The 55614-nt window shown below is 59.5% G+C and carries 55 protein-coding genes and 5 pseudogenes (1 of these 60 only partly in view); 28 read left to right on the top strand and 32 right to left on the bottom strand.

Features of this window, described 5'->3' with window-relative positions; all coding sequences use genetic code 11:
- Together ACA057_RS13865 and ACA057_RS13860 are read left to right on the top strand one after the other, a co-directional pair.
- A protein-coding gene (locus ACA057_RS13865; protein ID WP_497349202.1) for a serine hydrolase domain-containing protein crosses the window boundary here: on the top strand, positions 1 to 1187 show its 3' portion. It extends 7 nt beyond the left edge of the window; the window shows 1187 of its 1194 coding nt (coding positions 8–1194); the start codon falls outside the window, past its left edge; the stop codon is at positions 1185 to 1187.
- Positions 1184 to 2374: an MFS transporter gene (locus tag ACA057_RS13860; RefSeq protein ID WP_150633846.1), complete on the top strand. Its 1191-nt coding sequence runs from the start codon at positions 1184 to 1186 to the stop codon at positions 2372 to 2374. Before ACA057_RS13865 ends, ACA057_RS13860 begins: the two co-directional genes overlap by 4 nt.
- Positions 2375 to 2794: 420 nt before the next feature.
- On the opposite strand, the pseudogene ACA057_RS13855 reads toward ACA057_RS13860, so the two are convergent.
- A pseudogene (locus tag ACA057_RS13855) lies at positions 2795 to 2923 on the bottom strand (DUF1289 domain-containing protein); the annotation flags it as partial.
- On the opposite strand from ACA057_RS13855, the pseudogene ACA057_RS13850 reads away from it, so the two are divergent.
- A pseudogene (locus tag ACA057_RS13850) lies at positions 2906 to 3052 on the top strand (KUP/HAK/KT family potassium transporter); the annotation flags it as partial. The pseudogenes ACA057_RS13855 and ACA057_RS13850 overlap by 18 nt on opposite strands.
- 47 nt (positions 3053 to 3099) lie before the next feature.
- Here the strand turns inward: ACA057_RS13850 and ACA057_RS13845 are convergent.
- The 6 genes and pseudogenes from ACA057_RS13845 to ACA057_RS13820 form a co-directional block, all read right to left on the bottom strand.
- Positions 3100 to 3837 (bottom strand): anti-sigma factor, encoded by a 738-nt coding sequence (locus ACA057_RS13845; RefSeq protein WP_497349200.1) that lies wholly within the window; start codon positions 3835 to 3837, stop codon positions 3100 to 3102.
- Entirely contained in the window at positions 3834 to 4400 is a 567-nt protein-coding gene (locus ACA057_RS13840; protein ID WP_437179743.1) for a sigma-70 family RNA polymerase sigma factor, read from the bottom strand. The genes ACA057_RS13845 and ACA057_RS13840 overlap by 4 nt, the downstream gene beginning before the upstream one ends.
- Before the next feature lie 106 nt (positions 4401 to 4506).
- On the bottom strand, positions 4507 to 5049 hold the full coding sequence (locus ACA057_RS13835; protein WP_497349198.1) for a DUF3455 domain-containing protein: 543 nt from the start codon (positions 5047 to 5049) through the stop codon (positions 4507 to 4509).
- A gap of 297 nt (positions 5050 to 5346) precedes the next feature.
- Positions 5347 to 5542: pseudogene (locus tag ACA057_RS13830) on the bottom strand (transposase); the annotation flags it as partial.
- Positions 5543 to 5689: 147 nt separating this feature from the next.
- Positions 5690 to 6655 carry an alpha/beta fold hydrolase gene (locus tag ACA057_RS13825; protein ID WP_497349196.1) on the bottom strand — a complete coding sequence of 322 codons (966 nt, stop codon included), beginning with the start codon at positions 6653 to 6655 and terminating at the stop codon, positions 5690 to 5692.
- Between the two features lie 508 nt (positions 6656 to 7163).
- Positions 7164 to 8081 (bottom strand): MerR family transcriptional regulator, encoded by a 918-nt coding sequence (locus tag ACA057_RS13820; RefSeq protein WP_497349194.1) that lies wholly within the window; start codon positions 8079 to 8081, stop codon positions 7164 to 7166.
- Between the two features lie 164 nt (positions 8082 to 8245).
- Between ACA057_RS13820 and ACA057_RS13815 the strand changes: the two genes are divergently transcribed.
- From ACA057_RS13815 to ACA057_RS13785, 7 genes are all read left to right on the top strand, one after another.
- Positions 8246 to 8692: a PAS domain-containing protein gene (locus ACA057_RS13815; RefSeq protein ID WP_497349192.1), complete on the top strand. Its 447-nt coding sequence runs from the start codon at positions 8246 to 8248 to the stop codon at positions 8690 to 8692.
- Positions 8693 to 8817: 125 nt separating this feature from the next.
- Positions 8818 to 9240, top strand: a complete 423-nt coding sequence (locus ACA057_RS13810) for a nuclear transport factor 2 family protein (RefSeq protein WP_497349190.1) — start codon at positions 8818 to 8820, stop codon at positions 9238 to 9240.
- A complete protein-coding gene (locus tag ACA057_RS13805; protein WP_497349188.1) occupies positions 9237 to 9986 on the top strand; it encodes an SDR family NAD(P)-dependent oxidoreductase in 750 nt (249 codons plus the stop codon). Before ACA057_RS13810 ends, ACA057_RS13805 begins: the two co-directional genes overlap by 4 nt.
- A gap of 6 nt (positions 9987 to 9992) precedes the next feature.
- Complete coding sequence (locus ACA057_RS13800; protein ID WP_497349186.1) at positions 9993 to 11240, top strand: NAD(P)/FAD-dependent oxidoreductase; 1248 nt, start codon at positions 9993 to 9995, stop codon at positions 11238 to 11240.
- Entirely contained in the window at positions 11237 to 12049 is an 813-nt protein-coding gene (locus tag ACA057_RS13795; protein WP_497349184.1) for a DUF1365 domain-containing protein, read from the top strand. Before ACA057_RS13800 ends, ACA057_RS13795 begins: the two co-directional genes overlap by 4 nt.
- Positions 12024 to 13283: a class I SAM-dependent methyltransferase gene (locus ACA057_RS13790; protein WP_497349182.1), complete on the top strand. Its 1260-nt coding sequence runs from the start codon at positions 12024 to 12026 to the stop codon at positions 13281 to 13283. Before ACA057_RS13795 ends, ACA057_RS13790 begins: the two co-directional genes overlap by 26 nt.
- Before the next feature lies 1 nt (position 13284).
- Positions 13285 to 13773, top strand: coding sequence for a DUF2878 domain-containing protein (locus ACA057_RS13785; protein WP_497349180.1), 489 nt, complete (start codon positions 13285 to 13287; stop codon positions 13771 to 13773).
- A gap of 56 nt (positions 13774 to 13829) precedes the next feature.
- On the opposite strand, the gene ACA057_RS13780 is transcribed toward ACA057_RS13785, so the two are convergent.
- The 4 genes from ACA057_RS13780 to ACA057_RS13765 all read right to left on the bottom strand — a co-directional run bounded on the left by ACA057_RS13780 (position 13830) and on the right by ACA057_RS13765 (position 16152).
- Entirely contained in the window at positions 13830 to 14366 is a 537-nt protein-coding gene (locus ACA057_RS13780) for a DUF3833 domain-containing protein (protein WP_497349178.1), read from the bottom strand.
- A gap of 10 nt (positions 14367 to 14376) precedes the next feature.
- Positions 14377 to 14934, bottom strand: coding sequence for a chalcone isomerase family protein (locus tag ACA057_RS13775; protein WP_497349176.1), 558 nt, complete (start codon positions 14932 to 14934; stop codon positions 14377 to 14379).
- Between the two features lie 62 nt (positions 14935 to 14996).
- The gene (locus tag ACA057_RS13770) at positions 14997 to 15134 is read right to left on the bottom strand and encodes a hypothetical protein (protein ID WP_497350070.1); all 138 of its coding nucleotides are present in this window, start codon (positions 15132 to 15134) and stop codon (positions 14997 to 14999) included.
- Positions 15135 to 15231: 97 nt separating this feature from the next.
- Complete coding sequence (locus ACA057_RS13765; RefSeq protein ID WP_497349174.1) at positions 15232 to 16152, bottom strand: universal stress protein; 921 nt, start codon at positions 16150 to 16152, stop codon at positions 15232 to 15234.
- Positions 16153 to 16508: 356 nt separating this feature from the next.
- Here ACA057_RS13765 and ACA057_RS13760 point away from each other — a divergent pair.
- Positions 16509 to 16637 (top strand): annotated as a pseudogene (locus ACA057_RS13760) (BON domain-containing protein); the annotation flags it as partial.
- An 87-nt stretch (positions 16638 to 16724) separates the two neighbouring features.
- Positions 16725 to 17150, top strand: a complete 426-nt coding sequence (locus tag ACA057_RS13755; RefSeq protein WP_497349172.1) for a potassium channel family protein — start codon at positions 16725 to 16727, stop codon at positions 17148 to 17150.
- Between the two features lie 36 nt (positions 17151 to 17186).
- Here ACA057_RS13755 and ACA057_RS13750 read toward each other — a convergent pair.
- Together ACA057_RS13750 and ACA057_RS13745 are read right to left on the bottom strand one after the other, a co-directional pair.
- Positions 17187 to 17801: pseudogene (locus ACA057_RS13750) on the bottom strand (universal stress protein); the annotation flags it as partial.
- A gap of 61 nt (positions 17802 to 17862) precedes the next feature.
- Positions 17863 to 18783: a universal stress protein gene (locus ACA057_RS13745; RefSeq protein ID WP_497349170.1), complete on the bottom strand. Its 921-nt coding sequence runs from the start codon at positions 18781 to 18783 to the stop codon at positions 17863 to 17865.
- Positions 18784 to 19006: 223 nt separating this feature from the next.
- Between ACA057_RS13745 and ACA057_RS13740 the strand changes: the two genes are divergently transcribed.
- The gene (locus ACA057_RS13740; protein WP_497349168.1) at positions 19007 to 19570 is read left to right on the top strand and encodes a GNAT family N-acetyltransferase; all 564 of its coding nucleotides are present in this window, start codon (positions 19007 to 19009) and stop codon (positions 19568 to 19570) included.
- Positions 19571 to 19623: 53 nt separating this feature from the next.
- Here ACA057_RS13740 and ACA057_RS13735 read toward each other — a convergent pair whose 3' ends face one another.
- Positions 19624 to 20547 (bottom strand): universal stress protein, encoded by a 924-nt coding sequence (locus ACA057_RS13735; RefSeq protein WP_497349166.1) that lies wholly within the window; start codon positions 20545 to 20547, stop codon positions 19624 to 19626.
- Positions 20548 to 20756: 209 nt separating this feature from the next.
- On the opposite strand from ACA057_RS13735, the gene ACA057_RS13730 reads away from it, so the two are divergent.
- Entirely contained in the window at positions 20757 to 21659 is a 903-nt protein-coding gene (locus tag ACA057_RS13730; protein WP_497349164.1) for a diguanylate cyclase domain-containing protein, read from the top strand.
- An 18-nt stretch (positions 21660 to 21677) separates the two neighbouring features.
- Here ACA057_RS13730 and ACA057_RS13725 read toward each other — a convergent pair whose 3' ends face one another.
- The gene (locus ACA057_RS13725) at positions 21678 to 22916 is read right to left on the bottom strand and encodes an MgtC/SapB family protein (protein WP_497349162.1); all 1239 of its coding nucleotides are present in this window, start codon (positions 22914 to 22916) and stop codon (positions 21678 to 21680) included.
- Positions 22917 to 23216: 300 nt separating this feature from the next.
- On the opposite strand from ACA057_RS13725, the gene ACA057_RS13720 reads away from it, so the two are divergent.
- Positions 23217 to 24143: a universal stress protein gene (locus tag ACA057_RS13720; protein ID WP_497349160.1), complete on the top strand. Its 927-nt coding sequence runs from the start codon at positions 23217 to 23219 to the stop codon at positions 24141 to 24143.
- Positions 24144 to 24411: 268 nt separating this feature from the next.
- Here the strand turns inward: ACA057_RS13720 and ACA057_RS13715 are convergent, their stop codons facing one another.
- The 7 genes from ACA057_RS13715 to ACA057_RS13685 all read right to left on the bottom strand — a co-directional run bounded on the left by ACA057_RS13715 (position 24412) and on the right by ACA057_RS13685 (position 31193).
- Complete coding sequence (locus ACA057_RS13715; protein ID WP_497349158.1) at positions 24412 to 25728, bottom strand: MFS transporter; 1317 nt, start codon at positions 25726 to 25728, stop codon at positions 24412 to 24414.
- Between the two features lie 174 nt (positions 25729 to 25902).
- A complete protein-coding gene (locus ACA057_RS13710; protein WP_497349156.1) occupies positions 25903 to 26961 on the bottom strand; it encodes an Ldh family oxidoreductase in 1059 nt (352 codons plus the stop codon).
- A gap of 214 nt (positions 26962 to 27175) precedes the next feature.
- Complete coding sequence (locus ACA057_RS13705; RefSeq protein ID WP_497349154.1) at positions 27176 to 27637, bottom strand: MarR family winged helix-turn-helix transcriptional regulator; 462 nt, start codon at positions 27635 to 27637, stop codon at positions 27176 to 27178.
- Between the two features lie 171 nt (positions 27638 to 27808).
- Positions 27809 to 28261 (bottom strand): Ohr family peroxiredoxin, encoded by a 453-nt coding sequence (locus ACA057_RS13700; RefSeq protein WP_497349152.1) that lies wholly within the window; start codon positions 28259 to 28261, stop codon positions 27809 to 27811.
- Between the two features lie 68 nt (positions 28262 to 28329).
- The gene (locus ACA057_RS13695) at positions 28330 to 28782 is read right to left on the bottom strand and encodes an Ohr family peroxiredoxin (RefSeq protein ID WP_401361266.1); all 453 of its coding nucleotides are present in this window, start codon (positions 28780 to 28782) and stop codon (positions 28330 to 28332) included.
- A gap of 427 nt (positions 28783 to 29209) precedes the next feature.
- Positions 29210 to 30532 carry an epoxide hydrolase family protein gene (locus tag ACA057_RS13690; protein ID WP_497349149.1) on the bottom strand — a complete coding sequence of 441 codons (1323 nt, stop codon included), beginning with the start codon at positions 30530 to 30532 and terminating at the stop codon, positions 29210 to 29212.
- Between the two features lie 208 nt (positions 30533 to 30740).
- Complete coding sequence (locus ACA057_RS13685; RefSeq protein ID WP_497349147.1) at positions 30741 to 31193, bottom strand: Ohr family peroxiredoxin; 453 nt, start codon at positions 31191 to 31193, stop codon at positions 30741 to 30743.
- Positions 31194 to 31559: 366 nt separating this feature from the next.
- Here ACA057_RS13685 and ACA057_RS13680 point away from each other — a divergent pair, with 366 nt between their 5' ends.
- Positions 31560 to 32477 carry a LysR substrate-binding domain-containing protein gene (locus ACA057_RS13680; protein WP_497349145.1) on the top strand — a complete coding sequence of 306 codons (918 nt, stop codon included), beginning with the start codon at positions 31560 to 31562 and terminating at the stop codon, positions 32475 to 32477.
- Positions 32478 to 32680: 203 nt separating this feature from the next.
- On the opposite strand, the gene ACA057_RS13675 is transcribed toward ACA057_RS13680, so the two are convergent.
- The 4 genes from ACA057_RS13675 to ACA057_RS13660 form a co-directional block, all read right to left on the bottom strand.
- Entirely contained in the window at positions 32681 to 33142 is a 462-nt protein-coding gene (locus ACA057_RS13675) for an HvfA family oxazolone/thioamide-modified RiPP metallophore (RefSeq protein WP_497349143.1), read from the bottom strand.
- A 231-nt stretch (positions 33143 to 33373) separates the two neighbouring features.
- Complete coding sequence (locus ACA057_RS13670) at positions 33374 to 33733, bottom strand: DUF6124 family protein (protein ID WP_497349141.1); 360 nt, start codon at positions 33731 to 33733, stop codon at positions 33374 to 33376.
- A gap of 410 nt (positions 33734 to 34143) precedes the next feature.
- Positions 34144 to 34644, bottom strand: a complete 501-nt coding sequence (locus ACA057_RS13665; protein WP_497349139.1) for a GNAT family N-acetyltransferase — start codon at positions 34642 to 34644, stop codon at positions 34144 to 34146.
- Between the two features lie 140 nt (positions 34645 to 34784).
- Positions 34785 to 35570 (bottom strand): FadR/GntR family transcriptional regulator, encoded by a 786-nt coding sequence (locus ACA057_RS13660; RefSeq protein WP_497349137.1) that lies wholly within the window; start codon positions 35568 to 35570, stop codon positions 34785 to 34787.
- Positions 35571 to 35732: 162 nt separating this feature from the next.
- Here ACA057_RS13660 and ACA057_RS13655 point away from each other — a divergent pair, with 162 nt between their 5' ends.
- Both ACA057_RS13655 and denD read left to right on the top strand, forming a co-directional pair.
- Positions 35733 to 37043: an MFS transporter gene (locus ACA057_RS13655; protein ID WP_497349135.1), complete on the top strand. Its 1311-nt coding sequence runs from the start codon at positions 35733 to 35735 to the stop codon at positions 37041 to 37043.
- A 15-nt stretch (positions 37044 to 37058) separates the two neighbouring features.
- Positions 37059 to 38033 (top strand): D-erythronate dehydrogenase, encoded by a 975-nt coding sequence (denD, locus tag ACA057_RS13650; RefSeq protein ID WP_497349133.1) that lies wholly within the window; start codon positions 37059 to 37061, stop codon positions 38031 to 38033.
- A gap of 64 nt (positions 38034 to 38097) precedes the next feature.
- On the opposite strand, the gene ACA057_RS13645 is transcribed toward denD, so the two are convergent.
- Genes ACA057_RS13645 through ACA057_RS13635 form a run of 3 tightly spaced genes read right to left on the bottom strand, consistent with a single transcriptional unit; the run spans position 38098 to position 40306 of the window.
- Positions 38098 to 39123 carry a saccharopine dehydrogenase family protein gene (locus ACA057_RS13645; protein WP_497349131.1) on the bottom strand — a complete coding sequence of 342 codons (1026 nt, stop codon included), beginning with the start codon at positions 39121 to 39123 and terminating at the stop codon, positions 38098 to 38100.
- Positions 39120 to 39521 carry a VOC family protein gene (locus tag ACA057_RS13640; protein ID WP_497349129.1) on the bottom strand — a complete coding sequence of 134 codons (402 nt, stop codon included), beginning with the start codon at positions 39519 to 39521 and terminating at the stop codon, positions 39120 to 39122. The genes ACA057_RS13645 and ACA057_RS13640 overlap by 4 nt, the downstream gene beginning before the upstream one ends.
- A 41-nt stretch (positions 39522 to 39562) precedes the next feature.
- Positions 39563 to 40306 carry an SDR family NAD(P)-dependent oxidoreductase gene (locus ACA057_RS13635; protein WP_497349127.1) on the bottom strand — a complete coding sequence of 248 codons (744 nt, stop codon included), beginning with the start codon at positions 40304 to 40306 and terminating at the stop codon, positions 39563 to 39565.
- Positions 40307 to 40444: 138 nt separating this feature from the next.
- On the opposite strand from ACA057_RS13635, the gene ACA057_RS13630 reads away from it, so the two are divergent.
- Positions 40445 to 41338, top strand: coding sequence for an AraC family transcriptional regulator (locus ACA057_RS13630; RefSeq protein ID WP_497349125.1), 894 nt, complete (start codon positions 40445 to 40447; stop codon positions 41336 to 41338).
- A gap of 122 nt (positions 41339 to 41460) precedes the next feature.
- On the opposite strand, the gene ACA057_RS13625 is transcribed toward ACA057_RS13630, so the two are convergent.
- From ACA057_RS13625 to ACA057_RS13615, 3 genes are read right to left on the bottom strand one after another with little or no spacing between them, the layout of a single operon-like run.
- The gene (locus ACA057_RS13625) at positions 41461 to 42222 is read right to left on the bottom strand and encodes a PAS domain-containing protein (protein ID WP_497349123.1); all 762 of its coding nucleotides are present in this window, start codon (positions 42220 to 42222) and stop codon (positions 41461 to 41463) included.
- Complete coding sequence (locus tag ACA057_RS13620) at positions 42223 to 42894, bottom strand: response regulator (protein WP_497349121.1); 672 nt, start codon at positions 42892 to 42894, stop codon at positions 42223 to 42225.
- A complete protein-coding gene (locus ACA057_RS13615; protein WP_497349119.1) occupies positions 42863 to 44008 on the bottom strand; it encodes a sensor histidine kinase in 1146 nt (381 codons plus the stop codon). The genes ACA057_RS13620 and ACA057_RS13615 overlap by 32 nt, the downstream gene beginning before the upstream one ends.
- Positions 44009 to 44197: 189 nt before the next feature.
- Here ACA057_RS13615 and ACA057_RS13610 point away from each other — a divergent pair, with 189 nt between their 5' ends.
- The 9 genes from ACA057_RS13610 to ACA057_RS13570 all read left to right on the top strand — a co-directional run bounded on the left by ACA057_RS13610 (position 44198) and on the right by ACA057_RS13570 (position 55248).
- A complete protein-coding gene (locus ACA057_RS13610) occupies positions 44198 to 44710 on the top strand; it encodes a dimethylamine monooxygenase subunit DmmA family protein (protein ID WP_497349117.1) in 513 nt (170 codons plus the stop codon).
- A complete protein-coding gene (locus ACA057_RS13605) occupies positions 44707 to 45636 on the top strand; it encodes a PDR/VanB family oxidoreductase (protein WP_497349115.1) in 930 nt (309 codons plus the stop codon). Before ACA057_RS13610 ends, ACA057_RS13605 begins: the two co-directional genes overlap by 4 nt.
- Positions 45637 to 45645: 9 nt before the next feature.
- Positions 45646 to 46662, top strand: a complete 1017-nt coding sequence (locus ACA057_RS13600; protein WP_497349113.1) for a heme-dependent oxidative N-demethylase family protein — start codon at positions 45646 to 45648, stop codon at positions 46660 to 46662.
- 34 nt (positions 46663 to 46696) lie between these two features.
- Positions 46697 to 47827 carry an aminomethyl transferase family protein gene (locus ACA057_RS13595; RefSeq protein ID WP_497349111.1) on the top strand — a complete coding sequence of 377 codons (1131 nt, stop codon included), beginning with the start codon at positions 46697 to 46699 and terminating at the stop codon, positions 47825 to 47827.
- A gap of 30 nt (positions 47828 to 47857) precedes the next feature.
- Positions 47858 to 48724, top strand: a complete 867-nt coding sequence (gene purU / locus ACA057_RS13590) for a formyltetrahydrofolate deformylase (protein ID WP_059403104.1) — start codon at positions 47858 to 47860, stop codon at positions 48722 to 48724.
- A gap of 43 nt (positions 48725 to 48767) precedes the next feature.
- On the top strand, positions 48768 to 50135 hold the full coding sequence (locus ACA057_RS13585) for a trimethylamine monooxygenase (RefSeq protein WP_497349108.1): 1368 nt from the start codon (positions 48768 to 48770) through the stop codon (positions 50133 to 50135).
- A gap of 14 nt (positions 50136 to 50149) precedes the next feature.
- The gene (locus ACA057_RS13580) at positions 50150 to 52492 is read left to right on the top strand and encodes a trimethylamine N-oxide demethylase (RefSeq protein WP_497349106.1); all 2343 of its coding nucleotides are present in this window, start codon (positions 50150 to 50152) and stop codon (positions 52490 to 52492) included.
- A 76-nt stretch (positions 52493 to 52568) separates the two neighbouring features.
- A complete protein-coding gene (locus ACA057_RS13575) occupies positions 52569 to 54248 on the top strand; it encodes an APC family permease (RefSeq protein WP_497349104.1) in 1680 nt (559 codons plus the stop codon).
- A gap of 73 nt (positions 54249 to 54321) precedes the next feature.
- Positions 54322 to 55248: a bifunctional 5,10-methylenetetrahydrofolate dehydrogenase/5,10-methenyltetrahydrofolate cyclohydrolase gene (locus ACA057_RS13570; RefSeq protein WP_497349102.1), complete on the top strand. Its 927-nt coding sequence runs from the start codon at positions 54322 to 54324 to the stop codon at positions 55246 to 55248.
- Positions 55249 to 55614 lie beyond the last annotated feature (366 nt).

Genomic DNA, 55614 nt, shown 5'->3' with positions numbered 1-55614 from the left:
TCCCCGAATTCGCTTTATCCACGGGCACGATTTCACGTCAATTGTCCGCGCGCATTGAAGCAACGGTCCAGCAAGCGCTGGAGCAGCAGCGACTGGTTGGCGCGGTAGTATTGGTGGCCCGCGATGGCGAGTTGGTCCATCGCCAGGCGGCCGGCTGGGCCGACCGCGAGAAGCGGTTGCCGATGAGCGTAGAGGCGGTGTTTCGCTTGGCATCGGTCAGCAAACCTATTGTCTCGACGGCGGCCCTGGTGTTGGTAGCGCAAGGCCGTCTCGGTCTGGATGACAGCGTTGAGCAGTGGTTGCCCGAGTTTCGGCCACAGTTGGCTGATGGACGTGCTGCCCGCATCACGGTGCGGCATTTGCTTAGTCACACGGCGGGGCTTGGCTATCGCTTTTTCGAAGCCGATGGGCATGGCCCCTATGCACAGGCCGGTGTCTCGGATGGTATGGATGCGTCCACCGTCAGCCTCACCGAGAACCTGAGCCGCATCGCCAGCGTGCCGCTGCTGTACGAGCCCGGCACGGCCTGGGGCTATTCGGTGGCAACCGATGTACTAGGGGCGGTGATTCAGCGGGTGCAGGGCGAGCAACTGGCTGATGCGGTGCGCCAGCTCGTGACTGATCCGCTGCGCATGACCGATACTGGCTTTGCCGCGCTGGATCCATCGCGCGTGCCTACCGCCTACGTCAGTGCGACTCCCGAGCCCCATGCGCTGGCCGAAGGCGAAATCGTTTCGCCGTTCGAGGGGGCGATCGGCATCCCGTTCAGCCCCGCCCGCATCTTCAACCCGCAGGCGTTTGCGTCGGGTGGTGCCGGCATGGCCGGAACAGCCGAGGACTTCCTGCGCCTCCTTGAAACATTGCGTCGCGGCGGCGGTGAGCTGCTGTCCACGGCACTCGTCGAGGAGATGGCACTCGATCAAACGGGCGGCCGGGAATTGCCCGCTGCACCGGGGTTCGGCTTTGGTCTGGGGTTCTCGATACTGCGCGATCCGGTCTTGGCGGTCACCCCCGAGTCGCCAGGCACCTGGCGTTGGGGTGGCGCCTATGGCCATTCGTGGTGTGTGGATCGACAGCAGAAGCTGAGTGTCGTCGCCTTCACCAACACGTTGTACGAGGGCATGTCGGGACGGTTCGTAACCGACCTGCGGGACGCGGTATACGGCGTCGCGGAGCTAGGCCAATGAACTCGGAAGTGCAGGATCGCATGCCTTATGCACCCTTGTTGGCGCTGGCAATGGCCGCCTTCATCACCATCCTTACCGAAGCACTGCCGGCGGGTCTGCTGCCGCAGATGGCACAGGGGCTGGCCGTCTCCGAGGCGTGGGTCGGGCAAACCGTCACCGCCTACGCCATTGGATCGCTAATGGCCGCCATGCCGTTAACGGCGGCCACACAAGGATTTCGTCGCCGTCCCTTGCTACTCGCTGCCATCGCCGGCTTTGCCATTGCCAACACGGTCACAACGTTTTCGACCAGCTTCACGTTGACGATCGCGGCGCGCTTTCTGGCCGGCGTTGCGGCGGGGCTATTGTGGGCGTTATTGGCCGGCTATGCCGCGCGCCTGGTGCCCGAACACCGCAAAGGCCGCGCCATCGCGATTGCGATGGTGGGCACACCCCTGGCGCTCTCGTTGGGCATCCCGGCCGGAACCTTTCTGGGCAACGTCCTGGGATGGCGCATGTGCTTCGGCATCATGAGCCTGCTGGCCGTGCTGCTGATGGCATGGGTGCGCTTCAACGTGCCGGACTTCGCCGGAAAGGCTGAACAAAAACGTCTGTCGCTGCGCTATGTATTCACACTGTGGGGCATTCGCCCCGTGCTCTTCGTGGTACTGGCGTTCGTCCTTGCGCACAACATTCTCTACACCTACATCGCCCCGTTTCTGCAAGTGGCCGGCCTGGGGGCGCAGACGGATGTAGTACTGCTAGTCTTCGGAATCACATCGCTGCTGGGAATCTGGATTGTTGGGCTGTTAATCGACCAGTACCTGCGCGCGCTGACCCTGGCGAGTACCGCATTGTTTGGCATTTCAGCGATGGTGCTGGGTATAGCAGCCACCGAACCCGTTGCCGTTTTCGTAGCGATTGGCGCGTGGGGATTAGCCTTTGGCGGAGCCGCAACGTTGTTTCAAACGGCATTGGTCCGAACTGCTGGCGACGCGTCAGATGTCGCACAATCCATGCTCGTGACTGCTTGGAACATCGCAATTGCTGGCGGGGGCATTGTGGGAGGTCTGCTACTCGACCGACTCGGCGTAGAAGCATTCCCTCCTGCACTACTGGTGCTGTTGGTGGCCACGCTGATGGTGACGTGGTCGGCCAAGTTGCGCGGGTTTCCCGTGGTGCAGGGGGTGAAATCCGATGCAATTTGAATGTGCTGATGTGGTAGCAGGCAGCGGCGAACCTCGTTAACAGCGCATCCCAAAGCTTTTGGACGGAAGTGGACCGGCATGACAGCTATCGCCAACCTTTGCCGCGTGGTTCGAACAGGTCTGCATAGCCCCTTGAGTAGTGTCTGTACGAGATCTGCAATCCATACCCAGTGTCCGCTTCTGGCCGAAAAGTGCCTGTCGCAAAAGGCCGCAACCGACCCAGAGTGTGTAAAAACGCTTCACCAAAATTGAAGTATGCGCATCTACGTTAAATCTGAAATTTATCGGCACGTCAGCAGGTGTGGATTTCGCGTAGTAACGCGATTTCCAGTCCGATTTTGAGTACCTGTCGCGCTCAAAAACGTTTTTACACAGCCTGGACCCAAAGCAGTCATTCAGGGCAAGTGAATATTGATGTACTTTCTTCAGCTCTTTCAAGCGCACATTCGCCCTTTGCACAGCGGCAATTTTTTCAGACCGCTTCATGCGTTTCCATTTTCCGATGTCTTCCTTGCTTCGCCCGCAGCTCACACACGGATCCCCACCAAGTGCATTGGGATGGCGCGCTGGCGGGAGAGTCCTTTCGCGCTTTTGCTGACGAACGCCAACAGCAACCTGAAGTATTTCAAATTGCCACTGAACAGTGTGATTGAACTGGTTTCTCAGGTAGAGATGTAAGGGGCGAACAAGGCCGCCTCTGCGGCCTTTTCATCCAAAACGCTCGCTCAGATCACTTTAACGGCCCGTCCAATGAACTGAATCGGTCCTGTGGGTTTGCCAGTCGGCGATCCATTGGGGTTTTCCAGAGTCAACTCAAAGAGTTGGTTGGGTTCCAGCGGCGGCAATCTATCCAAGGGGACAGAAAGCGTTTGCCCAGGTTTGACGAGTCCAAGGGATACTGGACCTTGCCAGCCGTCCGCTTTGGTCCAGAACTCAAGTGCTTTATCGGTTGGGATTTGCGCGACCCCCAATGGTATCAGTTGGATTTCTCTTGGGTTGCTCGCCTGTATCACCCAGCCGGGCGCCTGGTTCTGCGGAGCCACCAGAACGACCAGGTAGGTGGTCGGACTCACTTGAGCTGTTTGTGTCAGTAGCAATGTTCCGAGCAACAACGTTGCAACAAGACCTGTCCCCGCCAGCCCACGCCATAGCGGAAGAAGGTTCCACCATGAGATTGGCTGCGCGGTGGTCGTCACTCGTGGTGCTCGCCGGTCAATGCTGTTCAAGCTGCGCTCGATACGACCCCAGAGTGATGCCGTAGGTGTTTGCGGTTCAGCCAGTTCGGTCAACGCAAGCAAACGCTGTTCCCATGCATCCACAACTGCTCGCAAATCGGCATCCAGAGCAAGTCGCTTTTGTACTTCGATGCGACGCTCTGCCGACAATGTGCCTAACACATACTCACTCGCCAGCTCTTCAATGTTGTCGTTGTCGGGGCTGTCATCATGTGGGCTTATGGTCATCCCATGCACTCCCGCAATGCTGCCAGACCGCGTTTGATCCAGGCTTTGACGGTCCCCAGCGGTGCGCCCAGTTTCTGTGAAATTTCCGAATGCGAATAGCCGTCGACGTACGCATGCAGGATGCAGTTGCGACGCGCCGGCTCCAGTTGTTCGAGGCACCTATAGATCCGCCCTGAACGGGCTTGATAATCGAAGGTGTCCACACTCTCTTGTGATGCTTCCAGTGAAGCGGAAGCGTGCAGTGCCGTTTCCTGTTGCTCGCTGACCTGTACCTCCCTGGCACTATCTCGCATGAAGTTCAGCGCCAAGTGCCGCGTTACGCTGAAAATCCAGCCCCGCGCAGAGCCTCTCGCTGGATCGAAACTGGCGGCACGGGTCCAAATATTGATAAAGGCATCGTGTACGATGTCTTCGGCCAGGGCGTTATCACGGGCGATGCGCTTTGCAACCCCCAGAAGACGAGCACTTTCCTGCTCATACAAGTCTCGCAGTGCCTGCTGCTCGCCTCGGGTGCAAGCAATCAGGCAGGCTTCATAGTCAAAACAGGGCTCAGGCAAGGACAAGGTTTTCAGCCATCAGCAGGTGGTAAATACTCCAGCCATAGGGCTGGAGTTCCATCGAAGCAGCGTAGACGACTTGCGCGCAAACAACCTGCTCTGGATCGTTGGCTTAATTGGCTGCCCAAAAAATATAGTCGGCCTGATATTTCACGATCTCCCGTTTACCTTTGTTAGCGGCGGAGCAGTCGGTCATAGGCGCTACACCGCCCTTGATGGCCACCCTCTGGATATAACTGACACCGTTCATCGCGCCTTTACCTTCAGCTGGGTTGGCCTTGACTAACTGATAAGGGAGGTCACCGGTGCCTGAGGGGGCAACTGCCAGTTGTGTCCCGGTGATTTTAGAGCCGTCTTTAGCTTGCCAGGTAGCAGGCGGTCCGAAGTAAGTGCCGACCTGTTGGCCGTTGCGATCATTAAGTACCGCTTTGGGGCCGACGAAAGTCCATTCAGTCTGGCCAGCGGAGTTAGCCTTTTCGCGACACTCATACGTGATTTCGCCCGTCCCCACGGTCTCCAGCGCGATCTTATGACCGTCCGGGACCTTGATGCTGTCGGGCAGATCTGTTTGCGCATAGGCAACTGGCACTGTGACCAACAAGCAGGTAGTTGCAAGCGTACTACTGACAATGCACAGGAATCGTTTAGCGTTCATGCAAATCTCTCCAGAAAGTAATCAGTTCAGCAGCTATGGCTACTACCTGTACTACCCGCGGGAGGATTATCTGGATGCAGCTGATTGAAAAAATATCTTTGGAGAAAGGGTTGTAGCGTTACTGGTTGATCGCTCGACTGTGTGAGTGTCTGCTTCTGGCCGATTGCCGCCCTTCGTGGGAGGCAGTAATCGGCCATAAGCCGGCATTCAGATTTTTTAGGAAATCGGGGGCGGTTCACTTTATGAGCCACTAAGCACCGAAGTGATGATGACGAGAAAGCAGTACCCTTGCTCCATTCGAATGGCCTTGTTGTTGTCTTTTCGGAAGTTCGCGATGTTCAGGAAATCAGGCATCAAACACCCAGCCAGCAACGTCGGCTTGACGTTGCGCCGGGTCTTTCGTTCAAGACGCCGACTCAATTGAATGCGGTTTAGATAGTCGTAATATCTTCAGCAAGATCGGGGGATGGTAAGCACAACGCCCTGTGTCGGCTATTCACCTGTCTACTTGTTTGCGGATGAACCACCAAATCGCTCGGAGCGAAAGCGCGGAAAGCCCTGTTCAATGGGGGTGCACGCCAAGTGCCCAGTCAATTCCCTGTGGGAGCAGCCTGGCGCGAACAAGTCAGCCTCGCCGACATCACTCCCTCATATGCTTACCAAGAAACGCCCCCACCAACCCGGCAATCTGCCCAGGCTGTTCATCCAGCGCAAAATGCCCCGCCTCCAGCACATGAACCTCTGCATTCGGCAAATCCCGGCGATACGCCTCAGCCTCAGCCACATCAAAAGATGGATCAAACTTTCCCCAAACCACCAACGTTGGTGGTTGATGTTCGCGCAACCACGCTTGCCACTTCGGATAGCTGGCCACGTTGTTGCGATAATCGTAAAACAGATCGCTCTGAATATCCGCTTGCCCGGGCTGATTCAGGAAATTGAACTCGTCGGTCCATAGATCCGGGTTGAAAACCTCGACATTCGGGTTGGCCCCCACATGCCGCTGTCGAGTGGTCGCGAAGGAGAAAAAACTCGCCCGCAGCCCCGCCTCGTTCGCCGCCCGATTGGCCCAGAACTCACGACGTTTTTGCCACAACGGTCCCAAACCATCCTCATGGGACACTGCATTCTGAACTATCAACGCCTGCACCCTTTCAGGGTGAACCAGCATCATTCTGAAGCCAACCGGACCGCCGTAATCCTGTACATACAGCGCATACTTTTTCAGCCCCAGCGCCTCGGTGAAATGCTCCATCACACTGGCCAGATGATCGAAGGTATAGGCAAACACCTTGGGGTCCGGCGCATCGCTATGACCAAAGCCCGGATAGTCAGGAGCCACCAGATGATAATTCTGAGCCAGCCGCGCCAGCAGCGAGTCATACATGCGTGAAGAACTGGGAAAACCGTGAAGCAGCAATAAGGTCGGCGCATCCGGCCGACCGGCTTCACGGTAGAAAATCGTTAGGTCATCTACCTTGATACTGCGGTACGCAACCGCCAGTTGCTCTGTGGAATACCCCGCCGACTCGGCAGCCTGTGCAGTGTAGGAAAGAGACAAACCCAAGGCGCAACCAAGGGCCAGGGCAGAAAGCATTTTACTCATCGGAGGGCTCCGACTGATGGGTGGATAAGGAGGTGTGGGAAAACTGTGTCACCTCGATGTATCCACCCTGTATAGGTTTTGTAATCGCCGGTATGTTCCCGGGCAAACTTACACAGCGATACACAACCTACAAAAAATCCCGGCGCCCGCATGTGGGAACAGCTGCAAACACCCCCTCGAACGATCGAGGCTTGCCAAGGATGACCAGGAGTATGCTGTGCCGATTCAAGCTTGCTGACTCTCACGCCGGCGGCTGCTTCTGGCTGATTTCTGCCTGTCGCGACCGGCTGAAAACGGCCAAAAGCGGCCTTCCAAATCCTCTCGCTCTCCCCTCGAAACTGAAGACTCTCTTCCCCGCAAGGGCCTGTAGATAATCCCGACGCCCGCGCCCCTTTGCATAGGTATATCCCCCAGTCTTCCAGGTCAGGCTCTGTATCGAACCCTTGGCAGGAGCTGGATGAAGATTGCAATGCAGTTTGAGGTAACCCTCCTTAGCTGGAACGACGATTCAAATTTGCAGTGTTCCCCTTACCAAGGCTTCCAGCCTGGGCAAAATACTCGCTTCGTCATTGCCCAAAATGGCAATCGAAGAACCACGCAACCCTGCCGACGACGCGGCAGCTGCGTCGCCGGCCAAGGCCACTGGGCACGTAACGCCCATTTGAAGGGCTCGCAGTCGCTTGTGTGCATCTGCCTGCAGTGGCGCCTGGACCCATAGCACCAGCGCGGCGGGCTGAATTGCTTCACACAGCAACGGCAGTTCTTCCAGAGGCTGGCCCGTGCCCAGCACCTCGATGCGCAAATGGTCACTGCTCATCAACAAACCAGCACACAACAGCTCCAATTCGCGCGCATGGCCCGAGCCGTCTGCCAGCAGCACGCAAGCACCATTGCTCTGGTTCATCTGCAGTCGCAATAACATCCGCGCACGCAAGAAGGCGTCAAGGAACAACCACTGACTGCGTCGACCGAAATGATTACCGGATGCCAGGCTGCGCCAGACCGGCAGCAGAATAGACTCCAGTGCAATAGCTTTCGGATAGATCGTAAATAGTTGCCCGTGCAGGCGCTCCAGCTCAGCGCCATCAAAAGCCTGCGTGGCACGATGAACTGCCTCTTGCCACTGGACCAAGGGGGCTTCGGCCGAGCCTGAAACAGTGATACCGGGCGTGTCCTGCTGCCGGATGAGCAAAGCGCCTATCTTGCTGATGGGCAGGCCCCGGCTGGTCCAGAGCATGATGCTACGAATATGTTCAATGTCCTGTTGCGAATACAGGCGATGCCCTCCCACAGTGCGTACTGGTCGGATCAGCCCGTGGCGGCGCTCCCATGCCCGCAAGGTGATTGGGTTGACGCCCGTCAGGCTGGCGACTTCCCGCATGGGGAGCAAGGTGTCGGCGGAGGTGGATTCGATGGGCTCGGTCATTGAAAGTCGTTGCATCCTGAGTGTGTCGGCATTCTAAACCAGGCATGACACTTTTTAACCAGCACCCATCGATATCCGACGGCCCTGCGCCCTGCCATCTAGGCATGGCAGTCGCTGACGACTACGCTGAGGGGCAAACCCACAAATCACAATGAGCCCAGACCATGATTGACGCCAAACTCCTGCAACTTATGGTTGAAGCCTCCAATGACGGCATCGTCGTGGCCGAGCAGGAAGGCAATGACAGCATCCTCATCTACGCCAACCCTGCCTTCGAACGCCTGACCGGCTACAGTGCCGACGAAATTCTCTACCAGGATTGCCGGTTCCTGCAGGCAGACGATCATGGCCAGGCGGGCCTGGAGGCCATCCGCGACGCCATCCGCCTCGGTCAGCCCTGCCGTCAGGTGCTGCGCAACTATCGCAAGGATGGCAGCCCGTTCTGGAACGAGCTGTCTATCACTCCCGTGCACAATGATGCCGACCAGCTGACCTACTACATTGGCATACAGCACGACGTCAGCGACAAGATTGCCGCTCTGGAAAGGATTCAGTCACTTGAGACCGAAGTGGCCGAGCTTCGCAGCAAACTGGCAATGCTGGGTGGCTAACGACTAGTAGCACTACGACCGACACAAAAAGTGTACAAGAATATTGACTTGTACAATTTTCCCCGTAGGCTTCAGATAAATGTGTACAGTCTTCTCGAATTGTACAACTTTGCCTGGAGCCTGCCATGTCTGCATATCTCCACCATTTCGCTGATACGTTCGCAACGCTGAACGCAGAACGCCTGGACTGCCTGGGCGAGCTATACAGCAACGACGTTCAGTTTCGTGATCCCTTGCATCAGCTGGATGGCTTGCCGGCACTGCGCACGTACTTTGAAAAGCTGTACACCAACGTCCAGGATATCCGCTACGACCTCCTTGACGCGGATGAAACCGCCCCCGGCCAGGGTTATCTTCGCTGGATCCTGCATTTCCGTCATCCACGCCTTTCCCGCGGTCAGCCGATCAGTCTGCATGGCTGCAGCCACCTGCGCTGGGCGACACATGTCTACCTGCACCACGACTACTTCGATGCCGGCGCCCTGCTCTACGAGCACGTCCCGGTACTTGGCGGGGTGATTGGCTGGATCAAGGGCAGGCTCGCATGAGCCGCTGCTGGCTGACAGGCGCCAGCAGCGGCCTCGGTGCGGCCCTGGCTGAACGGCTGCTGGAGCAAGGCCATGAGGTGGCCTTGGGTGGCCGCCGGGCGGAGGCTCTGATGCCGCTGATGCTTCGCTACCCCGGGGCGCTGCTCGCAACCGGCGATGTGACTGACCCACGACAGGTCTCGGCTATCTGCGAGAACATCGAGCATGCATGGGGCGCGCTGGACCTGGTGATCCTGAACGCCGGCACCTGCGAGTATCTTGTGCCGGGCAGGTTCGAGGCCGAGACAGTCGAGCGCGTGATGCGCACCAATTTGTTGGCAGTCAGTTACTGCCTGCAGGCGGCCCTTCCACTGCTGCGCCGCGGGCGCAGACCACACCTCGTAGTGATCGGCAGCTCGGTGACCTGGCTGGCGCTGCCCCGGGCTGGAGCCTATGGCGCGTCCAAGGCGGCCCTGCGTTATCTGGTCGAGTCCCTGCGCCTGGATCTACATGCCGAAGGCATCGATGTAACGCTGGTCAGCCCAGGCTTCATCGACACCCCCCTGACTCAGCGCAATACCTTTGCCATGCCACAACTCTGGACGGCCGACCGCGCCGCGCGGCATGTCGTCGCGCGCCTGACGCGACGACCGTTGGAGATCAACTTTCCACGCCTCTTCATACTCGTCCTGCGCTTGCTTGGCGCCCTGCCAGCGCGTTGGCGCCTGGCCCTGGGTAGTCGACTGGCGCGAACCGAACAGGAATAGCGTCATATGCGTATCGCCATTATCGGCAGCGGGATCTCTGGGCTGACCTGTGCCTACCTGCTGTCACGTCGCAATGAGGTGACCGTGTTCGAAGCGGCTGACTGGATCGGCGGCCATACCCATACTGTCGACATAGAATGGCAGGGCCAGCCTTATGCAGTAGACACCGGTTTCATCGTCTTCAACGACTGGACCTATCCCAACTTCATCCGCTTGATGGATCGCCTCGGAGTCGCCTCACGCCCCACCGAGATGAGCTTTTCGGTGAACGATCCGCAGAGCGGCCTGGAATACAACGGCAATAACCTGGACACCCTCTTCGCACAGCGCGGCAATCTGCTGTCGCCGGGCTTCTGGGGCATGTTGCGCGATATCGTGCGCTTCAACCGCCAGGCGGTGGCCGACCTTGAGGGCCACCGTATTGAGCCGGGCATGAGTCTTGGTGATTACCTGCACACGCGAAACTACGGGCAGCGTTTCATCCATCACTACATCGTACCCATGGGCTCGGCTATCTGGTCGGTATCACGGGCCGACATGCTGCGTTTCCCGTTGCACTTCTTCGTCCGTTTTTTTCGTAACCATGGTCTGCTCTCGATCAGCCAGCGGCCACAATGGCGAGTGATCGAGGGTGGCTCGCGCAGCTATGTGGAGCCGTTGTGCAAGACCTTCAGCGAGCGCATTCGGCTCAGTTGCCCGGTGATGAGCGTCCGCCGGGACGATAGCGGCGTGATGATCACCAGTGCGGCAGGCCATGAGCGTTTCGACAAGGTCGTGTTCGCCTGCCATAGCGACCAGGCTTTGGCGCTGCTGGAGAAACCGACGGCCACCGAGCACGAGGTGCTAGGTGCCCTCGACTATGCCGCCAACGAAGTAGTGCTTCACACCGACACCCGCCTGCTGCCCAGCCGGCGCAAGGCCTGGGCCAGCTGGAACTATCGCCTCGGTGGACCCGCGCACGCCCCGGCGGCCGTGACCTACAACATGAACATTCTGCAAGGCATCGACGCCCCGGCAACCTTCTGCCTAAGCCTCAATCAGAGCGATTACGTGGACCCGTCGCAGGTGCTGGCACGATTCAATTATGCACATCCCCAATACAGCCTTGCCGCCATGGCAGCCCAGGCGCGCCAGGGTGAGCTACAGGGAAACCGGCACAGCTACTTCTGCGGCGCTTATTGGGCAAACGGCTTCCATGAGGATGGCGTGGTCAGCGCACTGGACGTCGCCCAAAGATTCGGGGAGCGCCTGTGAACAGCAGCCTTTGCTATGGTTGGGTCAGCCACCGGCGCCTGCTGCCGCGGTTCCATGGATTCCGTTATCGCATTGGCATGCTTTATCTGGATCTGGACGAACAGGATCTGCTGCTGGGCCTGTCCCCGTTACTCGGTGCTTCTCGCTTGGCGCCGTTGTGTTGGCGAGAAACCGATTACCTGCCAGCCTGGACCCGTCGCGGTATCCCCTTGCAGGAAGCGGTGCGCGAAGTAGTGGCCCAGGCCTTGGGCCAGGCGCCCTGCGGCACTATTCATTTGCTGACCCAGCCGCGCAGTTGGGGGATTTCATTCAATCCGGTCAGTTTCTACTTTTGCCACGACAGTGACGGTCTCCTGGCGGCGATTGTGCTGGAGGTACGTAACACCCCTTGGCGTGAACGTTTTCACTACGTGTTGCCTGTGCTGCCCGGCCAGCCCCGGCACTTCTCGGTCACGAAGGCATTCCATGTCTCGCCATTCCTGCCAATGGATATGCAGTACCACATGCGCTTTTACATTGATGACGCGCACATGCGCATCCACATGGAAAACCGCCGCGAAGGGCAAAAAGTATTCGAGGCCGACCTGTCCCTGCGCCGACAGCCGCTGGATGCCGCCACACTACAACGGCACGTACTGGCCTTCCCCTGGATGAGCCTGCGCACCCTCGGTGCGATTTATTGGCAAGCCATGCGCCTGTTACTCAAGCGCACCCCGCTCTATGCCCACACAACCTGTCAGAGCAGCCAAAACCTTGGCCATCACGCCCACGAGGAGCCCGAGCATGTCCGATCCAACTCTGAGCGTTAGCAAATCCTTGGGCCTGGCGCCGTTATTCGGCGGCTTGGCCAGGAACGCCGTGCTTACTCAGTTTCGCAACTTGCGCCAAGGCCGGCTGCGCCTGATCTACCAAGACCGGCAATGGCTGTTCGGCGACGTCGACAGCGCACTACACGCTGAGGTCGAGATCTTCGACGAGGCCGCTTGGGGTATGGTGGCTGCCAACGGCTCTATCGGTGCCGGCGAAGCTTACATCCATGGCTACTGGCGCAGTCCGGACCTGGCCGCGGTCACTCGCCTCTTTGTCGCCAACATTGAGGTGCTCGACGCCCTTGAAGGCGGGTTGGCGCGCCTGGGCCGTCCGATCCTGCGCCTGCTGCACTGGCTAAACCGCAACAGCCGGCGCGGCGCGCGACGCAACATTCTCGCCCATTACGATCTGGGCAATGCTTTGTTCGAGCGGCTGCTGGACCCGACCATGATGTACTCGGCAGCCATGTTCGACAGTCTGGAGCAGAGCCTGGAGCAGGGCCAACTGAACAAGCTTGAGCGTATCTGCGTCAAACTCGCGCTGTGTCCTGGCGATCATCTGCTCGAGATCGGTACCGGTTGGGGTAGCCTGGCGATTCATGCCGCCACCCATCACGGGTGCCGGGTGACCACCACCACGTTGTCCGAGGCGCAATACGCCCATACCCTGCAGCGCGTCCAGGATCTTGGTCTGCAACACCGCATTACCGTACTGCGCGAGGACTACCGCGACCTTCGCGGACGCTTCGACAAGCTGGTCTCTATCGAGATGATCGAGGCGGTCGGGCACCGCTATCTGCCTGTTTACTTTCAGCGCTGCGCGTCGCTGCTCAAGGATGACGGCTTGATGCTGCTGCAGGCCATCACCATCCGTGACCAACGTTATGAACAGGCGCGGCGGTCGGTAGATTTCATTCAGCGCTATATCTTTCCCGGTGGTGCCCTGCCCTCCCTGAGCGTCATGCTGCAGACCGCCAGTTGCCATACCGCGTTGAACCTGGTCCACATGGAGGACTTCGGCCTGGACTATGCGCGGACTCTGCAGCACTGGCGCGACAACTTGCGTCAGTCGCGCACGGCCTTGACCGAGCTGGGCTATGACGACACCTTTCAGCGCCTCTGGGAGTTCTACCTGTGTTACTGCCAGGGTGGTTTCGAGGAGCGCACTATCGGCGTCGCGCAATTGCTCTGGGCAGCTCCGGCCGCACGCCGCGCAGCGCTGCCGGACGCCTGACTTGAGCCGGGCCTGGTTGATCGGCAACGCGCTATGGATGCAGGCCGCCTGGTGGGCTTGCGTACTGAGCGAGCGGCATCCCTGGCTGCTACTCCCCGTGGTGGCAGGCCTGTTGGTGCATGTGGCTGCTTGCCCACGACCAGGCGACGAAGCAATCACTCTGGCCTGTGTGGGGATGGCTGGGTGTTTACTGGATGCCAGCCTGGGTGCGCTGGGAGTCTTCGATTTTACCCAGCAACCCCTTCCCCTGTGGCTTGCCTTGCTGTGGCTGGTACTGGCCAGCGGGCTTCGCCACAGCCTGGCGTGGGCTCGACGTCCCATCTGGTACGGGGCGCTACTGGGTCTGTGCGGTGGACCTCTGGCTTACATCGCCGGCGCAAGGCTGGCTGGTGTAGGCCTGCCTTGGGGCACCCTTGGCACGGCCTTGCTGCTTGCAATGCTGTGGGCTGTATGGATGCCAATCATCCTGCGACTGGCTGCGTCCCGCTGATAAACAACAGCCTTTTGAATGCGTGAATGTCGCCAGCTTTGCCGATCATTGTGGGTCTACGGAAACGACGCCGGCTGACGGCGGAAGAACAGGATCACTTGTCCCAACTCGACGCCAAGCTTGCTCATACTCGAGCGATTGATCATCGTGTCTTCGTCCATCAGGTACATCCAGTCGTCCAGATCCACTTCCCAATGCCTGCCGTCAACCGGCAGGTCAAGGCGATAGCGCCAGCGCAGCGCGTTGCCAGCGACCTCGCCGCTGGCTTCTCCGACGACGTCGTCCGCACGACCACGCCAACGCCCGGCGCCGGCGGGTTCCAGCGTCCAGACGCGCCGCTGACGCGTGCCATCGCTGTAGAGAAATCGCTCGTCGAGGATCAACTGCTGGCCCTCGACGCGGCTTTCGATCTGGACATGGAAGCGCTTGACCACCTCGCCCGAGCGATTCTGGAACAGGCCCCAAGCCTGTACCGGCCGAGAGAAGAACGCCACGAGATCCAGCGTCGGTCGCTCCTTTGCGTAGTGCTCCACCCCAACGTTGTTACAGCTGACCAGCAACAGGCCAGCGAGCAGTACCAGTATTTGACGCATCTCTACCTCCTCACTCCGCCGGCCCGGCCATCCCCAGCAGTCGTTGACGCAGTTGCTTGTCCCGGGTGCGCGGATCAAGCCAGATATCGAAGAAGGCGCGGGCGAATGCAGGGTCGTCGACGCGCCGGCGCAGCTGGCCGTCGACGAAGAAAGTGCAGCCTTTGCCAGGATGGTAGACCCCGGTGATGCGCATTCCGGGCCGAACATCGACGAAGGCTTCACGCATTTCATTGGACCAGCGTTGGAGGGTGGATGCCTCAAGACGAGCCTCTGCCATGCGCTCCATTTCATTGAGGCTGACCTCCACCAGCGTGTCCCGGGAAAAGACACGGTGATAAGTCAGTTCGAGTGCAAAGGGCTGATCCCAGGTCAGCGGCAACCCGGAGCTCCACAACCGCGCGGTGTATAGACTCACGCCAAACCAGGTAAAGTCGCCGCTGCCCACCAGACGTCTATCGGGCAGCGCGGGATGCCAATCCGCCCAGGCGGGTACGGCGAGTAATATCGCGAACAGCCAGCATATCGACAGACGATGTTCGAGAAAGCGTCTGGAATCAGCCACGTTCATCAGCGTCCCGGCCTTTTTAAAAAATTCTATACAATATTAGCTCATTGTATAGTTTTTACGCATCAGATCGGCGATGCATTTCTGGCCGAGTGCGGCGAGCACATTGTCAGGCTGCAATCGGCCAAAAGCGGGTCGTTGTGCTCCAACAGGTTCTTGCTACCTGTGACCGTGCCCGCTGCACCGAGAAATGTCATTCGCATGGCTGTCTCCTTGAACATTCATCGGAGCGCTATTGATCGCTCCTTTCGGCTCAAGGGCAGTTGATTCTTATCAACTGTGGGCGCGACGGTTGCCCTTTCAGTCGAGCCTGGGCAATGGCTTGACGACCGTCAAACTGCAGGGCGCGCGGTTCAACACGCTCTCGGCGGTACTGCCGATGAACCCGTCGAGCCCGTGGTGATGGGCCGTGCCCAGCACCACCATGTCAATCGTATTTCGTTCGGCGAAAAGTCCGATCATCTTGTGAGGAGCGCCGGTCAGTAGATGCCGGCGTTTTTGCCCGATGCCATAGCGTTCGGCAAGCTCATCAAAGGCTTCTGCCTGGGCATCGTTGACCGCGTCTCTCAAACTGTCATCCAGACTGGGGGTCGGCACACTCATCGCCGCATCACTCATCACCGACCAACGGCTGACATTGAGCAAGTGCAAGGCAGCACCGCAGGAGGCTGCCAGTGTCGAGGCCAGATCGAGAATCCGGTCGTTCAGCCCTTGGGTCAACTCTTCCAGATGCGATAGATCGATGGCTGCGAGAATTTTCAACGGCTTGGGATTTATGGCGTTGGTCACCAGGTGCAAATGCGCCGGACAGTCACGCAGCAACAGCCAGTCAAGCGGCCGATGAAACGCTCGGTCAAGTGCCGGCACATGGTGGGTGTCCTTGATCACCAGGTCTGCATGGAAGTCATTCACATACGCAAGCACGTGGGCCAGGCTCGACTTGGCCCAGACCACTTCAGTAGTCACCTGCAACCCCGCGCACCGCTGAAACCGCGCTTGTTGCTCCAGCCAGTTCCGATGCACCTGCAAGTAACCCTCCCGCGCCTGGGCCATCGCATCATGGTCAAACAGGCCCGCCACCGCCAACGCCTGCACATAATCAAACGCGACGATGTGCAGCAAAGCTCCGGTTGCGCAAGCCAGTGCATGCGCCCGGTCAAACGCCGGGGTGCGGATCATTTCGGTGGGAGCAATCAATAGGATACGTTTGAGTTTGAGCATCACATACCTCGTCCTGGAAACGCTTTACCTGGCTGACTGCAGCCCGACTTCCTGGCCAGGCTACATGCCGAAACCCAATCGTGCGTCGATTTCCTGAGCATGCCAGTGCCTGTTCATGGTTTCCCCCTCGTTTTATCGCGCCTGGAAAAGCTGTTGTTCGAGTATCTGGCGTTATCCAGCGCGGGCTCTGATCTTTGTCAATTAACAGGGGCTTTCGATCGGTGCACGAAACGACGGCAGACTCACAGAAGGATTGTTGATATAGCTCAATGATGTTCCGTCGCTCAGGTGTAAAAAAATACAGATCGGGCATTCACGGGCCGTCATCAACACCAAATCCGACAGGGGACACCGTCATGAGCGATTTGAGTCTGCGTAAAACCATTTTGGAAGCGCTTGAATTCAAACCTGAAATCGATGCCGCCCACATTGGCGTTGCCGTGGACAACGGCGTTGTCACCCTCTCCGGTCACGTCAACAGCTATGGCTTCTTGCTTGAGCCAATCCGCCTGGGATTCTGCGGGTGACTCAAGGGGTGCCTGTTATGGCCAGATTGATACCGGAGGTTCGCCATGCTGGCAGTCACGTTGATCAATTCACTGGTGGTCATCATTGTCGTGGTGATCCACTACGAATGCCTGTTACGTCTGAACGATTGGCTGCCGCGGCTCAAGCTTTGGAGCCGTTTCAGGATTGTCGTCGGGGTATTCGGGGCCCTGCTGGCCCACGCGTCAGAAGTCTGGTGCTTCGCGCTGGTCTATTACCTGATGGTGCGCTCCGGCGAATGGGGCGGCCTGACCGGCAACTTCGACGGTTCGCTGCTGGACTGCGTGTACTTTTCCTTCACGACCTACACGACGATCGGTTTCGGCGATATTTCACCCGTGGGTAATCTCAAATACCTGACCGGCCTGCAGGCGCTGACCGGTCTGGTACTCATTACCTGGACGGCGTCATTTCTATTTCTCGAAATGCAGAAATACTGGAAGAGCAAATAGCAAGCCTCCTCTTCCCCGTAACCAGCCCGGTACTTTTCAGACTGCCAGGACGTTGCAAGGCACCTGATACAAAATATGCTCGGTCGTACTGCCCAACAGCTTGTCCACCCCACGGGTTTGGACTCTACCCATCACGATCACATCCACTTGATGCTCGTTAGCGAACTCGCTCAGCGCCGTGACGGGGTGCCCTACAATGAAGTGTCGACGATCAGACGGCACACCATACCGACCGGCCAACTTGAGGAAAGATTTTTCCAGGTCTCTGCGCAGCGCTTTGGTGAGGTCAGCCAGTGTCAGACCGCCCATTTCCGCCAGAAAGGCGGCGGAAATATTGCAGGCGTACAGCAAATGCAATTCGGCATCACACTGCATGGCCAAAGCGGTGGCTTGCTGGATAATCCGCTCATTCAGCTCGTTGTCTGCAGATTCGGTGTCCGACACTTCAACCGCAGCCACAACCTTGCGCGGCGTTACGAAACCGCCCCCTGTCACCAGATAGACGGGCACCGGACAGTGGCGCAGCAAGTGCCAGTCCAGCGGGGTGAAAAACGCGCGTTTGAGCGCGGATTCATGCTGGACTTCCTTGATCAACAGGTCGGGCTGCATGTCCGCGACGTGATCAAGAATGTCTTGCCGCAGGTCATCCGCGCATTTCCCGGTCGCCAGCCCTGAACGATGCCAACCAGACACTGGCGAGCTTTAGGCCGAGTCAGTCCGTGACGTTCGACCCTGACTGCCTGACCGCCAGAATACTGCCCGGCACCGAATACAGCGCCCGTTCTGTGTTGCTGCCGATCAATCGGTCGATCCCCACGCGGTGCACCGTGCCCATCACCACCACATCGGCCAAGTATTGCTCGACAAACTCGCTGATCACCGGCACCGGCAGGCCCATGACAAAATGCCGACGCTCCGGTGGAACGCCGTAACGATCGGCCAGGGTGACGAAGGCCAGATGCAGGGATTCACGCAGCTCCTCAATGTAGTCCACGCTCCAGCCACCGCCGACCAGCGGCGCATCGCCATTGAAGGCTGGCGACAAGTCATAGGCGTAAAGCAGGTGCAGCGGCGCGTCGCATTGCAAGGCCAGTGCGTTGGCGTTCTGAATGATGGTGTCGTTCAGGCCGCTGATTTGTGTCGACGGATCAAACGGGTCCACCGCGGCGACGACCCTGTGCGGCAAACCGTAGCGGGCCTGATTGACCAGGTGCACGGGGATCGGGCATTCGCGCAGCAAGTGACAATCGAGCGGCGTGATGAACACCCGCTTGAGCACTGGTTCCAGGGTGACATCCTTGATCAGCAGGTCGGGCTTGAGGTCTTCGACCGCGTTCAAAATATCCAGCAGCGGATGGGTCGTGAACACGACTTTGACCGTCACCTCCAGCCCCAGGCCACTGAGCCGCTCGATCTCTTCGGCCTCCCAGCGACGATAGCGGCGCAGATAGCGCTGATACCCGGCGTCGTCGACTTTCTCTTCCCACACATGCACGATCGGCGCGGGTTCGACAAAAGCACGCACATCCAGCACGGCGCCACTCGCCTTGGCCAGCGCGACGGCACGCAGCGTGGCTGGGGACTGATGCAGGGTTTGGTCGGCGATCAGCAACAAACGTTGATATTGACCCATCACACACCTCGGCTCGACACCGGTCGTTAAGCGCCGGAGGTTTCAAGATGCGCTCGTTGCCCCCTCCCCTAGGTTGATTTACATCAAACACGCGCAAATCAATGCTCACGTGACGCCTCTCTGATCCAGATCAGATTCTGACGCCGGCGGCGGCGTAGAAAGGAATGAACCGCGGGGTTTGCCGCCGCGCGCCAACCTTTCAAACCGGATGGAGGATCACCCCATGCTCACTGTCAAAGACCACAATGATCGGGCCGCTGCCGCCTACGCCGCGGTAACCGGACAATACTGGATCGAAGCGCTCAAGGATGGTCGTCACGTGCTGATCCGGCCGCTGGCGGAAAAAGACCGCGAGCGTGAATACGCCTTTATCAAACGGCTGTCTCCCGAGTCCCGGCACATGCGTTTTCTTGCGCAGATAAATGAACCCGGCGCCGCCATGCTTAACCAGTTGATGGACACCGATAACAAACAGCGCACAGCCTACATCGCGCTGGTCCACGAGAACGGCCAACTGATCGAGATCGGCATTAGCCGCTACGCCGCCACGGGCGAGCACGAGTGTGAATGCGCGGTGACGGTTGCCGACGAATGGAAGCACCTGGGGCTGGGCACGTTACTGATGGAGCATCTGATCAAGACCGCGCGCAAGAACGGTTTTCGCCAGATGTACTCGGTAGACGCTTCCAGCAATGCGCCGATGCGCGACCTGGCCAAAGCCCTGGGTTTCGATACGCACAATGATCCCGATGACAGCAGTCAGGTCATTCATCGTCTTTACCTGTAAACAATCACCCCGCGTTGTTCCGGCCATGGTTCATCGCGGGGCGATCCAGGCTCTCAGGATTGCAACATCTCGCTCGGCTTGATCGCCAGTACACTGCAAGGCGCCCGGTGCAAGAGCTGTTCGGCCGTGGTCCCCAGTAGCTTGTTCAACCCCGTGTGCTGCACCGTTCCCATTACGATGACATCGGTGCGATGGTCGGCGGCAAATTCACAAATACTCGACACCGGTGCGCCCTCGATGAAGTGCCGACATTCCGGTGGCACGCCGTGACGCTCTGCCAGGGCTGCAAATGCCTCGGCCTGAACCACGCCCAACGCTTCGTAAATCCCGACGGCCAGCGGTAGCGCACCAAATCCTATGTCCTGCGCATACACGGCCGTCCAGTCAAAGGCATGCAGCAATTCAAGCCGGGCGTCACACTGTTCAGCCAGCTTCGTCGCGGCGTCGATAATCTGGTCGTTGAACACATGGTCCTGATCTTCACTGCGCAGCATATCGACGATGGCCAGGACGTTGTGTGGTCGAGGGTTGAGGGCATTGGTCACCAGATGCACCGGTACCGGGCAATCGCGCAGCAACTGCCAGTCCAGCGGCGTGAAAAACACCCGTTTCAATGCCGATTCTTCCTGGGCATCCTTGATGATCAGCGCCAGCGGCATCTCGTTGACGAAGTGCAGGATCTCCTCGTAAGGATGCTGGACCCACACCACCTCGCCGGTGACCTCGACTCCGTGTTTGCTCATCAGCCCGGCTTGCTCCGCGAGCCACAGCCGATGGGTTTGCAAATACCCGTCCCGGGCCAGGCTGATTTGTTCTGGGGCGAACAGGCCGGCCACCGCGAGGGCCTGCAAATAATCGAACGCCACGATGTGTAACGGCAATTGCATGGCGAGTGCCAACGCGGCGGCGCGGTCGAACGCCGGCGTGCGGGTCATGGCAGGGGGGGCAATTAACAGTAAACGCTGGGGCTGCGACATGGGGCACCTCGGCACGCGGCCATCTGGATGAAGTGAACAGGCATCCAGATTGAGCGTTCCTGCCGGAGGCGACTTGATCTTTATCAGAAACGACGTCCCGCCAGACGTTGATGACGGCGGATAAAGTTGATCTTGATCAACAGACTCCCTCCTCCATCGCCCTAGCCTGAATCAAGGCTTAACGCGTCAATGGCAATGCCGGAGGGGCAATGATCGAATATGACCAGCAGTTATTGGTAAGAGCATTGGACGCTGCGACAAATCCGGTACTGATCACAGAGCGGACGGGGTGCATCGTCTGGATCAATAAAGCGTTCTGCCTCTTGAGTGGCTATACCAAACCGGAACTGGTGGGGAAAACCCCGCACCTGCTCTCGTCGGGAAGACAAAGCACTACCTTCTATCAGGACCTATGGCTGACGCTCCTGGCGGGCCTGACCTGGCAGGGAGAAATGGTCGAGCGACGCAAGGATGGCGGTAGCTGTACCGTCAATCAGGTCATCACCCCCGTGCTCGATCCTCAAGGTGTGGTGACGCACTTCATCGCCATCTTGCACAATTTCAAGGTGATGGATGACGAGCGCGCCAACATGCAGCAGCTGGCGTTCCATGACACCCTGACCGGGTTGCCCAACCGCAGGTTGTTTCTGAATCTGCTCAATCAGGCGATTGACCACGCCACGAAACATCAACAGTCGTTGGCGTTGATGTTTATCGACCTGGATCGCTTCAAGTCGGTCAACGACACGTTGGGACACGCCTGCGGAGACAAGCTGTTGGTAGCGGTGGCCGAACGCTTGGGCCAGTCTGTGCGCAGGTCCGATGTTGTCTCTCGTTTAAGCGGGGACGAGTTCGCGATTCTGATCACGTGCATGGATCAAGTCGACCAGCTTGAGGCCTTGGCCAATAAGCTTATCGCCGCAATCAATCAGCCCTTCATGATCGAGACGCAGAGTATCGAAATGCGCATAAGCATCGGTATCAGCCTGTTTCCCACTAATGGTGTCAGCGCCGAGGACTTGCTCGGGCAGGCTGACGGGGCGATGTACCAGGCAAAAAAAGCCGGTGGCAATACCTGCCGTTTCAGCCTCCTGGCGCCGCCCTCTGATTAAAAACTCAATAAACGGGCCTCAGTGCAACAAGGTGCCCGCCCACATCGCCAGCGTCAGCAATACCTGGCCGGGAATCACATAAACGGCAAACCGTCGTCCGCCGCTGACCCAGGCCACCAGGCATTTGCTCAGCGAGTTACTGCTGACAGCCATCAGCGCGGGTCCGGCAATGGCATCAAAAGGCAATTGCCCGGCCTTGGCCAGGGAAGCAATGGACGCCGTCGAGGAGTGCGCATCGGCAAAACCGGTAAGTGTCGCGGTCAGCATTACCCCTGCCTCGCCAAAGTGGCTGAGCATCACTGACGACAGAACAGTGATGCCGGTCATGGTCAGCGTAACGGCCAAGGCTAGCTTTAGATTAAAGGCCCCCCCCACCTTGATCGGCTGGTTGGCGCCGGTCGAAGGCCTGGGAAACATCAAGCCCAGGCCATATAACGCCGTGGCAGCGACGCCGCATAACAGCGGCCCCCACATCTGACGCAACAGGCCGGTATCGACCGCCCCCAGTATCAGGCCAACCTGGATGACGGTCGCCAGATTGGACAGTATCGCTGCCGCGCTCAGAATTTTGATCTGCTCTGGCTCTTTGGTGACGCGATGCCCCATCGCGGCGATGGTCATGGTACTGGAAGCAAACCCGGAGGCGATGGCGCTGATCGCATAGCCATAACGGCTGCCCAAGGTACGCACAGCGATATGCCCCATCGCACCCACCGCCATCAGCAATACGGTCAGGGTGCAAATGGTGCGCAGGTTGATGGCGGCATACGGGCCGATGAAACGGTCCGGTGCCAGTGGCAGCACCACCAGTGCAGCAATCAGTAGCACCAGTCCGTCGCGCATTTCCGCTTCGGTCAATTGGCTGCGGGCAAAATGGTGCAATTTCTGCCGATACATCAGCAGCGCCGCTATCACCACTCCAATGACAATGGCCAGTTCAGGCGCGGTGCTACATAACGCACCCAATACCAACACCGTGAGCAACGCCACTTCGCTGGTCACACCCGGGTCGTTACTCAAGCTTCGCCAATACGCCACACAGACCAGCATCGCCAGTCCAAAAGCCATGATCCCCACCAGCAGGCCGCCACCGACCAACATCGCTGCGTAACCCGACAACGCGGTAATTGCAAACGTGCGCAAACCGGCACAGGCACGGCTGTCCCCTCGCCCCTTGTGCCGTTCGCGTTCAAGACCGATGAGCATGCCGATCCCCAAAGCAGCTGCAACCCCCGCCAGGCCCAAGGTTTCGATCATGGGTGTCCCGCTCTCATGCTCGCCATGGCGATCTCTCCAGTCCCGTTCTTGCGCTTGAGTTCAGCACGCCCTGAAGACTGCGCCGCAATGACGGACGGGAGGTTGATAATGGTCAACCCTTTCACGATGGAGCCGGCGCGACTAACCGCACGTCGGACGGTTTTTTCCGTTCCCCGCCTGTTTGACATAAGTCAATCTCGCCTCCCCGGCCAGCGACAGGATGAGCCTAAGGCTTCACTGCCCAAACGCACCGTTGCTATTGAGCGCAAGCGTTTCTGGATTACCTACGGGAGATTTGTCATGTCTGAGCAATCACGTTTCATGCTGGTCGTCTCGCCGCTGATGGAAAACAGCCCCGCGTTCGACCGGGCCGCAGCGTTGGCCAAGGCTTCGGGTGCGGCATTGCATATCGTGGCGTTCGATTACCTGGAAGGGCTGGCGACCGCCGGCATGGTCAACGAACAAGCGTTGGAGCAGATGCGCCTCGGGTACGTCGAGCGCCATCGCCAGTGGCTGGAAGAACAGGCCCGTCCCTTACGCAAAATTGGAGTGCACGTCACCACTGAAGTGGTTTGGGTGGAAAGACCCTTGCAGGAAATCCTCATTCACCTCAAAGAACAGCCAATGGCTGTACTGATCAAGGCACTAGAGTACGAAACGCTGCTGTCACGCCTGATGTTCACGCCCCTCGATATCCATTTACTGCGCGAATGCCCCGTGCCTTTGCATTTTGTCAGTCATGTGCAGCACGCCTTGCCGCGCAAGATTGTCGCCGCGGTTGATCCTTTCCATCGCGATGGCCAATACGAAGGTTTCAACGATCGGATTCTGCGCGAGGCCTCAAAACTGGCGAGCAGCTGTAATGCGACGCTGGATGTGATCTACGCCCATGACCTGTCCTCCATCAGCTCCGAGGAATTCGGTTTCGACAACGCCTCTGCTTTCTTTTCTTCAGGTACTGCCAAGACCCTGTTCGATGCACAGGGCGACGCCTTCCGCGAGCTGGCCGAGCGCAATGGAATTTCTCCGGAGAACCAGCACATGATCATGGGCAACCCGGCCAAGGTTCTCTCCAGCTACGCGGATGCCTATGACGTCGACGTCATTGTCATGGGCCGGGTCGGCCATCGGGGCATTGGCCGACTGGTCGGCAGTACGGTGGAACACCTGCTGTACAAAATGCCGTGCAGCGTGTGGGTGGTTTCACCAGAAGAACTGGCTGAGTAAAAGAAGCCCACGAAGCAGAAAGAGAGATAACGGGGTATGAGCGCACCACTGAACAATGCCACCCACCTGATGCTTGCCTTCAAAGCGAGCCCAGCCTGATGTAACGCCAATTGTGAATGACTGCAATGAGTCCAGGATGTGCGGAATGTTTTAGAGCACATGTCAGCACGATAGGAAAACCCGGCTCCGTTTGTTCCTCACAGTCGCTGTAGTGCAACGGGTACGTTGAACCACCGCGACCGTCAGGAATCCCCCGATACGTGACGCTTTATTCAGTCACACCGACGAGGTGCTCAGGTGCAGGCTCGGCGCTGCCTATCGGCGCGTTGAGCAGCAGGTAGTACGCCAGGGCCGAACACAGCGCTACCACTGCACTGATCATGAACGCGGTATTGAACGAACCCGAGTACTCGATGCTGAAGCCGGTGACGATCGGCGCAACAGAACCGGCGATGTAGCCGCCGAAGTTCTGGATCGAACCGAACGAGGCCACACGGCGGCTGTCGACGATGGTGTTGACGATCATCCACGCCGTGGCGCTGGCCATGTTGATACTGAACAGCGCCAAGCACAGCAGGATAATGCAACCGGTCAGGCCGGTGACGTACGACAGCGGCAAGGTGAACAGCGCCGCCATCACCAGGCCGGTGATCACGCCGAATTTGCGGCTGGAGAGGATGCTCATGCCCCGACGGACCAACAGGTCGCAGAAACGCCCGGCGACAATGGTGCCCACCGCACCGAAGCCATAGGCCAGCGACACCAGCCACGCGGTCTTGTACAGATTCATGCCGTGCTCGCGCTCGAAGTAACCGGGCAACCAGGTCAGGTGCAGCCACAGCATGTAGATCACGCCCATGAAACCCAGGACCGCGCCCCACGTGCTGCGATGTTTGAACAGGTCGAGCCAGCCGGCGAAGTACGACACCTTCGGCGCCTGCGAATGGGCTGCTTGCGGCTGGGCTTTTTTCTCGGTGGGCAACGGCTTGCCTTCAGCCGCGAGCTCGGCCAGGTACTGCGCCTTGCTCTTGTAGAAGGTCAACCAGCACAAGGCGAGGACGATGCCGATCACGCCGGTGATGATGAACATGCCGCGCCAGCCGAAGTTGACCATGAACAGCGTCAGCAACGGCGGTGCCAGGCAGGGGCCGATGCAGGTCGATGACCAGACGATCCCGGTTGGCGTGCCGCGCTCGTTGGCGTCGAACCATTCAGACAGGGCTTTGGCCGCCGACGGGAACATCGGAGCCTCGCCAATCCCCAGCAGCACGCGCATTCCCATGAAGCCGGCGAAGCTGTTGACCATGCCGCACGTGGCTTGAGCCACCGACCAGGCCAGCAACGAAGCGCCCAGGGCGATTTTGCTGCCAAGGCGGTCGATGATCAGGCCCATCGGCAACTGCGCAAAGGCGTAGGCGATGGAGAACGCCGACAACAAAATGCCCATCTGCGAGGGGCTGATCATCATGTCCTTCTGGATCGAGGTGTTGGCAATCGACAGCGCACTACGGTCCAGGTAGTTGACGATGCCGATCAATAGCAGGAAGACAACGGTGATGCTTTGATACTTCTTCAGTTTGTTCATCTGATGGCCTTTATTATTGTTATTGCAGCGTTTCATTGACGAAAAAAAATCAGGGCTGACGCGCAGCCTCTGTAGGAGCGAGCTTGCTCGCGAAGGTCGTGAACGATAACGCGTAAAACCAGATGGCCCGCGGCGCCCTCGGGTTTTTCGCGGGCAAGCTCGCTCCTACAGTTATCAGAGAGACAGTGCTGGCAACTGCAATTGCCCGGCGCTCTGGTTGAGCTCGTCGACCACCTTCTGCGACAGGCTCACCCCTTCGCGCAGGGCTTGCTCGCGCAGTTTCAGGCCGGCCTGGCCAGGCAAACGCACCGGGCGCTCGGGGTCTACCGGGCGGCTGGCCAGGATCAATGTGCTCAGGAACGAACTTTCGTCGGTGAAGGCTTCCAGCCCGCCGAAGAAGCGCGGGTCAATCACCACGGCCGTGGCCGAGGCGCCCCACTGATCTGGAGCGTCTTTGCGTCCATGACCAGCCAACCCCGAGGTCAGGGCTTCGACCAGAATCGCCAGGGCAAAGCCTTTGTGGCCGAAAGCCTGGCCGCCCAAGGGCAGGATGCTACCTGGCGGCGTGGTGAAGAAGTCGCTCGGATCGTCGCTCAATTGACCCTCGTTGCTCATCAACACCGGGTGCGGCAGTGTGCTGCCGGCATCGCGGCACTGGCCGATCAGGCCCAGGGTCACGGTGGACATGCTCACATCCAGCAGGATCGGCTCGCCCCGGGTCGGGATCCCGGCGGCAATCGGGTTGGGCGTGTAGATCGGGTCGATCCCGCCATGAGCGCACACCAGACCCACCGACGGGTCCGAGGAATACACCATCGCCACCAGGCCACGGTCAGTGAAAGGTTTCAGGTAAGCGGCCAGGCAACCGATGTGCGAGGCACGGCGCACCACGGCGATACCAATCCCCTGCTCCGTGGCACCCTTGGCCGCGCAATCCAGCGCGCGGCTGACACAATAAGGGCCAAGCACATAGTGGCCATCGAACAGGCTCGAAATGCCACTGTCCGAGACCTGCTCGAGCAAGTCGGCACGGGCCTTGACCTGCCCGGTCAGCATGCCACCGAGATAGCGACTGACCAGATTGAGGCCATGGGTGCGATGGCCCAGCAGTTCACCTTCGAGCAGCACCCGGGTCACCACTTGGGCAACCTCGGCGTCGGCCCCGGCTTTTTCGAACAGTTGCTCGACGAACGTGGTGAGCGTTTGGACGTTGTAACGCTTGGCTTCAGACATGCTTGCGGGAACCTCTCAGGGCAGTACGGCCGGCTTCTTGTTATGGCTTCGCCTTTATGAAGGGCGAATTTGCGATAACTGTATTGAGCCGGACACAAGATTCCCAATGAGATGATCCGATCAATTGATAACCGGGCGTTATCAAATTGATTTATCGAGCGGTGGTAATCAATCGGTCGCCCAGTAACTGATGACCATTTTTACTCGATACGACTTAGCTCCTGTCTTTCGTCGTACGGATGAGATTGCTGCGTAATTTGACAATGGCCTTCTGCATTTGCACGAAGTCGTCAGGATCAAGACCGGTTTGCGGGAAGCCATCTTCCGACAGGCCTTCACGCAATTTGCGCCCTTCTTTCGTCAGACTGATCCGCACCTGCCGCTCGTCTTGGGGGTCACGCTGGCGCAACACATAGCCCATGCCTTCCAGCTTTTTCAGGATCGGTGTGAGGGTATTGGATTCGAGGAATAGCTTTTCGCCGAGGCTGCCGACTGTCTGGTTGTCTTCTTCCCACAGCGCCACCAGGGTGATGTATTGCGTATAGGTGAGGCCGAGCCGTTCAAGCATCGGCTTGTAAGCCTTGCCGAAGGCGAGGTTAGAGGAATAGACCGCAAAACACAGGAAGTCGGAAAGCTTCAGGTCCAGTGCGGAGGTTTTTTTGTCAGTGGATTTCATGAGCATTCTCTTTGGCCAAAGGCGGAGGGACCGCATGGGCAAACTATACATCGCATGCGATGGTGTCGGAAGTGCTCACACGGTTTGCAATCATTACCCAAGGCCATCACGTCTGTACGTCAACAACCGGCTCGCCAGGGATGGCCCCTGGCGAGCTGACGGTGCGTTGCGTTACGCGGTAAGGACGTTGATAGCGACGTCAATGTTGCCGCGTGTTGCTTTGGAGTACGGGCAGATTTGATCGGCGTTGTGCGCCAGTTCCGTCGCGACTCCATGATCCAGACCCGGCACTCGCAGGGTCAATCGGGCCTGGAGGAAGTAGGCTGGCCCGGTCTGGCCCAGATCCACCTCGATGTCGACGGCCGTGTCGGCCGGCAGCGTCACCTTCATCTGTTGGGCGGCCAGCCCCACCGCTGCGATGTAGCAGGCCGACCACGCACCGGCGAACAATTGCTCGGCTTTCGGGTGCGGCTGGACCGCGATGAGCTCGTGTTCCGGCTTGGCGCTGCCGGGCGATGAAAGCGTGATGTCGAGGCTGCCGTTATGGCCGCGCGACGTGTTGCCCGCACTGTTGTGGGTGGTGTGGGTTTTGCCGGTGACCAGTACTTTTTCGATCTTGCTCATGATGATTCCCTCAGGTTTACAGGTTTATGATTCGTACGCGCTTGCGATGATAAAGATGCGTCCAGGCATCACGCCGTAATTACGTTCAGGGCAACATCGATATTGCCGCGTGTCGCCTTCGAGTACGGGCAGATGGAGTCGGCGATGTGCGCCAGTTCGGTCGCCACATCGTGCGCCAGCCCCGGCACGCGCAGGGTCAGACGGGCCTGAAGGAAATAGGCCGGACCAGTCTGGCCCAGGTCCACTTCGATGTCGACGGCCAGGTCCGCCGGCAACACGATGTTGCGTTCCTGGGCCACCAGCCCGACCGCAGCGGTGTAGCAGGCCGACCAAGCACCGGCAAACAGTTGCTCGGCTTTCGGATGGGGCTGAGTCGCGGCGAAAACGTGTGCCGGCTGAGCGGAACCTGGCGAGGACAGCACGATATCGAGGTTGCCGTTATGACCGCGCAAGGTCGTGTCGGCACCGCTGAGGGTGGTGTGGGTTTTGCCGGTTGCCAGTACTTTTTCGATCTTGCTCATGGGTGTTTCCTCAGAAGTTAATTGATGTATACGATTTGATCGCATGCGTCATTTATATGATTAAAAAAGGCAACGTTTATCAGTTGCCCGCTGCTGTGATCCAGTTGTTGCCGTTGTGGCCATGGAAAGCGTGATCGGTAGAGAAGGACTTGTTGTAGCTGCTTCCGGTGTTCATGGCTGATCTCCAAACGGCAATGCGTGGGCTTGTTGTCGCTTTCGATTGAATCGTATGCGATGGATAAATATTCAATCAAAGCCCCGGCGATGTCAAATATTATTTTGCGCGTAGACGACGAACGGTAGATGCGACTTCACATTCTGGTGGCGCGATTCGGATCCCTTCACGCATGGCGATCAACGATCCGAACCGAGCCCCCTGCCCTTCATACAACCAGGATCAGGACTTCATTGCCTGGGGACTTGTCGCTTACCTCAGTGACTTGAACCCGGCCCGAACTTCCTGTGAGAACACCCCTGGCTGCTCCCACGCCGCAAAGTGCCCCCCTTTGGGCAGCCTGTTGTAATGCACGAGTTTGGGATAGGCCTTCTGCGACCAGCTTTTCGGCGCCGCATACAGTTCATCCGGAAATACGCTCACCGCGACCGGAATGTTGACGCCCTTGACGGCGAAGAATGTTGACCTGTTTTCCCAATAGAGCCGCCCGGAAGACACGGCGGTATTGGTCAGCCAGAACAAGGTGATGTTGTCGAGGACGTCATCGGGGGTGAGCCCTTCCGCGTGGCCGTCAATGGAGCGCGCAATCATCTCGTAGCTTTTAGGATCGTGGTCAAGCATGAACGCCGCCAAACCTACGGGTGAGTCAGCAAGACCTGTCAGCGACTGGGGCCTGTCGCCCATCATGATGGCGTAGCCGATGTGCTTGTAGGTGTTGGCGAGTTGATCAGCCGCCAGCTTCTCCTCATCGGAAAGACCGCCGGGTACGGGCTCGCCGCGAAACAGCGCCGCGTCAAGTTCAGGCGGGATGACGCCCGGCATGTTCGAATGAATACCGATCAAGCCGGTTGGTGCCTTTACCGCCATCAGATCGACAACGATAGCGCCCCAGTCACCCCCTTGCGCGCCATACCGGGTGTACCCGAGACGCTTCATCAACTCGATGTAGGCATCGGCGATACGCACCGGATTCCAACCGGGCACGGTCGGTTTCTCGGAGAAGCCGTAACCCGGCATCGACGGAATCACCACGCTGAACGCATCGGCGGCACTGCCACCGTGCGCTGTGGGATCGGTGAGCGGTCCAATGACTTTCATCAATTCAATGATCGATCCAGGCCATCCGTGCGCCATCAGCAGTGGCAAGGCATTCTCGTGCTTTGAGCGGACATGAATAAAATGGATATCCAAGCCATCAATATGGGTGATGAAGTTTGGAACTGCGTTTATTTTGGATTCAATCACTCGCCAGTCGTAGTTTGTCGCCCAGTGGTTGGCCAGCTTCTGAATCGTTGCCAGTTGCACACCTTGGGATGAGTCACTGACGAGCTCCTTATCCGGCCATCTTGTTGCTTGAATACGTCTGCGGAGCTCTGAAAGATCTGACTCTTTGGCGCTGAAATGGAACGGCCGTATTTCGGTGGAAACACTGTCTGTTTTTGTTGTTGTAGTCGTCATTGCATCAATCCTGTTTGAGAAACCGAGTAACCCTAACGGTGCAACAGCACAGGTCACGGCGGCAGCGCCGCAAAATGTGCGTCTGGTCAGGGAGAGTTGTTTTATTTGTTTTGGCATACAGGCTCCTGAGGCGCGAAGTTACGCGTAGAGCGCCTTGTTAAAAGGGGCCAACGACAATGGGTCATGCTTAGTTCGATTCAATAACGCGTATTACAGCAGGCAGGCATAGCGGCAACTAAACGTCTACCCGCTATAACCAGGCACGGAAAAATTCAATTAGAAGCGGTATGGCTTAAATGGCTCGGTCATTAAGCAACCCGTTCAGTCACGATGTCTGGACATTAAAGTAAACGTCGATGTTGCCGCGCGTTGCCTTCGAGTACGGGCACATCTGATCCGCTGCATGTGCGATAGCCGAAGCCATCTCATGAGACAGGCCTGGCAAATGCACATTGAACCCCGCCTGAAGCAGGTAACCGCTGTCGGTTTGACCCAGGTCGATCTCGATGTCGACGGATACATCGGCTGGAATCGTAACCTTCAACGCTTTAGCCGCATGGCCAAGGGCTGCGATGTAGCAAGCTGACCACGCCCCGGCAAACAATTGCTCAGCGGTGGGGTGCGGTTGGGTCGCTGTAAATACATGGGCCGGCTGCGCGGAACCCGGCGTTGACAATGCAATGTCGAGTTTGCCGTTGTGCCCGCGCGACGTGTTGCCGGAACTGCTCAAGGTGGTATGCGATTGACCGGTTGCCAAGACTTTTTCGATTTTGCTCATCAGTGATTCCTGATTGTATTGATGACATTCAAATAGAACTAAAGCACGTAACTATCTGACAGGACTGATTTTATCGTCACGTTCAAGGCGCCGGATAGAACGGAAAAACCGATCACCTTCGGCTTTTCCGCCCGCCCCTCCGCTGCCACTCGCGCTTAATCTTGACCAACCGCTCGTCGCCAACAAGCATCGTCCGCTTTGACATCGTCAGGTGTTTAATTGAACATTCTAAAATCACATACGATTTGATCGCTTGCGACTTATATCAATCTTCAACGCCCTTTCCCTTGAAAATTCAGCCATGAACACCACAAGCGCCGACAAATGTTTTGTCTCTACCGACCACGCTCCTGGAGACTGGGCTTCATGAAACTAATCCAGCTGCGAGCCTTCTGCTCAGTGGTCGACATGGGCAGCTTTCGTGCGGCGGCACGCACACTGGACGCTGCGCAAAGTACGCTGACAGAGTCGATTCAAAGCCTGGAAAGAGAACTCGGGGTCACCTTGTTGGTGCGTTCCAATCAAGGCATCAGCCTGACCCTGGCCGGTAAGGTTTTCCTGACTCGGGCACGCTCGATCATTCTGGATTGCGATTGCGCGGTACAAGACGTCCGCCAATGGAATGGTGTGCCTGAGGGGCGAGTCTCATTGGGTGTGACAGCAGAATCATTGGCGGCGTGTTTAATGCCGGTCTTCAGCAGTTTTACTAGCCGATTTCCAAACGTGCAGCTGCATGTCGCCAGTGGAAAAACGAAAATGCTGATCGAGATGATTCGAACAGGCCGGCTCGATTTCGTGATGTGCCCCCTGAGTCCAACGGTCTGCGATATCGACCTGCACATTGAGCGGCTGTACAGCTCGAAAGCCAGTGTTATTGCACGCAAGGGACATCCCCTGTCAGGGGCTCGCTCAGTGCGCGACTTGGCTGATTGCCAGTGGATCAGCGTCCGGCCCGCTGGGGTTGTCGGTAGCGCGGAGAACCAGCTGAACGAATTGTTCAAAGCCCAAGGCTTACCCCCGCCGAAGATCGCGATCACTACCGAGTCGCTGCTGGAAATCCTTCACATCATCTCCGAGACGGATTACCTGACCGTTGAGCCCTGCCTGCTTCCCAGCATGAAGTTGTTTTCTTCGTCGCTAATCAGCCTTTCGATTCGGGAGCCGTTGGAATCATGTGAGGTGTGCTTGATCAGCCGTCGAGTGCCACCGTTCAGCCGAGTCACACAAGAACTGACCAGCATGCTGATTTCTTACTCACGCTTGCGTCACCGCGCCAAGGGCTGAACGCCGAGTGGTCACTGTGCTTGCGCCGCTGGCGCGGCTTGTCGTGCCGCTTCGATGTTTCCCTGTTCGAGCAACCAGGTCTCGAACTTGCGATGAATCAGCGTATTTGGCACGGGCTTGCACGCACGCTTCACGCATAAACGCCAGCCATAAAAAAACCTCCCAGAGCGCGAACCCGGGGAGGCTTGAGCGACCCAGCACGATCAGCTCTTGGCTTTGCTCAATTTGGTGAACAGCTCGGTCGGTACTTTTTTGCCGTTGGAGGTGTATTGGTTGGTGCGGAACTTGTAGACCTCGCCTTCGGAGAGGAAACCGTCGTTGTTGGTGTCCATCGCCTTGAATTCCTCACCACCCTGCGGGGCCACGGTCAGCAATTCTTTCAGGGAAACGCGGCCATCATGGTCAGTGTCGGTACGGGCGAAGGACGCGTCGCCGCACTTGCCTTCACCGCATTTGCCTTCGCTGGTCTTGGTGGCTTTGGCGCCGGTTTCGCTGGCACCGCACTTGCCTTCGCCACACTTGCCTTCGCCGGTTTTTTCAGCCGCGGCGAGTTGGTAGCCTTGTGGCAGTGCGTCAGCGGCAAAAGCGCTTGAGGCGAGGTTCAGGCTGCCGGCCAGTGCAACTGCGATCAGGCCAATGCGGGATTTGTTCGACATACGGGACATGGTAATTACTCCGGATACAGTGTGAGGCCAGGCCGCCAGGGTCAATGCCACAGGGGCGGTAAGCCGTGGTGCGAGGCGCGTTTGCTTTCTCGCCAAGGCAGGGCTATTTGACTGCAACCGTGTATCCCGGATGTATCCGGATCGAGGGGCATTTGTAAGCCAGTCTCCGGATAGCGGCACCGGATACATAGCGATACACAGGCCCCTCGCCTATCTCACCTCAGACCGCCCTTACTCCGGCGGATCAATCTGATCCAGCACTCGATTGGCCGTGATCTCCGCCAGCATGACGCTGTTGGAAATGCCCAGCAGCGCATAACGCGACTCACCGTCCAGATGATCCACCAACTGATGGACCATCACATCGACCGAGGCCAGCGTCTCGACCAGATAAACCACCAGCGATTCGGTATCGCTCTCTGGGTCGACGGAAAAACCCTTGTTGGGTGTGCGCGGTGTGGCTTTGATGTCGGCAATTGATGCGAAGTGGAAGTCGAGGGCGGCTTCGGCGGCGTCGTTGAGCTTTTTAGAACCGGGTTCGTACGGAGAAACGGGATCGGTTTCCGGCGGGTTCGGTGTAGGTTTTTTCATATGCTGAGTTACCTAATGATGTGCCAACCCCCTTGCTGCTAAACGAAGAGGGTGGCAGCTGCACGCAGGTTAGCAGACCGGGTAACTCAGCAATCCGGCGCGCCCGAGGGCGCCCTACGTACAGCTACCATCAAGTACAGGTATGAAATACCTACAGGACAGATGCATGCACAGCCGAGTTAACGCGGGCTGCTAAACCCGATCACTGACAATCAGTGACAGGACTCAAGTTACCGACGGACCCCAAGGCGCACAAGCCGGCGGATTCTGGCGTACCCGTAGGCAACGGCGCAAGGTTTTGTAGCTTTCAGGAAGTAAACCTGAAGGCGCTTAAACACGCGCCCTCCGCCGCTGTTGAAAAAGCAGATACACGCTTCCTACACGAGGTGAAACCTGAGGAGTTTCGTCGTCTAAATCGTCAGCACAAACCGGCGTTCATCGCCGCTTTTGTCGTTACCAGACGGTTGTTCAGGCAGGAATCCGCAGCGATCAAGCACTTTCCTTGAACCCACATTTTCCTCGTAGACATAAGCCACCAGGTGCGTCAGTTCCCACCGCACCTGTGCCTCCTGGATCAGATGCTTCAGCGCCAGTGTTGCCAGCCCCTGACCGCAAACGCTTTGCGCTATCCGATAGCCGACTTCTGCGGACCGCCGGGACAAGTCGATGCTTTTCAGGTTGGCTCGACCCACTATTGTTTCACTGGCATCTTCGATCACAAACGGGTGCCAGGCGCCGATGGCAAAATCGGCCAAGTAGCCTTCAATGTGATCGGCGACACCCTGCAACGAGTAGAAGGAAGGGTCACGCGCATCGATATGCGTTTCAAACCATTCACGGTTATGAATTTCAAACGCCAGCAACGCTTCAGCGTCAGTCCTTTTCAGCTCGCGAACGCTAAATGAATCCATTCTTCACCTCTCCTTTGTCTCGAGCCCGGTTGGGCCCGCCGCTGAGTTACCTGAAAACTGGCACGGTAGCTGACTTGACTGGATTTTGCAGGTACTCACGCAAGCGAACACCAATCAGGTGTTTGCATAGCGAGCGGTTATTACGACGTCCTCGCCCCCGGATTCTGCCAGAACGAAGGATCGGCACTCTTGAGCCGCTCAACCGCATTGTTGATGTGGTTGAGCGCGGCTTTGCGCGCACCGTCAGGGTCACTGGCGGCGATGGCCGCGTACACCGCAAAGTGCTCGACCCGCACGGTCTTGGCCAGGTCGCGGCGGCGCTCCTCGTTGGAGCGCGTGATGCGGATCGCCTCTTTGATGAATTGAGCGATGAACTCGTGCAGTGACGGGTACAGCGGATTGCCCGTCGCTTTGGAAATCGAGTGATGGAACGCCAGGTCTTCCTCGACACCATCGCGACCCGCCTGCTCGGCGGCATCGATGGCCTTCAGCGCCTGGTGGATGGCCTCCAGTTGCGCGGGTGAATGGCGCTGCGCCGCCAGTGCCGCCGCTTCCCCTTCGATGCCACGGCGTAACTCGGTCACCCGCAGTACCGCCTCGATCGACCCGCAGACATCCAGATCGATCGTGAACGCCTTGATGTGCGCGCCTTCGCTGACCACCGTCCCGCTGCCTTGGCGAACCTCGACCAGACCGGCTGACTTCAGGCGCGAGATCGCCTCGCGGATGACCGTCCTGCTCACCCCGAAACGCTCCGCGAGCACGGGCTCCGTAGGCAGGCGAGCGCCCGGCAGCACTTCACCATTGGCGATGTAGGCCTTGAGGGCCGCGGTGACCTGATCAGACAGCGTGCCCTTGGCGGAATCCTTCAGGACAGCCAGCGCATCGGCGGCACAGGAAGATTTATCAGGCGTGGGCATAGGCATCTCTGGGCTCAAATCGGTGAACGGTACTGCATTTTAGACCCGCCGTCCTCCTTGAGTGTCGGCGCTTGAATTCGTATGACGTATTATGATAAAAAACCGGCACTTCATGTAATCCGATAAAAACAAAGTCACCCACTACAAAAATAAGGATGGGGGAAACACATGACTGAATCAGTGATTCAAACCGGCACCACCGTGCCCGCTGATCGCTTCGAGGACTTGGCGTATCGCAAAGTCGCGTGGCGAATCCTGCCGCTGTTGTTGCTGTGCTACCTCGTCGCCTACCTGGATCGGGTGAACGTGGGTTTCGCCAAACTGCAAATGTCCGACGATCTGCAATTTTCCGAAGCCGTCTATGGTCTTGGCGCAGGGATCTTCTTCATTGCGTACTTCCTCGTGGAAATTCCCAGCAACCTGATCCTGCATCGCGTCGGCGCGCGCTTGTGGATCGCACGCATCATGATCAGCTGGGGAATCATCTCTTCCGCCATGGCATTGGTCAGCACGCCGATGTCCTTCTACATCATGCGTTTCCTGCTGGGGCTCGCCGAAGCCGGGTTCTACCCGGGCGTCATCCTCTACCTGTCTTACTGGTTCCCCACCCATCGCCGCGGCAAGATGTATGCGCTGTTCGCCACGGCAGTGCCGCTGTCCGGACTGATTGGCGCGCCATTGTCCGGCTGGATCATGAGCGCCTTCAACGGCACCCATGGCTTTGCCGGTTGGCAATGGCTGTTTTTCCTCGAAGGGTTGCCCTCGATTGCCGTCGGGATTCTGGTGATTTTTTGCCTCAGCGACCGCATCTCCAAGGCCGGCTGGCTCACCCGCGAAGAGAAACACCTGCTGCAGACCCGCATCGACGCCGAGTCCGCTGGCCATCAAAAACACAGCCTCAAAGAGGTGTTCCTGCAGCCGCGCATCTGGCTGCTGACGGCCATCTATTTCTGCATGATCGCCGGTTTCTACACCGTGGGTTTCTGGCTGCCGACGTTGATCCGCCAGGCCGGGGTCAGCGATGTCTTGCAAGTCGGAATGCTCACCGCCATCCCTTATGCCGCCGCCGCGCTGACCATGATCCTGGTTTCGCGCAGCGCTGACCGGCTGCGCGAGCGTCGCTGGCACCTGGCGCTGACCGCCGTGCTCGGCGGTGTCGGCCTGTTCATCTCCGCCACGTGGAGCGACAACTTCACCGTTTCCATGATCGGCCTGACCCTTGGCTCGATGGGAGCCATGAGCACCCTGCCCTTGTTCTGGAGCCTGCCGACTGCCTTCCTCGGCGGCACCGCAGCGGCCGCCGGCATTGCCTTGATCAACTCGTGGGGCAACCTGGCGGGCTTTGTCTCGCCGTACTTGATGGGCTTCCTCAAAGACACGACCCACAGCACCACGATCGGCATGTATGTGATGGCAAGCGCGCTGTTCCTGGGCGCCCTGCTGGTCTTCAGAATTCCCGGAAAGCTCGTCAACCACTGACGTTTGGAGTAACTCATGAACATTCTCGTGACCGGTGCAGCCGGCTTCCTCGGCCGCCGCCTCATCGAAGCCCTGCTGTTGCGTGGCTCGCTCACCGACCGCGCCGGCCAGTCCCAAGCCATCAGGCAAATCGTTGCCTTCGACAGGGTCGCGCTCGAGGGCATTGATGATCCTCGGGTCAAGGTGGTGTGTGGCGACATCGCTGACCCTGAAGTGCTGGCCGGCCTGATCGATGACACCACCGACAGCATCTTCCATTTGGCGGCAGTGGTGTCCAGCCAGGCCGAAGGCGACTTCGAACTGGGCATGCGCATCAACTTCACCGCGACGCAAAACTTGCTCGAACGCATTCGCCTGCTTGGCACGTGCCCGAAATGGGTGATGACCAGCTCCGTCGCGGTGTTCGGTGGGCAGTTGCCGGAGCGCGTCGAGGACAATCACGTCTGGGCGCCGCAGAGTTCCTACGGCACGCAAAAAGCCATGAACGACTTGTTGCTCGCCGACTACAGCCGCCGCGAATTCGTCGATGGCCGCAGCCTGCGCATGCCGACCATTGTGGTGCGTCCGGGTAAACCCAACCTGGCCGCGTCCAGCTTCGCCAGCGGCATCATCCGCGAACCGCTCAACGGCCAACACAGCGTATGCCCGGTGCCCCTCGACACCCGACTCTGGCTGATGTCGCCAGCACTGGCCATTCGAAACCTGATCCATGGGCATGAGCTCTCCAGCGAGCAATTGACCCAGGGTCGTGTGATCAACATGCCGGGCCTGTCGATTACCGTGGAACAGATGATCGATGCACTGCGTCAGACCGCGGGCGTAGAAGTGGCCGGGCGGATTCGCATGGAGCGTAACCCTGCTATCGAGCGCATCGTCGGTTCGTGGCCGGGAGCCTTTAGCGCTACCTACTCCCGGGATCTGGGGTTCGCAGCCGATGAGAATTTCACCGATGTGATCAAGCAGTTCATGAATGAATACCTGCTTGGATAAATCGGAGGAACTCAGCAAGTTGACTGCCCCTGCCCGCCGCTGCAGGGGCTGCATCGCTGAGGATTTAACCGGCGCCATTGACCTTGCCAACAGGTGCTTCTGGCGTCGCAACCTGAAAATCGGTGATTGTCGCCCCGGCAATCGTCTCGGCGAATCCGACGCCAAACACCCGCGCAGGCGTCTCGAAGCCTGGTCGCCGCTCACCGTCCAACACTCGGCGTGCAGCCTCCACCGCGGCCAACGGTGTGTAGGTGTAGCCGTTGACCGTCTCGATCACGGAACGCGCACTTGTGCCGTCGGCGCCAATGACTTCAGCCACGGCGCGGGCGCGCTGGGTTTCACGCTGCTGCGCGCTTGGGCCATCGGGCAGTTGTGAGAGATCACCGTCAGGAAAGGCATCGCCGGTGATGTGCACGAACATGCAAATGTTGCGAATACCGGTGGAGTGCCAGCCGGTGACCAAGTCACCGAAAGACAGTGGCGCGCACAGCACCGGGCCGTCGCCAAAATCGAAGTGCCGCGGCTTCGCATCCGGGGTGGCGACCAGCAGTCCGTCCACGCGCGCCAAAAGGCCTGCACTGATAATCTCGCTGACGCTCAACGCCGATCCCCGTGACAGGGAGCCCGCGACCTGCAACGCCACGCTCAACGACTGCGGGTCCTGCACTCGGCGAGCGACATGCAGTGCCAGGCAGTCTGTCGGCACCACGTCCCAGCCGACTCCGGGCAGCAACATAACACCCGCCTCGGCCGCGTCGGCGCCAAGCCGTTCCGCCAGCCGATAGACATTGATCTCGGCCGTGATGTCCAGATAGTCGACCCCAGCCTTGATACTGGCTTGCATCAACGCGTCTGCCGTCCGAGCAAAAGGCCCTGCGAAGTTCAGCAGCACGCCGATGCCCTCCAGGGATTCTGCCGCCGGGTTATCAGGTGTGAACACGCGGTAAGGAACGTCCAGTTGCGCAGCGAGAGACGCCAGCCTTTCTCCATTGCGGCCAGCGATCACAACGTCCAGCCCCTGCGCTTTGGCCTGCTCGGCAGCCATGCGCCCGGTATAGCCCGTCGCCCCGTAGATCATCAGCTTATTCATTGGGCGTGCTGCCAGTTTTTGTAGACAAATTCGAGACTGTAACCGTCCGGGTCAAGGACATTGGCGGCGTAGTAATTCGGATCGTAATGCAGACGTGCGCCAGGTGCACCGTTGTCGACAGCACCCTTTTCCATAGCTGCCGCGTAAGCGGCGTTGACCTCGACCTTGCTCTTCGCCACGAAGCCCACGTGAACTGCCCGCCCCTCCACCACGCCTTCGCGTAACCAGAAAAACACCCGCCCGTTGGCACCAAAGCCCTTGAGATCCGGATGGCCTGGCGGACCGTCCTTGCCGTCGTAATCAAGCCTGCCGGTAATCCCAAGCGGGGTCAGTGTTGCGGTGTAGAAACGGATGGAACGATCAACGTCGCTGACCGAGATAAAAACATGATCAAGCATTGCGGTTGCCTCGCTGTTCAGATGCGGATTCAGATGCTGATTCAGATAAAATAGCCGCCCGCGACTTCGATCGTCTGGGCATTGATCCAGCTTCCTTCCTCAGACAGCAGCATGGCGATAACGCGAGCGACGTCCTCCGGCTCGCCCACCCGGCCAAGGGCGGTTTGCGAGGCGAGCAACGCTTCGAATTCGTCATTCAAGCCGCCACCGAGTTCGGTGCGAATCGCCCCCGGCGAGACGGCGTTGGCACGGATGCGCCGAGGGCCGAACTCCTTGGCCATGTAACGCGTCAGCACGTCGAGTCCGCCCTTGAAAGCCGCGTAAGGCGCGACGCCGGCAGTGGCCACGCGGGTCGTGGCGCTGGTCAGGTTGACGATGCTGGCGCCCTCTTCCATCAGCGGCAGCAAGGCTTGAGTCAGGAAAAACGGGCCTTTGAGGTGAACGTTCAGCAAGCCGTCAAACTGCGCCTCGGTGACCGATTCCAAGGGATTGAACAAGCCATGTCCCGCGTTGTTCACCAGGCCACCGAGCGTGGCCACACCCCACGTTGTCCGCAAGGTGAGCACCAGCGCTTCTCGGAAGCGCTCGAAGCTACTCACCTCAGCAACGTCCAGCTCAAGCGCCACAGCTTTGCCACCCGCTGCCTGAATACGCTGAACGACAGAGGCGGCTGAATCAGCATGACGCTTGTAGGTGAGGATGACCCCCATGCCGCGCCGGGCACACTGTTCGGCCGTGCTGGCGCCGATGCCCCGGCTGCCACCGGTAATGACGATAACGCTCATTTGCTGCTCCAATGTCACTGAGTTGAGTCACCACAGTAACCATCGCCTTCGTAGCGAGCGCAGCCGTTCCTGCTCGAATCCTGCCTGTTTCTGCTTTTTGCTTGCCTGGGCGTATCAGCCTGGGTTCAGATGTTCTGCATGACAAACCAACTGAATGAACTTCGCTCGCTGGCTGCCCGTGCCGAAAACCGCCGCACGGAGACGGGCATCCCACGCGTGGCCATGGTCCAGGGCGAAGTCCCCGAGCACCTGCTGGCCGCCGTTTACGACCCGATGATCAACCTGATCCTGCAGGGCAGCAAATCAATGACCATCGGCGATCGCACGCTTCGCTATGACCCGGCGACCTATTTCGTCATGTCCATCGAGTTGCCTGCGGTCGGTCAAGTACACCCCGCCGCTTCCGGCGAGCCTTACCTGGCAGTCAGCCTGACACTCGACCCGACAGTCCTGGCGACCCTGTTGTCCGACCTGCCAAAGCCCTTCGGGCATTACGACAAGGAAGCAGGTTTTTCGGTAGCCGCTGTCACGCCCGACCTGATGGATGCCTGGGTGCGCATGCTTCGTTTGATGACCCGGCCTGAAGACATTGCGGCCCTGGCGCCTGTATACGAACGGGAGATTTTGTACCGTGTTTTACAAGGCCCACACGGCTGGATGCTGCGCGATATCGCGGCGCCCGATAGCGCCATGGCTCGGGTCAGCCTGGCCATTCAGTACATTCGCCGTGAGTTTGCCGAGTCCATCCGGGTGGAGACCCTGGCACAACACGCGGCGATGAGCGTGTCGGCCTGTCACCGTCACTTCAAAGCCGTCACCGCGCTGAGCCCGTTGCAATATCAAAAAAGGGTTCGACTGCTTCAGGCGCGTACGTTGCTGGTGGCCAACGCCAAAAGTGTCACTAACGCGGCGTTGGAGGTCGGTTATGAAAGCGCTACCCAGTTCAGCCGCGACTACGCGCGGGTATTTGGCCTGCCACCGGCTCGAGATGCAGCTAGGATCTTTGCAGAAACCCGAGGCGAGCGAAGGTAGCAAAAGACGACTTCCTTGCCTTCAAGGACCCGGACTTCAAGCGCACAAATCCGTGCAGCATTATTTTATATTCGCAGTGGAAACAGGGTTAAAGCAGCATTTTGCGCACGCAACCACATCGTTCAGCGCCCCTGGCCCTTGCCAGTACTACGCTCGAAAATCGCCCCTTCGATACCCAACACTTCACGGGTGTCGGCATAGATCCCGACGCCCTTTTCCCAGACATGCTTGATCGACTGATCGGCGCAGCGTATCCGGTAATTGAGTTCGAACGGCTCCTGCCGCGACAGGGCATATTGCACCTCGCGCCAGACGTAATCGGCATCCTGCGCCAGGATCAGACTGTTGTAGGTGAACTCATGGTTGTCCACCAGTCGCTCCGGTGGATAGCCGGTCAGTTGCAGGCAACCGGCGCTGACGAATTCCATGGTCCAGTCGCGGTTGTTGCGGCCGCGATAGATCAGCCCCGGCATGCTGTCGAGCAGGCTCATGCTGCTGCGTTGGCTGGCTTGCAAGGCAATCTCGCGGCGTTTGTGCGCGGTAATGTCGCCGGCCACCAGATAGAAACCCTGCGGCCCGCGCTTCAGGCTGACCTCGAACCAGCGCAGTTCCCCGCTAGGATGAACGAAGCGCAGTCGCTGATTGAAGGAGGTCTCGGGCCGTCGACGCAGTTCATGCAGGGCCTGACGCCACAACGAACGGTCTTCGTGGTGCACGTAATCGATGAGGTGGCGCTCTGGACCTGGCCGATCCATCAGTTCAACCCAGGCCAGGTTGAAGTGTGCAATCTGGCCGTTATCGCGCAGTTCGAGTAACGCCGCAGGAAAGCGGTCCATCAGGTGCAAGGACGGTACCTGCACGAATGCCTCTGGCTCTTCCATCATCTAATGGCGCTCCTCGTGTCGTACCGATGCGCCGTTGTGCACCCACGCCGCCAGTTCCAGGCGCGAGTGCAGGCTGAGCTTCTGCAACAGGTTGCGCACATAGATCTTCACCGTGCCATCGCTGATGCCCAGTTCGCGGCCGATCTGTTTATTGCTCATGCCGGCAGCGATCAGCGCCAGGGTTTGCCCCTCGCGCTCGGTCAGGTTGCCGGTGTCGAGCGGGTCCGCATCCGACGATGGCCGCTGCGCCGAGTCGCCCTGATCAGCGAGCAGGGCAATCAGGGTTGCATCCAGGACGATCGCGCCCTTGTGGCAATTGCGCATGTACGCCAGCAATGCATCGGGCTCGGTTTCCTTGAGCACATAACCACTGGCGCCCAGGCGCAGCGCGGTCAGCAGTTCGGCGCGATCCATCGACGCGGTGAGCACCACCACCTGGCAGTCGAGGCGCAACTGACGCAGTTCGTCGAGCACCTGTAAACCGCTCAAGCCCGGCATGTGCAGATCAAGCAACACCTGCTGCGGCGCCAGGCTCACGGCCAGGTTGATGCCTTCGCGACCACTGGCGGCCTGCCCCACCACTTCGAAGTCGTCACTGGCGTCGAACAGCTGCGCCAGGCCTTTGCGAAACAACGGGTGATCATCGATCAGTAATAAGCTCGTGCAATCCATCGAAACGCTCCTGTGGAAGGTCTGGGTGGCGACAAAGGCCAAGGTGTACGCGCACACCGTGCGGGCGGATCGCTTCAATGCTCAACTGGGCGCCAATGCTCGCGGCGCGCTCGCGGATAATTGCCAGGCCAAAATGATTGTCCTCGCCGGATGCCGGGCTCAGGCCGATGCCGTCATCTTCCACCGACACCGAGGCATAGCCGTCCTGGCCTTGCCGTAACTCGATGCGCACATGCCGCGCGTGGGAATGGCGCACGGCATTGGCCAGCGCTTCGCGAATGATCTGAAGAATCTGCAATTCGGTTTCCGGGCTCAAGGCATCGTCGGCCAGGCGATTGTCCAGTTCAAAGACGATGATGCAGCGCCGCGAGAACTCCGCGACGGAATCGGCCAAGGCCTGGCGCAGCGAGCGGCCGTCCATGGTCAGGCGAGCGCTGGTGATCAGCTCGCGCACCTGGCGTTGCAGCTGACTCAAGCCACCGCACAGTTCCTGCAACGCGGTATTGGCCTGCGCGGGTTCACCCCCTTGCGATTGCAGCAAACGCGCCTGGAACGATAAATAACCCAACTGCTGAGCCACCGAATCGTGAAGCTCGCGGGCCAATGCGCCGTGTCGGGAAGTGGCCTGTTTACGCTGTTGCTCACGGGCGTGGCGCACCACGTGCACGGTCACGCCGACGGCCTGAGCCGCTTCTTCCAGCAACTGCCGCCAGCTAGCGCCGACCGGTTGTGCGGTATCAAGCAGCAGCACGCCTTTGTTCGAATCGTCGCTGTGCGTCAAGGCACACAGCAGGCGATGCACGCCGCGCTGCCGGCAAGGGCCGCAGACCTGAGCCGTTTCAGTCAATGTCGAGTCACGCCAGGGACAGCGTTCCACGTCCTGACAGCCCTCGATCAATCCACGCCGTGCCGGCCCCAGGTCTTCGCCACCGAGGATCAGATTCAGTTTGCAGCTCGGCAGCAGTGCTTCGAAACGGTCCAGAAAACCCGACAAGGCACCGTCAGCGTGCACCTGACACAAAGGCAACTCGGCTAACAGCTTGCGCACGCTGCGCGCCTGTTCGGGGCGGATACGCCCGAACCAGAGCGGCCACCACTGCGGTCGTGTTTGCACTGTTCGATAACTCCCCGTCCGGTTGCTCAGCCTTGAGCAAAGACGAGCAACTTCCATGCCCCGAACACCCGTCGAGCGCGGCTTATCTCCAAAGACATAGCCCTTTTTCCGGATTGAGAAGATTTTCCCCATAGGAAATTATCTTCCCCACCAGGAAACAAAATTCCCTGTCCAGCCAGGAAAGCCAGCATGACGGATAGACACAGCAGCGCTCCCGAGCGACTTCACAGCCTCCCCCGCTATGGCCAGCCGCCCACTCGCGAAACGGCCACCCGGTACATCGTGGTCATGCAATCGGCGGCGGCCTGTGCGCCCTTTGTCGGCGAACTTGAACAGCCTATGGTGCTGAATGGCGAGAACGCCGATTTTGCCCGGCGCCTGCATCAGGCACTGCTCAACGCCTCCGTCGGTAGCCATCTCTACATCCTGGGCGACGAGGCCTTTATCTGGCGCGTCCATGGCGAAGCCCGCACGGCCGGGCTGGAAGATGACGAGATCGACATCAGCCACACCCTCGCCGGCCCTCGCAGGGTGTACTGCGTGCACTGCGGCCTGAGCCAATCCGCCGGGCCGGAACCGGAGTTGAACTGCATCGGTTGCGAAGTCCGGCTTGAAGTCCGCGAACACTTTTCCCGTCGATTGGGGGCTTACCTCGGCGTCTGCACTGATCCCGACCAGCCTTACGCAGGAGCCCGGTCATGAGTGCCGCGCTCAAGGTACGAGTCAGCGCAACGAGAATGCTCACCCCGGTGGTGCGTGAGTTGACCCTGCAATCCTGCGCCGGGCCGATGCCAGGTTTCTCCCCCGGCAGTCATGTGCAGGTGCACCTGCCGCTGGCCGACGGCAAGGTGCGCAACGCCTATTCTCTGACCAGCGACCCGGCGGACACCCGCCATTACCGCATCGCCGTGCGCCTGCAGGACGTCTCTCGCGGCGGCTCGCACTACCTGCACCGGCAGGTCCAGGTCGGCGACACGCTGGAGATCTCACCGCCGGCCAATCTGTTCGCCCTGCACTCGACCGCCCGCCTGCACATCCTGATCGCCGGCGGCATCGGCATCACGCCTTTCATGGCTTACATCGAGGCACTGGAACAACAACGGGCCGACTTCGAGCTGCATTACCTGTATCGCCCAGGCGTGAGCGATGCCTATGTCGAAGAGTTGCAACAGCGACTGGGCGCGCGACTGCACACCTACGCCTGCCGCCCGGACCTGAACCCGATCCTGCGAGACCGGCCGCTCGGCAGCCACGTGTACACCTGCGGCCCGCAACCGTTGCTCGATGCGGTTCAGCAGCAGGCCAAGGCCCTTGGCTGGCCGAAAAGCCGGGTGCATTGGGAAGCCTTCAATGCCGCGCAACCGGGCCAGCCCTTCGACCTGGAACTGCTGCGCAGCGGCCAACGCCTCAAGGTCGGTGCCGAGCAAAGCCTGCTCGAAGCCCTGGAATCCGCCGGTTTGAAAATCCCCAACCTGTGCCGTGGCGGCGTCTGTGGCCAGTGCATGACCCGCCACGTGAGCGGCGAGATCGAACACCGCGACAGCTTTCTGAGCCCTGCCGAGCAGGCTGAATTTCTCATGCCCTGCGTCTCTCGCGGCTGCGGCCCTTGCGTTTCGCTGGATCTTTAGGAGTCGACCATGACCATTCAATCAAGCCCCGTGCAGAGCTATCGAGACGACTTCAGTTTTCGCAACAGCCCCACGGCGATCCGTCGTTTCCCCTTCCCGTTCACCGAGGACAGTTACCTGTATTCAGTGAACATCGAACCGGCGACCTCCCGCGATCCGGGTTCGATTTACCAGCACCGCTTCGACATCGACGAACACTACCGTTCGGAAATGGCCGAACGCGCGTTGGTGCTGGACAAGGATCCGCGCCGCTACCTGGTGATGCCGCACATGCAAGTGGCGGCCTGGGATGCGCTGCAACTGCTGATGGAAAACCTCGCGGCCGATTATCCGGAATGCTTCACGCTGGTGCGTGACGGTGAGCATTGGCACTGGCGTAACCGGGTGCTGAACATCGATCAACGCTTTGTCTTCGGCGATGCCAGCACCCTGCCCTGCGAACCGCTGGAGTTCATTACCCGCCAGGTCCAGGGCGACTTTGCCCTGCTCGATCAGCGTGACGGCGACCTGTTCATGGACGCCGGCATGGTCACCAGCCCAGCCGACTGGTCCTTGGCGTTCGACGCCGGGATGAGTTTCAAGCAGTGGCATTCGCCGGTGCCGATGGCGCATCAGATGGGCATTTTCGAGCGTGCATTGAAGTACTTGCTCAACCTGCAAGTGGGGCAGCCGGTCCGGCGCTTGAACTGGACGCTGACGATCAACCCGCGCCTCGATTCATCACCCGAAACCTTTCACCAATGGGGCGCCGACCGCGGTCGCATCACGCCCGAGAACGTCGGGCAGCAGGTGCATTTGCGCGTCGAGCTGCAAGTGATGATCCGCCTGCCGCGCAGCAACGCGGTGATGTTCAGCATCCGCACCTACCTGATCAGCATGGACGAACTGGTCACGCAGCCCGGCTGGGGCTGCCGTTTGCACCGCGTGCTGCGCGACCTGCCCGAGCCGATCGCCGACTACAAGGGCATGACTCGTTACCGACAGACCCTGGTGGAGTGGCTGAGCCGCTTCGATCTACAAGCCTGACCCTTTGCACTTTCCCCCCGACAAGGACCTTCACATGGCTCATTCATGGCGTATTTCTGCACTCGCCGAGCGCCACCGCGCACTCGGTTCGAACCTCGAAGACTGGAACGGCATGGGCACCGCCTGGACCTATGCCAGCGACCTGGCCGATCACCACCAGGCGATCCGCACCCGCGCCGGGCTGATGGACGTTTCCGGGCTGAAAAAAGTCCACTACGTGGGCCCCCACGCCGAGAGCCTGCTGCAATGGGCCACCACCCGCGACATCGCCAAGCTCTACCCCGGCAAATCGGTGTACGCCTCGATGCTCGACGAGGACGGCAAGTTCGTCGATGACTGCATCGTTTACTGCACCGGGCCCAACGCGTTCATGGTGGTGCACGGCGCCGGCAGCGGACACGAAATGCTCGTGCGTTCGTCGCAAGGCCGGCAGGTGGCGGTGCTGTTCGACGACGACCTGCACGACCTGTCGCTGCAAGGGCCACTGGCGGTGGATTTTCTCGCCGAGCACGTGCCCGGCATTCGCCAGTTGCCGTACTTCCATCACCTGCAAACCCGCCTGTTCGACCGCCCGGTGATGATCTCGCGCACCGGCTACACCGGCGAACGCGGCTACGAGATTTTCTGCAAGGCCGCCGATGCCCCGGCGCTGTGGGACGCCATCCTCGAATACGGCGCGGGCCTGGGCATCATCCCGTGTGCCTTTACCGCGCTGGACTGGTTGCGCGTGGAAAGTTCGTTGATGTTTTTCCCCTACGACAACTCGCAGATGTACCCCTTCGCCGACCAGAAGGCCGGCGACACGCTCTGGGAAATGGGCCTGGATTTCACCGTCTCCCCGGACAAACGCGAGTTTCGCGGCGCCGAAGAGCACTTCCGTCTGCGCGGCCAGGAGCGCTTCAAGATCACTGGCGTGTTGCTCGAAGGCGTGCGCGCCGCCGAGGCCGGCGACACCTTGTGGCAAGGCAATCAGCAAGTCGGGGTGATCACCTGCGGCATGTATTCACGCCTGAGCAAACGCTCGATGGCGATCGCACGCCTGAGCGTCGCCTGCTCCGTTCCCGGCATCGCCTTGCAGGTCCGAGGCAGCCAGGAAAGCGCCGCCGTGACTCACGCGCTGCCTTTCGACGACCCGGAAAAAACCAAGCGCACGGCCAAGGGCTGAGCCCCACCCATTTCCTCCATGGAGCCTTCGATGGACACCTCCAGCGAACATTACATTCTGAAAATCAACTGCCCGGCGGCGTCGGGCATCGTCGCCGCGATCAGCGCCTGCCTGGCCCGCCAGCAGTGCTACATCAGCGAGTTGGCGCAATTCGACGACGAGTTCACCGGGCAGTTTTTCATGCGCGCGGTGTTCCGTTTCAACACCGGCGTGAGCGGCGATATCGGCGCCCTGCGTGAAGACCTGGGCGATCTGTCCGGCGGCTTCGACATGCAGTGGCAACTGTTCTGCTCAAGCCAGCCGACCCGAGTGCTGTTGATGGTCAGCAAGTTCGACCATTGCCTGACCGACCTGCTGTATCGCCACCGCAAAGGCGAGATGGACATGCACATCACTGCGGTGGTTTCCAACCACCTGGATTTACGCGCGATGGCCGAGCGCGAGGGCATCCGCTTCATCTACCTGCCGGTCACCAAGGACAGCAAGGCCAGCCAGGAAGCCGAGCTGATGCGCATCGTCGAAGACACCCAAACTGATCTGGTGGTGCTTGCCCGCTACATGCAGATTTTGTCCGACGGTCTGTGCCAGCAATTGTCCGGTCGGGCCATCAACATCCATCACTCGTTCCTGCCCGGTTTCAAGGGTGCCAAACCCTATCACCAGGCATACGACCGGGGCGTGAAGCTGATCGGCGCCACCGCCCACTACGTCACCAGCGACCTCGACGAGGGGCCGATCATCGAGCAGGAAATCCAGCGCGTCGACCATACGCACCTGCCCGATTCGCTGGTCGCGATCGGTCGCGACACCGAAACCGTGGCCCTTTCCAAAGCCCTGAAATACCACCTGGAACACCGGGTGTTCATCAACCAGGACAAGACAGTGATCTTTCGCTGAGCGCCCCTGTTTTTAACTTCAAGAGCCATTACGAGGCACGATCATGACTTTACGCGTGGCAATCATCGGCGCCGGTCCTTGCGGCATGGCGCAACTTCGAGCCTTCCAGTCGGCTCGCGACCAGGGCGCCGACATCCCGGAATTGGTCTGCTTCGAAAAGCAGAACGATTGGGGCGGCATGTGGAACTACACCTGGCGCACCGGCCTGGACGAAAACGGCGAGCCGGTGCACGGCAGCATGTACCGTTACCTGTGGTCGAACGGACCGAAGGAATGCCTGGAATTTGCCGACTACACCTTCGAAGAACATTTTGGTCGCCCCATCGGCTCTTATCCGCCACGGGAAGTGCTGTGGGACTACATCAAGGGACGCGTCGAAAAAGCTGGCGTGCGCGACTACATCCGCTTCAACAACGTGGTGCGTCAGGTCACGTTTGATGAGCAAAGCCAGCGCTTCACCCTGTACGCCCACGACTACAACAGCGACACCCTGACCTGCGAAGCATTCGACTATGTGATCAACGCCTGCGGCCATTTTTCCACACCCAAAGTGCCGTACTTCGAAGGCTTCGAACAGTTCGCCGGGCGCATCCTGCATGCCCATGATTTCCGCGAGGCACTGGAGTTCAAGGGCAAGGATCTGCTGATCGTCGGCAGCAGCTATTCCGCCGAGGACATCGGTTCGCAGTGCTACAAATACGGCGCGCGCAGCATCACCAGTTGCTACCGCACCGCGCCCATGGGCTATGCCTGGCCGGAGAATTGGGAAGAAAAACCGTTGCTGCAGCGCCTGGAAAACAACCGTGCGTACTTTATCGACGGCAGCAGCAAGCACATCGACGCGGTGATCCTCTGCACCGGCTACAAGCATCACTTCCCTTTCCTGCCGGACGAACTGAGCCTCAAGACCGACAACCGCCTGTGGCCGATGAATCTGTACAAAGGCGTGTTCTGGGAACCGAACCCACGGCTGATTTACCTCGGCATGCAGGACCAGTGGTACTCCTTCAACATGTTCGACGCCCAGGCCTGGTACGCCCGCGATGTGATCCTCGGGCGCATTGAATTGCCGAGCCACGCCGAGATGGTCGCCGACAGCCAGCAATGGCACGCACGGGAACAGACGCTGGAAACCAACCAGCAGATGTTCGAGTACCAGGGCGCCTACATCCAGCACCTGGTGGACGCCACCGATTACCCGAATTTCGACATCGCCGCCGTCAACGAAACCTTCCTGCACTGGAAGCACGACAAGGCGGAAAACATCATGGGTTATCGCGACAAATCCTACCGCTCGCTGATGACCGGCACCCAGTCACCGCCCCATCACACGCCGTGGTTGCATGCCCTCGACGACTCGATGGCGGCGTACCTCGCGCAACCCCCGACGTCGATCAAGTCAGTCGGCTGACCCGGAGGTTCATCATGAATGCACCTCGTGTATCTCGCCCCCGGGAGCCCGGACTGTTTGCCCGCGCCCCGGCGCAGGAACGCTATCGGGTGGCGGCGGGCGGCCTGACGCTGGTGGCCTTGCAGCCCGGCGACAGCCTGCAAATAATCGACCTTGAAGGTCGGCAACCCTGCGAGTTGCTGGCCGTGGACGCCAGCGGCCGCAGCGCGTTATCGGCCTGGGCGTTGAGCGGTTCAGCGGACTGCGGGTTCATCTGCGCTCGGCTCGCCGAACCGACCTTGCAGGCCCGGCGCATTAACCAGGCCTTGAGCCGACGCGGGATTGATCCGCACCACCTGCCCAGCGCCGCGTCACTCTGGGGCGAGGACAGCCCGGCCGATTTCAGCCGACATTTCGTTGCCAGTGACGAGTTGCTGGTGATCGTTGCCGCGCCCGCCGGGCCAACGAGCGTTGACCGGCAGTATCGGCCCAGCGAACTCAGGGTGTGGGTGACTCGGGCCGCCCCCTCGCCGCTACTGCTTCCCGCGTTGCCCGAACCCTTGGGCGAGTTACTCGACGAATTCACCATCAACGCTGGCACCGCCCGCAGTTACACCGTCGGCAAAGGCCAATACGTACAGGTGCTGGACGTCGCTGGTCGGCAATGCTCGGACTTCGTCGCCCTCGATCGACGGGCACTGGATCGCGGCGTCGAACTGGATCTGGACCAGACCGTCACCCGCACCTTGAACGGCAGTGCCTACCCGGCACCGGGGCTGTTCTCGAAGTTTTTCGACCGGCAGATGCAGCCGATGCTGGAGGTGGTGCGTGACACCGTCGGCCGCCACGATTCCTTCGCCCTGGCTTGCGCCGCGCGCTACTACGAAAGCCATGGCTACTTCGGGCACGACAACTGCAGCGACAACCTGAGCCGGGCGTTGGCGCCTCACGGGGTCGAGGCTCGCAGCGGTTGGCCGGCGATCAATTTGTTCTTCAACACCGGGATCGACGCGCACCAGCAAATGACCCTGGACGAACCCTGGTCGCGGCCTGGCGATTACGTGTTGCTGCGGGCCATGACCGACCTGCTGTGCGGCAGCACCTCGTGCCCGGATGACATCGACCCGGCCAATGGCTGGAACCCGACCGACATCCAGGTCCGCATCTACAGCGAAAAGGAGCGTTTTTCCATCGCCATGAGCACTCGAACCACGGCCGATGCCGACCCGATTCTCACCCGTGAGTCTGCGTTTCACTCACGCACCAGCGCCCTGACCGGCAGCTTCGTCGACTACCGCAATTGGTGGTTGCCACTGCGCTATGACGGCTATGGCGCAATCGAGGAATACCTCGGTTGCCGCGAACGCGTGGCGGTGATGGACCTGACCGCCCTGCGCAAGTTCGAGATCATCGGCCCCGACGCCGAAGCCTTGTTGCAGTACTGCCTGACCCGCGATGTACGCCGTCTGGCGGTGGGTCAAGTGGTGTACTCGGCGATGTGCCACGAACACGGCGGCATGCTCGACGACGGTACCCTGCTGCGCCTGGGCCCGGACAATTTCCGCTGGATTTGCGGCGAGGACTACGCCGGGGTGTGGCTGCGCGAGCAGGCGCAAAAGCTCGGCATGAAGGTCTGGGTCAAATCCGCCAGCGAGCAGATCCACAACCTGGCGGTGCAAGGCCCGATGAGCCGCGAGTTGCTCAAACAGATGGTCTGGACCGCGCCGACCCAACCGAGCCTGGAAACCCTGGGCTGGTTCCGTTTCCTGGTGGGCCGTCTGGACGGCTACGACGGCTGCCCGCTGATGATCTCGCGCACCGGCTACACCGGCGAACTGGGCTACGAAGTCTGGTGCCAGCCCGAGGACGCCGAGCAAGTCTGGGACCGGATCTGGCAACTGGGCCAACCCTTGGGCCTGGTGCCGCTGGGCCTGGAAGCGCTGGACATGCTGCGCATCGAAGCCGGGCTGATTTTCGCTGGCTACGAGTTCAGCGACCAGACCGATCCTTTCGAGGCAGGCATCGGTTTTAGCGTGCCGTTGAAAAGCAAAACCGACGATTTCATCGGCCGCGATGCCCTGTTTCGGCGCAGCGCGCACCCCGCGCACAAGTTGGTGGGGCTGCAATTGAGCGGCAACGAAGGCGCCCATCACGGTGACCCGGTGTATCGCGGCCGGGCGCAGGTCGGGGTGATCACCAGTGCCTGCCGTTCGCCGCTGCTGGCCAGCAACATCGCCCTGTGCCGGGTCGATGTGGCCTGCGCCGATGTCGGTACGACGCTTGAGATCGGCAAAGTCGATGGCCTGCAGAAGCGCATCAGCGCCACGGTCACCGCCGCGATTTTCTACGACCCGGACAAAAGCCGGGTACGCAGTTAATCGCCCCCCACGAACCTGTGCGCCACCTGACTTTGACTGCCCCACTACCCCTCTACTCAGACATGGGAATACGAAGATGGAAGCGACTACGTTCGAGACCGTACCGCAGGCCGCCAGCTCGGTCGGCAGCCTGCACCGCAAGATCGATTGGCGCGGGGCTTTCTGGGTCGCCAGCGGCGTGCCCGCGCTGGTGCTGTTTTCAATCGGCGCGATTGCCGCCACGGTGGGCAAACCGGCGTGGATCGTCTGGATCGTGTCGATCCTGTTCGGGTTTATCCAGGCCTTCACCTACGCCGAAATCGCCGGCCTGTTTCCGCACAAGTCTGGTGGCGCCTCGGTCTACGGCGCCGTTGCCTGGGTGCGCTACAGCAAGCTGATTGCACCGGTGTCGGTGTGGTGCAACTGGCTGGCCTGGTCGCCGGTGTTGTCCATCGGCTCAGGGTTGGCAGCTGGTTACATCCTCACCGCGCTGTTCCCGGCCGATGCGTTAATCAACACCTGGCAACTGACCTTGCTCGATCTGGGCTGGATCAAGAGTGGCCTGTCGCTGCGGATCAACGCGACCTTCGCCATTGGCCTGTTGATTCTGTTGACGGTGTTCGCCGTGCAGCATGGCGGCATCCTGCGTTCGGCGCGCCTGACCCTGGTGCTGGGTGTGACCTCGCTGATTCCGTTGCTGCTGGTGGGCGTCGTGCCGTTGTTCACCGGGGACGCGGCGCAGGCCAATTTCTTGCCGTTGTACCCGCTGGCGCATGATGCGGCGGGTCAGGTCATCGACGGGCCGTGGGATATTTCCGGCTGGTCGCTGATGGCCGGCGGGCTATTCATGGCCGCGTGGTCGACCTACGGCTTCGAAACGGCGGTGTGCTACACCCGGGAATTCAAGGACCCCAAGCGTGACACGTTCAAGGCGATTTTCTATGCCGGCCTGCTGTGCATTCTGGTGTTTACCCTGGTGCCGCTGGCGTTTCAAGGCAGCCTCGGCCTTGGCCAACTGGTGACGCCGGCGGTGCTGGATGCCAGCGGCGCGGTGGTCACACCGGCGGTCTACAGCGGTCTGTTGTCGCCGGCGATCTACAGCGGCATGGGCGTCGGCCAGGTGCTGGCGGACAGCATCGGCGGCGGTAAACTGGTCGCCAACATCGTGCTGATCATGCTGGTACTGGCCACGTTGCTGGCGATCATGACCTCGATGTCCGGTTCGTCGCGCACCCTGTATCAGGCATCGGTGGATGGCTGGCTGCCGAAGTACCTGGGCCGCACCAATGAACACGGCGCCCCCACGGCGGCGATGTGGACGGACCTGTCCTTCAATCTGCTGTTGTTGCTGATGTCCGACTACGTCTTCGTGCTCGCCGCGTCGAACGTCAGCTACATCATCTTCAACTTCCTCAACCTGAATGCCGGCTGGATCCATCGGCTCGACCGTCCCGACTGGCTGCGCCCGTACAAGGCACCAACGGTGTTGCTGGCGGCCGGTGGCGTATTGAGTTTCGTCAATCTGGCGTGCATGGGACTGGGCGCCGATATCTGGGGCGCCGGGACATTGATGACTGGCCTGTTGCTGGCGCTGTTGATCCTGCCGGTGTTCTGCTACCGCCACTATGTGCAGGACAAGGGCCGCTTCCCCGACGCAATGCTCAGCGACCTGTACGTTCAGGCCGATGCCGGGCTCAAACGTGCAGGTTGGTTGCCCTATGTCACGCTCATCGCCGGCGTGCTGGTGGTGTACGGTTGCCACCAACTGGTAACCTGAGCCCCTGGTTTCATGCCGCTTATGGACCATCGAGGCGCTACGGCGTCTCGATGATCACCTCGATATTCTTTTAATGACGGTGACGCATTTGAACAGCAATACCCCACCACTGGCCCGGAATATCGACGGTAAAGCCATTGCCGCCAAGGTTCTGGAAGAAGTCCGAGAAGAACTTCTGGTCCTGGCCGGGCAGCAGATTTTTCCCGCCTTGGCGGTCCTGCTGATTGGCGACGACCCGGCCAGCCATGTGTATGTGCGCAACAAGCTGCTGCGGGCCAAGGAAGTCGGGATTCGCTCCCTTGAATACCGTCTGCCGGACGATGCCAGCCAGGCACAAGTGCTAGAGTTGATCGCCCAACTGAACGCCGACGCCACGGTGAACGGCATTTTGGTGCAGTTGCCCTTGCCGGGGCACATCGACGAAGCGGCCGTGATTCATGCCATTGACCCGATCAAGGACGTGGACGGTTTTCATCGGGAGAACGTTGGCGGATTGGTGCAAGGGATGGAAGTCCTGACGCCGTGCACACCTAGCGGCTGCATGCGTCTGTTGCACGAAACCTGTGGTGATTTGAGCGGTTTGCATGCGGTGGTTGTTGGCCGATCGAACATTGTCGGCAAGCCGATGGCGACCTTGTTGTTGCAGGCGCATTGTTCGGTCAGCGTGGTGCACTCACGTAGCGTCGATGCGCCGGCGTTGTGCCGACTGGCGGATATCGTTGTCGCGGCGGTGGGTCGTCCTGGGTTGATCAACGCGAGCTGGCTTAAGCCTGGAGCGGTGGTGATTGATGTCGGGATTAATCGCATTACCGACGAATCCGGTAGTCATCTGGTGGGTGATGTTGATTATGCCAGTGCACGCACGGTTGCCAGTGCGATTACGCCGGTGCCTGGGGGTGTTGGGCCGATGACAATTGCCTATCTGCTGAAGAACACCTTGATTGCCAGTCAGTTGCAGCGTGGGGTTTTGGGCTCGGGGGTTTTGGCGGTCGGTCAGTGACCTGGCGTTGGGTTGAGGCTCGCTGAGGCATTGGGGGCATATCCGTTTTTTTTGGTGACGGCTGATATGGGTTTCGCCCTTACGGCGAGTCACTTGGAAGAGCCCCAAGTAACCAAGGGCTCTTGCCCCTTTCGTTTGGTGCCTCGCTTTGGCTCGGCATGCCCTCGCTCCGGTCCTGCTCCGTGGGCCCGCCGCCATCGGCCATCCCTGGCCGGCGGCGGCTAACCCGGCATCCCTGCCGGGTTGCCCACTGCGCAGAACCTCCACTCGGCCTCACGAGGTGGCGGTGCATCAAAATCAACAGCACGGCGGCCTACCGGCCGGCCTGATTTCTGCGCACGCATTCCCCGTAACCTGATCGTTCCC

The sequence above is a fragment of the Pseudomonas sp. LBUM1661 genome, from assembly GCF_059695925.1.
Note: the sequence above shows the minus strand (reverse complement) of the source record. Positions and strands in the feature narration are given on the sequence as shown.

Excerpts from the sequence above, each read along its gene's own strand:
- ACA057_RS13625 (WP_497349123.1), bottom strand. The coding sequence starts at position 42,222 with ATGATGGAAGAGCCAGAGGCATTCGTGCAGGTACCGTCCTTGCACCTG.
- ACA057_RS13715 (WP_497349158.1), bottom strand. The coding sequence starts at position 25,728 with ATGAACAAACTGAAGAAGTATCAAAGCATCACCGTTGTCTTCCTGCTA.
- ACA057_RS13630 (WP_497349125.1), top strand. The coding sequence starts at position 40,445 with ATGACAAACCAACTGAATGAACTTCGCTCGCTGGCTGCCCGTGCCGAA.
- ACA057_RS13645 (WP_497349131.1), bottom strand. The coding sequence starts at position 39,123 with ATGAATAAGCTGATGATCTACGGGGCGACGGGCTATACCGGGCGCATG.
- ACA057_RS13570 (WP_497349102.1), top strand. The coding sequence starts at position 54,322 with ATGACGGTGACGCATTTGAACAGCAATACCCCACCACTGGCCCGGAAT.
- ACA057_RS13810 (WP_497349190.1), top strand. The coding sequence starts at position 8,818 with ATGTCTGCATATCTCCACCATTTCGCTGATACGTTCGCAACGCTGAAC.
- ACA057_RS13580 (WP_497349106.1), top strand. The coding sequence starts at position 50,150 with ATGAATGCACCTCGTGTATCTCGCCCCCGGGAGCCCGGACTGTTTGCC.
- ACA057_RS13680 (WP_497349145.1), top strand. The coding sequence starts at position 31,560 with ATGAAACTAATCCAGCTGCGAGCCTTCTGCTCAGTGGTCGACATGGGC.
- ACA057_RS13600 (WP_497349113.1), top strand. The coding sequence starts at position 45,646 with ATGACCATTCAATCAAGCCCCGTGCAGAGCTATCGAGACGACTTCAGT.
- ACA057_RS13735 (WP_497349166.1), bottom strand. The coding sequence starts at position 20,547 with ATGTCGCAGCCCCAGCGTTTACTGTTAATTGCCCCCCCTGCCATGACC.
- ACA057_RS13575 (WP_497349104.1), top strand. The coding sequence starts at position 52,569 with ATGGAAGCGACTACGTTCGAGACCGTACCGCAGGCCGCCAGCTCGGTC.
- ACA057_RS13825 (WP_497349196.1), bottom strand. The coding sequence starts at position 6,655 with ATGAGTAAAATGCTTTCTGCCCTGGCCCTTGGTTGCGCCTTGGGTTTG.
- ACA057_RS13755 (WP_497349172.1), top strand. The coding sequence starts at position 16,725 with ATGCTGGCAGTCACGTTGATCAATTCACTGGTGGTCATCATTGTCGTG.
- ACA057_RS13725 (WP_497349162.1), bottom strand. The coding sequence starts at position 22,916 with ATGATCGAAACCTTGGGCCTGGCGGGGGTTGCAGCTGCTTTGGGGATC.
- ACA057_RS13740 (WP_497349168.1), top strand. The coding sequence starts at position 19,007 with ATGCTCACTGTCAAAGACCACAATGATCGGGCCGCTGCCGCCTACGCC.
- ACA057_RS13640 (WP_497349129.1), bottom strand. The coding sequence starts at position 39,521 with ATGCTTGATCATGTTTTTATCTCGGTCAGCGACGTTGATCGTTCCATC.
- ACA057_RS13665 (WP_497349139.1), bottom strand. The coding sequence starts at position 34,644 with ATGGATTCATTTAGCGTTCGCGAGCTGAAAAGGACTGACGCTGAAGCG.
- ACA057_RS13805 (WP_497349188.1), top strand. The coding sequence starts at position 9,237 with ATGAGCCGCTGCTGGCTGACAGGCGCCAGCAGCGGCCTCGGTGCGGCC.
- ACA057_RS13765 (WP_497349174.1), bottom strand. The coding sequence starts at position 16,152 with ATGCTCAAACTCAAACGTATCCTATTGATTGCTCCCACCGAAATGATC.
- ACA057_RS13845 (WP_497349200.1), bottom strand. The coding sequence starts at position 3,837 with ATGACCATAAGCCCACATGATGACAGCCCCGACAACGACAACATTGAA.
- ACA057_RS13800 (WP_497349186.1), top strand. The coding sequence starts at position 9,993 with ATGCGTATCGCCATTATCGGCAGCGGGATCTCTGGGCTGACCTGTGCC.
- ACA057_RS13620 (WP_497349121.1), bottom strand. The coding sequence starts at position 42,894 with ATGGATTGCACGAGCTTATTACTGATCGATGATCACCCGTTGTTTCGC.
- ACA057_RS13690 (WP_497349149.1), bottom strand. The coding sequence starts at position 30,532 with ATGCCAAAACAAATAAAACAACTCTCCCTGACCAGACGCACATTTTGC.
- ACA057_RS13660 (WP_497349137.1), bottom strand. The coding sequence starts at position 35,570 with ATGCCTATGCCCACGCCTGATAAATCTTCCTGTGCCGCCGATGCGCTG.
- ACA057_RS13815 (WP_497349192.1), top strand. The coding sequence starts at position 8,246 with ATGATTGACGCCAAACTCCTGCAACTTATGGTTGAAGCCTCCAATGAC.
- ACA057_RS13745 (WP_497349170.1), bottom strand. The coding sequence starts at position 18,783 with ATGGGTCAATATCAACGTTTGTTGCTGATCGCCGACCAAACCCTGCAT.
- ACA057_RS13710 (WP_497349156.1), bottom strand. The coding sequence starts at position 26,961 with ATGTCTGAAGCCAAGCGTTACAACGTCCAAACGCTCACCACGTTCGTC.
- ACA057_RS13700 (WP_497349152.1), bottom strand. The coding sequence starts at position 28,261 with ATGAGCAAGATCGAAAAAGTACTGGTCACCGGCAAAACCCACACCACC.
- ACA057_RS13585 (WP_497349108.1), top strand. The coding sequence starts at position 48,768 with ATGACTTTACGCGTGGCAATCATCGGCGCCGGTCCTTGCGGCATGGCG.
- ACA057_RS13635 (WP_497349127.1), bottom strand. The coding sequence starts at position 40,306 with ATGAGCGTTATCGTCATTACCGGTGGCAGCCGGGGCATCGGCGCCAGC.
- ACA057_RS13835 (WP_497349198.1), bottom strand. The coding sequence starts at position 5,049 with ATGAACGCTAAACGATTCCTGTGCATTGTCAGTAGTACGCTTGCAACT.
- ACA057_RS13770 (WP_497350070.1), bottom strand. The coding sequence starts at position 15,134 with ATGCGAATGACATTTCTCGGTGCAGCGGGCACGGTCACAGGTAGCAAG.
- ACA057_RS13720 (WP_497349160.1), top strand. The coding sequence starts at position 23,217 with ATGTCTGAGCAATCACGTTTCATGCTGGTCGTCTCGCCGCTGATGGAA.
- ACA057_RS13655 (WP_497349135.1), top strand. The coding sequence starts at position 35,733 with ATGACTGAATCAGTGATTCAAACCGGCACCACCGTGCCCGCTGATCGC.
- ACA057_RS13670 (WP_497349141.1), bottom strand. The coding sequence starts at position 33,733 with ATGAAAAAACCTACACCGAACCCGCCGGAAACCGATCCCGTTTCTCCG.
- ACA057_RS13685 (WP_497349147.1), bottom strand. The coding sequence starts at position 31,193 with ATGAGCAAAATCGAAAAAGTCTTGGCAACCGGTCAATCGCATACCACC.
- ACA057_RS13605 (WP_497349115.1), top strand. The coding sequence starts at position 44,707 with ATGAGTGCCGCGCTCAAGGTACGAGTCAGCGCAACGAGAATGCTCACC.
- ACA057_RS13860 (WP_150633846.1), top strand. The coding sequence starts at position 1,184 with ATGAACTCGGAAGTGCAGGATCGCATGCCTTATGCACCCTTGTTGGCG.
- denD (WP_497349133.1), top strand. The coding sequence starts at position 37,059 with ATGAACATTCTCGTGACCGGTGCAGCCGGCTTCCTCGGCCGCCGCCTC.
- ACA057_RS13780 (WP_497349178.1), bottom strand. The coding sequence starts at position 14,366 with ATGCGTCAAATACTGGTACTGCTCGCTGGCCTGTTGCTGGTCAGCTGT.
- ACA057_RS13790 (WP_497349182.1), top strand. The coding sequence starts at position 12,024 with ATGTCCGATCCAACTCTGAGCGTTAGCAAATCCTTGGGCCTGGCGCCG.
- purU (WP_059403104.1), top strand. The coding sequence starts at position 47,858 with ATGGACACCTCCAGCGAACATTACATTCTGAAAATCAACTGCCCGGCG.
- ACA057_RS13695 (WP_401361266.1), bottom strand. The coding sequence starts at position 28,782 with ATGAGCAAGATCGAAAAAGTACTGGCAACCGGCAAAACCCACACCACC.
- ACA057_RS13730 (WP_497349164.1), top strand. The coding sequence starts at position 20,757 with ATGATCGAATATGACCAGCAGTTATTGGTAAGAGCATTGGACGCTGCG.
- ACA057_RS13775 (WP_497349176.1), bottom strand. The coding sequence starts at position 14,934 with ATGAACGTGGCTGATTCCAGACGCTTTCTCGAACATCGTCTGTCGATA.
- ACA057_RS13595 (WP_497349111.1), top strand. The coding sequence starts at position 46,697 with ATGGCTCATTCATGGCGTATTTCTGCACTCGCCGAGCGCCACCGCGCA.
- ACA057_RS13820 (WP_497349194.1), bottom strand. The coding sequence starts at position 8,081 with ATGACCGAGCCCATCGAATCCACCTCCGCCGACACCTTGCTCCCCATG.
- ACA057_RS13675 (WP_497349143.1), bottom strand. The coding sequence starts at position 33,142 with ATGTCCCGTATGTCGAACAAATCCCGCATTGGCCTGATCGCAGTTGCA.
- ACA057_RS13610 (WP_497349117.1), top strand. The coding sequence starts at position 44,198 with ATGACGGATAGACACAGCAGCGCTCCCGAGCGACTTCACAGCCTCCCC.
- ACA057_RS13705 (WP_497349154.1), bottom strand. The coding sequence starts at position 27,637 with ATGAAATCCACTGACAAAAAAACCTCCGCACTGGACCTGAAGCTTTCC.